This window comes from Streptosporangium pseudovulgare, assembly GCF_014648055.1.
GTDB lineage: Bacteria > Actinomycetota > Actinomycetes > Streptosporangiales > Streptosporangiaceae > Streptosporangium > Streptosporangium pseudovulgare.
Genome location: NZ_BMQJ01000014.1, coordinates 226,901 through 278,519 on the forward strand (window position 1 = coordinate 226,901; position 51,619 = coordinate 278,519).

At 72.7% G+C, this 51,619-nt stretch carries 48 protein-coding genes (1 of these 48 only partly in view); 13 read left to right on the forward strand and 35 right to left on the reverse strand.

Translation table 11 applies throughout. From position 1 onward, the window contains the following. Window positions 1-1,505 carry the 3' portion of an amidohydrolase gene (locus IEZ10_RS26410; RefSeq protein ID WP_189249202.1) on the forward strand. 121 nt of this gene lie to the left of the window's left edge, so 1,505 of the gene's 1,626 nt are visible here — the last part of the coding sequence; the start codon falls outside the window, past its left edge; its stop codon occupies window positions 1,503-1,505. A 129-nt stretch (window positions 1,506-1,634) separates the two neighbouring features. Here IEZ10_RS26410 and IEZ10_RS26415 read toward each other — a convergent pair whose 3' ends face one another. Together IEZ10_RS26415 and IEZ10_RS26420 are read right to left on the reverse strand one after the other, a co-directional pair. After that, the gene (locus tag IEZ10_RS26415; protein WP_189249203.1) at window positions 1,635-2,777 is read right to left on the reverse strand and encodes a hypothetical protein; all 1,143 of its coding nucleotides are present in this window, start codon (window positions 2,775-2,777) and stop codon (window positions 1,635-1,637) included. A gap of 238 nt (window positions 2,778-3,015) precedes the next feature. Next, entirely contained in the window at window positions 3,016-4,860 is a 1,845-nt protein-coding gene (locus IEZ10_RS26420) for an endonuclease/exonuclease/phosphatase family protein (protein WP_189249204.1), read from the reverse strand. Between the two features lie 307 nt (window positions 4,861-5,167). Between IEZ10_RS26420 and IEZ10_RS26425 the strand changes: the two genes are divergently transcribed. Continuing rightward, the gene (locus IEZ10_RS26425) at window positions 5,168-5,635 is read left to right on the forward strand and encodes a DUF2776 family protein (RefSeq protein ID WP_229811660.1); all 468 of its coding nucleotides are present in this window, start codon (window positions 5,168-5,170) and stop codon (window positions 5,633-5,635) included. A gap of 145 nt (window positions 5,636-5,780) precedes the next feature. Here the strand turns inward: IEZ10_RS26425 and IEZ10_RS26430 are convergent, their stop codons facing one another. After that, window positions 5,781-6,371, reverse strand: a complete 591-nt coding sequence (locus IEZ10_RS26430) for a DinB family protein (protein ID WP_189249206.1) — start codon at window positions 6,369-6,371, stop codon at window positions 5,781-5,783. A gap of 75 nt (window positions 6,372-6,446) precedes the next feature. Here IEZ10_RS26430 and IEZ10_RS26435 point away from each other — a divergent pair, with 75 nt between their 5' ends. Beyond that, window positions 6,447-6,815 (forward strand): DUF488 domain-containing protein, encoded by a 369-nt coding sequence (locus tag IEZ10_RS26435; RefSeq protein WP_189249207.1) that lies wholly within the window; start codon window positions 6,447-6,449, stop codon window positions 6,813-6,815. Between the two features lie 124 nt (window positions 6,816-6,939). After that, entirely contained in the window at window positions 6,940-7,320 is a 381-nt protein-coding gene (locus tag IEZ10_RS26440) for a VOC family protein (RefSeq protein ID WP_189249208.1), read from the forward strand. A 71-nt stretch (window positions 7,321-7,391) separates the two neighbouring features. Here IEZ10_RS26440 and IEZ10_RS26445 read toward each other — a convergent pair whose 3' ends face one another. The 3 genes from IEZ10_RS26445 to IEZ10_RS26455 form a co-directional block, all read right to left on the reverse strand. After that, window positions 7,392-8,393, reverse strand: a complete 1,002-nt coding sequence (locus IEZ10_RS26445) for a zinc-dependent alcohol dehydrogenase family protein (protein WP_189249209.1) — start codon at window positions 8,391-8,393, stop codon at window positions 7,392-7,394. Between the two features lie 247 nt (window positions 8,394-8,640). Continuing rightward, entirely contained in the window at window positions 8,641-10,326 is a 1,686-nt protein-coding gene (locus tag IEZ10_RS26450) for an FAD-dependent monooxygenase (protein WP_189249210.1), read from the reverse strand. 348 nt (window positions 10,327-10,674) lie between these two features. Beyond that, window positions 10,675-11,358 (reverse strand): TetR/AcrR family transcriptional regulator, encoded by a 684-nt coding sequence (locus tag IEZ10_RS26455; RefSeq protein WP_189249211.1) that lies wholly within the window; start codon window positions 11,356-11,358, stop codon window positions 10,675-10,677. A 153-nt stretch (window positions 11,359-11,511) separates the two neighbouring features. Here IEZ10_RS26455 and IEZ10_RS26460 point away from each other — a divergent pair, with 153 nt between their 5' ends. From IEZ10_RS26460 to IEZ10_RS26470, 3 genes are all read left to right on the forward strand, one after another. Continuing rightward, on the forward strand, window positions 11,512-12,006 hold the full coding sequence (locus IEZ10_RS26460) for a hypothetical protein (RefSeq protein WP_189249212.1): 495 nt from the start codon (window positions 11,512-11,514) through the stop codon (window positions 12,004-12,006). A 91-nt stretch (window positions 12,007-12,097) separates the two neighbouring features. Next, complete coding sequence (locus IEZ10_RS26465) at window positions 12,098-13,330, forward strand: sensor histidine kinase (protein WP_189249213.1); 1,233 nt, start codon at window positions 12,098-12,100, stop codon at window positions 13,328-13,330. Next, window positions 13,327-14,172: a response regulator transcription factor gene (locus IEZ10_RS26470; RefSeq protein WP_229811661.1), complete on the forward strand. Its 846-nt coding sequence runs from the start codon at window positions 13,327-13,329 to the stop codon at window positions 14,170-14,172. Before IEZ10_RS26465 ends, IEZ10_RS26470 begins: the two co-directional genes overlap by 4 nt. Before the next feature lie 128 nt (window positions 14,173-14,300). Here IEZ10_RS26470 and IEZ10_RS26475 read toward each other — a convergent pair whose 3' ends face one another. From IEZ10_RS26475 to uvrA, 12 genes are all read right to left on the reverse strand, one after another. Continuing rightward, window positions 14,301-14,648, reverse strand: a complete 348-nt coding sequence (locus IEZ10_RS26475; protein WP_179827933.1) for an RNA polymerase-binding protein RbpA — start codon at window positions 14,646-14,648, stop codon at window positions 14,301-14,303. Between the two features lie 102 nt (window positions 14,649-14,750). Then, window positions 14,751-14,981: a preprotein translocase subunit SecG gene (gene secG / locus IEZ10_RS26480; protein WP_179827931.1), complete on the reverse strand. Its 231-nt coding sequence runs from the start codon at window positions 14,979-14,981 to the stop codon at window positions 14,751-14,753. A 133-nt stretch (window positions 14,982-15,114) separates the two neighbouring features. After that, window positions 15,115-15,900: a triose-phosphate isomerase gene (tpiA, locus tag IEZ10_RS26485; protein ID WP_189249214.1), complete on the reverse strand. Its 786-nt coding sequence runs from the start codon at window positions 15,898-15,900 to the stop codon at window positions 15,115-15,117. Between the two features lie 100 nt (window positions 15,901-16,000). Further along, the gene (locus IEZ10_RS26490) at window positions 16,001-17,194 is read right to left on the reverse strand and encodes a phosphoglycerate kinase (RefSeq protein WP_189249215.1); all 1,194 of its coding nucleotides are present in this window, start codon (window positions 17,192-17,194) and stop codon (window positions 16,001-16,003) included. Further along, on the reverse strand, window positions 17,194-18,198 hold the full coding sequence (gene gap / locus IEZ10_RS26495) for a type I glyceraldehyde-3-phosphate dehydrogenase (RefSeq protein ID WP_189249216.1): 1,005 nt from the start codon (window positions 18,196-18,198) through the stop codon (window positions 17,194-17,196). The genes IEZ10_RS26490 and gap overlap by 1 nt, the downstream gene beginning before the upstream one ends. Before the next feature lie 167 nt (window positions 18,199-18,365). Further along, the gene (gene whiA, locus IEZ10_RS26500; protein ID WP_179827915.1) at window positions 18,366-19,349 is read right to left on the reverse strand and encodes a DNA-binding protein WhiA; all 984 of its coding nucleotides are present in this window, start codon (window positions 19,347-19,349) and stop codon (window positions 18,366-18,368) included. A gap of 90 nt (window positions 19,350-19,439) precedes the next feature. Beyond that, the gene (locus IEZ10_RS26505) at window positions 19,440-20,375 is read right to left on the reverse strand and encodes a gluconeogenesis factor YvcK family protein (protein ID WP_189249217.1); all 936 of its coding nucleotides are present in this window, start codon (window positions 20,373-20,375) and stop codon (window positions 19,440-19,442) included. Continuing rightward, window positions 20,372-21,346, reverse strand: coding sequence for an RNase adapter RapZ (rapZ, locus tag IEZ10_RS26510; RefSeq protein WP_189249218.1), 975 nt, complete (start codon window positions 21,344-21,346; stop codon window positions 20,372-20,374). Before rapZ ends, IEZ10_RS26505 begins: the two co-directional genes overlap by 4 nt. Further along, window positions 21,343-23,316 carry an excinuclease ABC subunit UvrC gene (uvrC, locus tag IEZ10_RS26515; protein WP_189249219.1) on the reverse strand — a complete coding sequence of 658 codons (1,974 nt, stop codon included), beginning with the start codon at window positions 23,314-23,316 and terminating at the stop codon, window positions 21,343-21,345. Before uvrC ends, rapZ begins: the two co-directional genes overlap by 4 nt. 106 nt (window positions 23,317-23,422) lie before the next feature. Next, on the reverse strand, window positions 23,423-23,866 hold the full coding sequence (locus tag IEZ10_RS26520) for a Rieske (2Fe-2S) protein (RefSeq protein WP_189249220.1): 444 nt from the start codon (window positions 23,864-23,866) through the stop codon (window positions 23,423-23,425). A gap of 122 nt (window positions 23,867-23,988) precedes the next feature. Next, window positions 23,989-24,393 carry a Rieske (2Fe-2S) protein gene (locus IEZ10_RS26525; RefSeq protein WP_229811662.1) on the reverse strand — a complete coding sequence of 135 codons (405 nt, stop codon included), beginning with the start codon at window positions 24,391-24,393 and terminating at the stop codon, window positions 23,989-23,991. A gap of 226 nt (window positions 24,394-24,619) precedes the next feature. Next, window positions 24,620-27,460: an excinuclease ABC subunit UvrA gene (gene uvrA / locus IEZ10_RS26530; protein WP_189249222.1), complete on the reverse strand. Its 2,841-nt coding sequence runs from the start codon at window positions 27,458-27,460 to the stop codon at window positions 24,620-24,622. A gap of 221 nt (window positions 27,461-27,681) precedes the next feature. On the opposite strand from uvrA, the gene IEZ10_RS26535 reads away from it, so the two are divergent. Both IEZ10_RS26535 and IEZ10_RS26540 read left to right on the forward strand, forming a co-directional pair. Beyond that, window positions 27,682-28,509 (forward strand): maleylpyruvate isomerase family mycothiol-dependent enzyme, encoded by an 828-nt coding sequence (locus tag IEZ10_RS26535; RefSeq protein WP_189249223.1) that lies wholly within the window; start codon window positions 27,682-27,684, stop codon window positions 28,507-28,509. A 74-nt stretch (window positions 28,510-28,583) separates the two neighbouring features. Beyond that, the gene (locus IEZ10_RS26540; protein WP_189249224.1) at window positions 28,584-29,225 is read left to right on the forward strand and encodes an MBL fold metallo-hydrolase; all 642 of its coding nucleotides are present in this window, start codon (window positions 28,584-28,586) and stop codon (window positions 29,223-29,225) included. A gap of 114 nt (window positions 29,226-29,339) precedes the next feature. Here the strand turns inward: IEZ10_RS26540 and pssA are convergent, their stop codons facing one another. From pssA to IEZ10_RS26605, 13 genes are all read right to left on the reverse strand, one after another. Then, window positions 29,340-30,170 carry a CDP-diacylglycerol--serine O-phosphatidyltransferase gene (gene pssA, locus IEZ10_RS26545; protein WP_189249225.1) on the reverse strand — a complete coding sequence of 277 codons (831 nt, stop codon included), beginning with the start codon at window positions 30,168-30,170 and terminating at the stop codon, window positions 29,340-29,342. Continuing rightward, entirely contained in the window at window positions 30,157-30,804 is a 648-nt protein-coding gene (locus tag IEZ10_RS26550) for a phosphatidylserine decarboxylase (RefSeq protein WP_189249226.1), read from the reverse strand. Before IEZ10_RS26550 ends, pssA begins: the two co-directional genes overlap by 14 nt. A gap of 126 nt (window positions 30,805-30,930) precedes the next feature. After that, window positions 30,931-31,923 (reverse strand): TerC family protein, encoded by a 993-nt coding sequence (locus tag IEZ10_RS26555; protein WP_189249227.1) that lies wholly within the window; start codon window positions 31,921-31,923, stop codon window positions 30,931-30,933. Window positions 31,924-32,108: 185 nt separating this feature from the next. After that, window positions 32,109-33,278, reverse strand: a complete 1,170-nt coding sequence (locus tag IEZ10_RS26560; protein WP_189249228.1) for a glycosyltransferase family 4 protein — start codon at window positions 33,276-33,278, stop codon at window positions 32,109-32,111. Between the two features lie 37 nt (window positions 33,279-33,315). Beyond that, window positions 33,316-35,010 carry a murein biosynthesis integral membrane protein MurJ gene (gene murJ / locus IEZ10_RS26565; RefSeq protein WP_189249229.1) on the reverse strand — a complete coding sequence of 565 codons (1,695 nt, stop codon included), beginning with the start codon at window positions 35,008-35,010 and terminating at the stop codon, window positions 33,316-33,318. Then, a complete protein-coding gene (locus IEZ10_RS26570; RefSeq protein ID WP_189249230.1) occupies window positions 35,010-35,888 on the reverse strand; it encodes a hypothetical protein in 879 nt (292 codons plus the stop codon). Before IEZ10_RS26570 ends, murJ begins: the two co-directional genes overlap by 1 nt. Window positions 35,889-35,892: 4 nt before the next feature. Continuing rightward, window positions 35,893-36,858 (reverse strand): copper transporter, encoded by a 966-nt coding sequence (locus IEZ10_RS26575; RefSeq protein ID WP_189249231.1) that lies wholly within the window; start codon window positions 36,856-36,858, stop codon window positions 35,893-35,895. Continuing rightward, on the reverse strand, window positions 36,855-38,069 hold the full coding sequence (gene steA, locus IEZ10_RS26580) for a putative cytokinetic ring protein SteA (RefSeq protein WP_189249232.1): 1,215 nt from the start codon (window positions 38,067-38,069) through the stop codon (window positions 36,855-36,857). Before steA ends, IEZ10_RS26575 begins: the two co-directional genes overlap by 4 nt. Window positions 38,070-38,188: 119 nt before the next feature. After that, a complete protein-coding gene (recN, locus tag IEZ10_RS26585; RefSeq protein WP_189249233.1) occupies window positions 38,189-39,904 on the reverse strand; it encodes a DNA repair protein RecN in 1,716 nt (571 codons plus the stop codon). 90 nt (window positions 39,905-39,994) lie between these two features. Then, a complete protein-coding gene (locus tag IEZ10_RS26590) occupies window positions 39,995-40,900 on the reverse strand; it encodes an NAD kinase (protein WP_189249234.1) in 906 nt (301 codons plus the stop codon). 218 nt (window positions 40,901-41,118) lie between these two features. Continuing rightward, complete coding sequence (locus IEZ10_RS26595; protein ID WP_189249235.1) at window positions 41,119-41,937, reverse strand: TlyA family RNA methyltransferase; 819 nt, start codon at window positions 41,935-41,937, stop codon at window positions 41,119-41,121. Further along, window positions 41,934-42,122, reverse strand: coding sequence for a hypothetical protein (locus IEZ10_RS26600; RefSeq protein ID WP_189249236.1), 189 nt, complete (start codon window positions 42,120-42,122; stop codon window positions 41,934-41,936). The genes IEZ10_RS26595 and IEZ10_RS26600 overlap by 4 nt, the downstream gene beginning before the upstream one ends. Next, window positions 42,119-43,165: a hypothetical protein gene (locus IEZ10_RS26605; protein WP_189249237.1), complete on the reverse strand. Its 1,047-nt coding sequence runs from the start codon at window positions 43,163-43,165 to the stop codon at window positions 42,119-42,121. Before IEZ10_RS26605 ends, IEZ10_RS26600 begins: the two co-directional genes overlap by 4 nt. Window positions 43,166-43,289: 124 nt before the next feature. Here IEZ10_RS26605 and IEZ10_RS26610 point away from each other — a divergent pair, with 124 nt between their 5' ends. After that, window positions 43,290-43,637 (forward strand): SCP2 sterol-binding domain-containing protein, encoded by a 348-nt coding sequence (locus IEZ10_RS26610; protein WP_189249238.1) that lies wholly within the window; start codon window positions 43,290-43,292, stop codon window positions 43,635-43,637. Window positions 43,638-43,928: 291 nt separating this feature from the next. Here IEZ10_RS26610 and IEZ10_RS26615 read toward each other — a convergent pair whose 3' ends face one another. Continuing rightward, window positions 43,929-44,948: an HAD-IIA family hydrolase gene (locus IEZ10_RS26615; RefSeq protein ID WP_189249239.1), complete on the reverse strand. Its 1,020-nt coding sequence runs from the start codon at window positions 44,946-44,948 to the stop codon at window positions 43,929-43,931. Between the two features lie 25 nt (window positions 44,949-44,973). Further along, window positions 44,974-45,423, reverse strand: a complete 450-nt coding sequence (locus IEZ10_RS26620) for a tetratricopeptide repeat protein (protein ID WP_373287424.1) — start codon at window positions 45,421-45,423, stop codon at window positions 44,974-44,976. 101 nt (window positions 45,424-45,524) lie between these two features. Here IEZ10_RS26620 and IEZ10_RS26625 point away from each other — a divergent pair, with 101 nt between their 5' ends. After that, window positions 45,525-46,814: a DUF1015 family protein gene (locus tag IEZ10_RS26625; RefSeq protein ID WP_229811664.1), complete on the forward strand. Its 1,290-nt coding sequence runs from the start codon at window positions 45,525-45,527 to the stop codon at window positions 46,812-46,814. 101 nt (window positions 46,815-46,915) lie between these two features. Here IEZ10_RS26625 and IEZ10_RS26630 read toward each other — a convergent pair whose 3' ends face one another. Next, window positions 46,916-47,449, reverse strand: coding sequence for a single-stranded DNA-binding protein (locus IEZ10_RS26630; RefSeq protein WP_189249242.1), 534 nt, complete (start codon window positions 47,447-47,449; stop codon window positions 46,916-46,918). 116 nt (window positions 47,450-47,565) lie between these two features. Between IEZ10_RS26630 and IEZ10_RS26635 the strand changes: the two genes are divergently transcribed. Beyond that, the gene (locus IEZ10_RS26635; protein WP_189249243.1) at window positions 47,566-48,492 is read left to right on the forward strand and encodes an MBL fold metallo-hydrolase; all 927 of its coding nucleotides are present in this window, start codon (window positions 47,566-47,568) and stop codon (window positions 48,490-48,492) included. A gap of 104 nt (window positions 48,493-48,596) precedes the next feature. Here the strand turns inward: IEZ10_RS26635 and IEZ10_RS26640 are convergent, their stop codons facing one another. Next, window positions 48,597-49,595 carry a hypothetical protein gene (locus IEZ10_RS26640; protein WP_229811672.1) on the reverse strand — a complete coding sequence of 333 codons (999 nt, stop codon included), beginning with the start codon at window positions 49,593-49,595 and terminating at the stop codon, window positions 48,597-48,599. Between IEZ10_RS26640 and IEZ10_RS39225 the strand changes: the two genes are divergently transcribed. Then, window positions 49,542-50,975 carry a hypothetical protein gene (locus IEZ10_RS39225; RefSeq protein ID WP_229811673.1) on the forward strand — a complete coding sequence of 478 codons (1,434 nt, stop codon included), beginning with the start codon at window positions 49,542-49,544 and terminating at the stop codon, window positions 50,973-50,975. The genes IEZ10_RS26640 and IEZ10_RS39225 overlap by 54 nt on opposite strands. Window positions 50,976-51,619: the final 644 nt, after the last annotated feature.

Sequence of the window (51,619 nt, forward strand, 5' to 3'; positions counted from 1 at the left end):
AGGCCGGCCCCGGCTGCGAGACCGTCGACCTGGACGGCGGCCTGCTGACCCCCGGCTTCACCGACGCCCACATCCACCCGGTGCAGGCCGGGCTGGAGCGGGCCAAGTGCGACCTCGCGGAGGTCTACGGCCTGCCGGAGTACCTGGAGAAGATCACCGGCTACGCCGCCGCGCACCCGGACCGGGCCTGGATCGAGGGCGGCGGCTGGGACATGTCGGCCTTCCCCGGTGGCCTGCCGCACCGCTCCCAGCTCGACTTCCTCGACCGCCCGGCCTACCTGGTCCAGCGCGACCACCACGCCGCCTGGGTGAACGGCCGCGCCCTGGAGCTGGCCGGGATCACCCGCGACACCCCCGACCCCGCCGACGGCCGGATCGAGCGCGACGCCGACGGGGAGCCCACCGGGGTGCTGCACGAGGGCGCGATGGAGCTCGTCGGCCCGCTCACCCCGCGGCCCGCCACCGCCGACCAGGTCGCGGCCCTGCTGGACGCCCAGCGCTACCTGTTCTCCCTGGGCGTCACCGCCTGGCAGGACGCCATCGTCGGCCCCTTCGCCGGCTCCGACGACCAGCTCCCCGCCTACCTTGAGGCGGCCTCCGCGGGCCGGCTCACCGCCCGGGTGGTGGGCGCGCTGTGGTGGGACCGGGCGCGCGGCGCCGAGCAGATCCCCGAACTGCTGGAGCGCCGCCGCTCGGCCGAGGGCCTGGAGCGGTTCCGCGCCACCTCGGTGAAGATCATGCAGGACGGCATCGCCGAGAACTTCACCGCCGCGGTGATCGAGCCCTACTGCCGCTGCGGCGGCACGGGCGGCGGCACGGGCCTGTCGTACGTGGACCCGGAGCTGCTGAAGGGCCACGTCGCCGAACTGGACCGGCACGGCTTCCAGGTGCACTTCCACGCGATCGGCGAGCGGGCCGTACGCGAGGCGCTGGACAGCCTCACCGGGACCGACCCGGCGAACCGGCACCACATCGCGCACCTGCAGATCATCGAGCCGTCGGACGTCCCGCGCTTCGCGAAGCTGGGCGTGACGGCCAACCTGCAGCCGCTGTGGGCCACCCACCACGCCCAGATGGACGAGCTGACGATCCCGTACCTGGGAGAGGAGCGCTCGTCGTGGCAGTACCCCTTCGCCGACCTGCTGCGGACCGGCGCCCGGTTCTGCGCGGGCAGTGACTGGCCGGTCTCCAGCGCCGACCCGATCCAGGGCATGCACGTCGCGGTCAACCGCACCGAGCCGCCGAGCTCGGTGCACGCCGGCTACCCGACGGCGCAGACCCCGTTCCTGCCCGGCCAGTCCCTGGACCTGACGACCGCGCTGACCGCCTACACCGCGGGCTCGGCGTGGATCAACGGCGACGACGACGCCGGGACGATCGCCGCGGGCAACCGCGCCGACCTGGTCGTCCTGGACCGCGACCCGTTCACCGAACCCGCCGCCGACATCTGGCGGACGAGGGTCGCCATGACCTTCGTCCGCGGCGAACAGGTCCACGGCCGCTGACGCCACCGGCCCGTCCCCGCACCGCGCGCCGTACGGCGCGGCGCGGGGACCGGCGGCAGGCCGTCCCCGGCGCCCCTGCCCGTCACCCCTCGGGCACGGACGCCGGAGGCCCGGCGTTCCGTGGAGGGCTCAGGGAGGCGGCCGAACCGTGCCGCGGCCTTCGGGACCGGTCCGGCCCAGCCGCGCCGCCTCGGCCGCCGGCGGCGCGGCGATCGACGCCAGGAGCGCGGCGACGCACGCGGCCCAGTACGGCAGGTACTGGGTGCTGTGGTCGTAGTCCCGGGAGCCGACCGTCACGTACACCGACCAGATGAGCAGCGGCCCCGCCACACCCGCCGTCACCCCCGACCCCGTGCTCGCGTCCCGCCGCGCCGTCCAGGCGGCGACCACGACGGCCAGGACGGTCGAGACGATCAACATGCTCAGAGCTTCGTCCGCCAGGGAGCCCGGAAGGCCGCCCATCACCTCGACGGCGGTGAACAGCAGGACGAAGCAGAGCAGCCCACGCCGCGTCCCGGCGTGCCGGAGCGCGGCTGCGCCCGCCGCCGCGCCGATGCCCGCGCCCGCGAGGGACGCGGTCAGCGCCACGACCGGGGGGTCGTCGACCGCGCCGAGCGCCTGGAGGTACTGCAGCGGCCCGGCCGTCACCGCGCAGCCGAGCCACGCGGCCGACGGCAGCGCCAGGAACCGGCCACGGCCGCCGGGCATCCTGCCCGCGACCACCGAGGCCGCCACGACCGCGGCGGCGGGATACCAGACGGCGCGGGTCAGGTCGCGGTACCAGCCGGGACCGTCCCACTCGTGATACCGCTCCCACAGCGTCCATCCCAGTGCCTCGGCCGCGACGAGCTGGCCGCAGGCGAGCACCGCGGCGGTGAGCGCGGCGGTGAGCGCGGCGGCCACCACCGCGGGTACGGCCGGCCCCACCCCGCGGGCCCCGGTGCGCGGCAGCCCTCCGGCCGCGACCAGGTAGGCGAGCACGGCCCCGATCACCCAGCCCGGCCAGCCCGGCCAGCCGGCCATCGCGTCGGCGAAGTCCCCGCCGTCGGAGGCGTCCGTGACGCTCTCTCCGACCATGACGGCCGCGACACTGCCGTACAGGGTCGCGACGGCGGCCTTCGCCGGGTCCCCGCGAAGGAGGACCCCCGCCACCAGGCCGGTCAGTATCCCCGCGAGCTCAAGCCGGTCGATCGCGGCGAGGAGCACGGACACGCACGGCCCGGCGGCCAGCACCCCGGCCACCGCGAGCACGGCTCTTCCCGCCTTCGGCATCGGCCCATGAAAACAGAAGGACCATGATCCTTCCACCCGTATGCCGCGAACCGTTCATCGCGGTCCTGCCCGCACCGGTGACGCGGGCCGCGCCGTACGGTTCCTCCGGCCGTACGGCGCGGCGCCCCGCCGGCCGCCCGCGTCGCCGCGCCGACCGCCGCGCTGTTCATGGGGCCGTCTGTCCGCGTTCGGCCCGGACCCCGCGCCCGCGGGGTCGCGGGGTCGCGGGGTCGCGGTCTCACTCGTACGGGGTGATCTCGGCGATCGCGGTGGCGCCGCCCATCCCGTTGTCCACGCGCAGCCGCAGGTAGCGGGCCTTGACGCCGTTGAGGCGGACGTCGTTCGGCCCGGTGATCCGAGGCCAGGTCACGTTCGCCGCCTGCGCCCACCAGGTGCCGTCGACGCTGACCTCCAGCACGCCCCTGAGCGGTGTGCCGGTCATGTTGACGACCGGATTGCCGGCTCCCGAGAGGGCGGTGGCCAGCTTGGGCAGGAACCGGACCGCGGACAGCACGCGCTCCCGCCCCATGTCCACCGTGATGGTGTGCGGCTGCGCGGGACTCACCGTGGGATCGGCCGCGTCGGGATACCACGAGTGGTAGTAGGTGTACGGATCGCCGTCGACCGCGCGTCCGGGATCTCCCGCGACCGGCTTGAACGTGCCGGCCGTGGCGGACAGCTCCGACGGCGGAACCGGGGTTCCCTCGGGCGGCGCGGGCCAGGCCCCGGGTGCGTACTCCGGCTTCTCCGTCACGATGGGACGGTTCGGGCCCGGACCCGTTCCGGTGACCAGCACGTCGGCGATGACCGCGCCGTGGTCGGAGTAGAACGGGTACTGCTGGTCCAGGTAGCCGCCCTGGTGGCGAGGCAGGCGCCGCACGTCGGTGCGGGCGCCCAGCACGCGCATCTGCGCCTTGTTGTCGCGGAAGAGCAGGTAGTCGATGCGGGCGGGGGCGGCGCCGAAGCCGCTCATCGTGCTCCAGGTACGGCCCGGATAGAGCCCGGCGTCGGGGTTGATGTAGCGGAAGGCGTCGTAGAAGCCGGCGTCGGTGTACTGCTTGGTGTAGGTCCACGGCACGGTCAGCCCGGCGTGTCCGCGGGCGTCGGCGAACTGGCCGCTCCAGTCCCGGTCCGACCACGCGTTGAAGTCACCGCCCATGATCACGGGAGCGTCGTCCTTGACGTAGTACGGCACCACCTTCTGCAGGATGGCCCGGCCCTGGGCGTTGCGCTTGGTGTCGTCGTAACCGACGATCGTGTCGATCGTCGGCGAGACCGGCTTGCCGAACCGGGTGTTCACCACGGCGTGGTGCATGGGGGCGAAGACGGAGTCCTCGTGCCGGGACCAGACGGTGAAGGCGTGGACGTACTTGCCGTTGGGCAGCTGCAGCTTGGCGCCGCCGAAGTGGAAGTCGGTGATCTCGGGCCGTTCGGTGTAGCGCTGGGCGACCTTCAGCTTGGTGAAGAGCCAGAGGTTGCGGTACTTCGCCTCGGTGGCCACCGTGATCGGGACCGAGTTGTACAGGTCGGTCGCGGCTCGCCCGGCGTTGAGTCCCTGGAGGATGGCGGTCTCCGAGCCGTAGGCCTCCACGACGAAGAAGACGTCGGGATCGACCTCGTTGACGTACTCGATCAGTTGCTTCAGGTTCTCACCGGTGTGGTCCTTGCCGTCGAGCGTGCCTCCGCCGAGGAGGTTCCACGTCATCAGCCGCACCTGCGTGCCCGCCTGCCCCTGGGCGAAGGCCGCGTCGCTGGCGTCGAGCTCGAACTCGCCCTCCGGCACCACGAAGGGGTGCGACTCCGCCTTGCCGTTCGTCGTGTACAGCGTCGCCCGCATCCACACGTACCCCAGGCTCCGCTGCCTGACGGCCATCCTGATCTCGTGGACCTGACCGGTCACCGCCGGCCCGTCCGCCAGGATCGTGCAGAGCCGGCCCACGTGCTCCGGACCCGGCGTCGTCACGATCTTCCCGTCGCACCGGTAGGAGTACACGAAGCCGCCCGCCGCGGCCGCCCCCGGCACGGCCCACGGCAGCAGCAGTACGACGACGGCGATCAGCATCCGCCCTGTCAGTCTCTTCATGAAGATCGAATACGTCATCGGCGCAGGGAAATCAATGCCCGCCCGACCCGGGCATTTCGTACGGCCGGCGGAACGGGAGGCGAAGCCGTGACCCGGCGGCGGATCCTGCTGTTCGTCAGCCCGCCTCCGGCGGGGACGGCATCTCGGCGGACGATGGACCGGGCACAGATCGATGATCGCCAAAAGGGCGCCACGGGCGAGGCCCCGCATGAAAGCCCAGGTCAGAGGGTTACGTTGGGATGAGACGCGACAACGTGGGGCACCGGCGGCCGGGGCGGGCCGCACGAGGGGGGCGCCTGGAGGATCCATGAACTTCGCGGTGAGTGTCCTGTTCCGCGCCATACCCCTGGTGTTCGGAGCGATCTGTCTCGCCTACGGTCTCTACATCAGGAGCGGCGGCGCGGACGCCGGCCACTTCGTCGCGGGTTATGTGAACGTCGCGCTGGGCCTGTACGTCCTGCTGGGCTCCGACAGGCCCTACCGCATCGCGCCCGGCTTCATCCTGATCGGCCTCGCGCTGGTCTGCTTCAGCATCCTGTCCAAGGTGCTCCTGCCGGCCCTGGTGTGGCGCCGTTCCTTCCCGCTCGCCGACCGCATCCCCATCCTGCCGATCATCACCGCGCTGACCTGTCTTTTCTTCTCCGCCTTCCTGTTCGAGGCCGCCGTCACCGATCCGCAGTTCTTCATCCCCGCGCGGGTGATGGTGGGACTGGGCGCGGTGTGCTTCACCCTCTTCTCCATCGTCTCGATCCTTGAGGCCGGGACGTCCGGGTGACCGGACTCACCGCGTGACCGGACTCACCGCGTGACCGGGCTCACCGCGTGACGGGACGCCGGCCGTGGCGACGGCGTCCCGTACGGCCAGGCCGCGGTCCCGCCGCCGCCCCGGTGGACTCCGGCGCTCCGGCCGGGTCGCCGCCTCAGGTACGTCCGGCCTCCTGTGCCACGTGCTCCAGCCGGGCGCGGTAGTCCTCCCACCACGACCGGTCGCCCGGCGGCAGGTTGCTGCCGTCCTGCCGCAGTCCGGCGGCCCCGTCGATGAGCTCCCGGACGATGTCGGCGTGCCCGGCGTGCCGGTCGGTCTCGGCGATCATGTGGATCAGGATCCGGTGCAGGGTCACCTCGTTCCGCCCGTCGGGCCACCACGGCACCCGGCCGGCCGCGTCCAGCTCCAGCGCCTCGATCGTCGCGTCCGAATGCGCCCACACCCGGCGGTACAGCGCGACGATCTCCTCACGCGACTCCTCGGCGGTCGCCCACATGTCCGCGTTGGCTTCGGCATCCTCCTCCATCCAGGGCAGCGGTTCGGGGAACGGCCTGCCGAAGACGTCACCGAAGTACCCGGCCTCGGTGCCGGCCACATGCTTGACCAGCCCGAGAAGATTGGTCCCGGTGGGGGTCATCGGCCGGCGGATGTCGTACTCCGGCAGTCCGTCGAGCTTCCAGAGCAGGGCCTCGCGGGAGACCTTCAGGTAACGGTGAAGATCCGACTTCGGATCCGATGCAGTCATGCCGGACATCCTGCCACCCTGTGTCGCGAGCCGGTCCACCGCTTCCGCGGCGCTCCGCCCGGGTAGATCCCGGGGATGGGGGACATCATCGTCAGACGGGTGTACGACGACGGCGGGCAGGTCGAGGGGGCGGCTTTCCTGGTGGACGGGATGTGGCCGCGCGGCGTGCGGAAGGAGGACCTGGAGCGGGTCCGGTGGGTCCGCGACCTCGCGCCCTCGGCGGAGCTGCGGCGCTGGTTCGGGCACCGCCCGGAGCGGTTCGCGGAGTTCCGCCGCCGCTACCGCGAGGAGCTGGACGGCGAGGCGGACGCCGTCCGCCCGCTGCTGGAGGCCGCGCGCCACGGGCCGGTCACGCTGCTGTACGCGGCCAGGGACACCGAGCACAACAACGCCGTGGTGCTGCGGGAATATCTGCGCGACCGGCTCGCCGGGCCGGACGGCTGACCCTCTCCGCCGCCTCCGGGGGCCCCAGGCGTCTTCAAGGCCGCCGATGGCGTCACCATCGCATGAGCGGTACGGCCGGAAGCCGATCACGATGGGCCGGAAACGCGACCGGTACGGTGCGATCATGCATCGAAGCCGCGTCTACGCCCTTCTGATCGACGCTCCCGAGGCCGAGGCCGCCGACGCGGCGGCCTTCTGGTCCGCCGCGCTCGGCGTGCGGACGGAACTCCTCCCCTCCGAGCCGCAGTTCGTCACGCTGCACGAGGCCCTGCCCGGACTGATCACCGCCGTCCAGTCGGTCGACGACGCGCCCCGCTTCCACCTCGACATCGAGACCGACGACGTCGAGGCCGAGACCGCGCGCCTGGTCGGGCTCGGCGCCACACAGGTGTCGCGGTGGCAGGAGTGTCGCGTGCTGCGGGTGCCCGGCGGGCACCTGGTCTGCGTCCTGCCCGTGGAGAGCGACCGGGAGGTCTTCGAGACCCAGGCCAAGATCTGGCCCTGATCCCGCTCCCCCGCCCGCGGAGCCGGCCGGCCGGGCCCACGCCCGGCTGAACGGCGGAGAACCGGCGGAGGTCAGTGCGCGACGGTGACCACGATCTTGCCGACCTGGGCGTTCGACTCCAGGTACCGGTGGGCCTCGACGATCTCGCTCAGGTCGAAGGTGCGGTCCACCACGGCCCGGAACGCGCCCGAACGCAGCCCGGAGGTCACGAACGCCGCCGCCCGGCGCAGCCGTTCGGGCCGGCTCGCCGTCTCGATCATGGTGTACGTCCGCATGTTCAGCGCGGGCATCCCGAGCTCGATGCCCGGGTAGGGGGTGGGCTCGCCGCTCAGCGCGCCGTACACCAGGAGCGTGCCGTCGTCGGCCACCACCCGGGCCAGGTCCCGCACGCCGGGGCCGGCGACGGCGTCGAAGACGAACTCGGCGCCCCGGCCGCCGGTCGCCGCCAGCACCCGCTCGGCCACGTCCTCCGATCCGGTGACGATCACCTCCGCCGCGCCCTCCTTCAGCAGCGCCTCCTTCTTGGCGGCGGTGCGGGTGAGGGCGATCGGCGTGGCACCGACGCGGTCGGCGACGTGGATGGCGGCCAGTCCCACACTGCTGGAGGCCGCGTTCAGCACGACCGTGTCCCCCGGCCGCATCCCGCCGACCTCCACCAAGGCGCCGTAGGCCGTCAGGTACGGCATCCACACCGCCGCGCCCTCGACGGCGCCGATCCCCTCGGGGCGGTGCAGCACCGACGCCGCGGGCACGATCGCCCGTTCGGCGTAGACCCCGTGGCCGTTCTGCGAGAACCCGGGCACGGTGCTGACCGGCTGCCCGGGCCGGAACCCCTCGACGCCCTCGCCGACCGCCTCCACCACGCCCGCTGCCTCGGTGCCCAGCCGGGCGGGGAACCGCTTCACCGGCTCGATGTAGTGGCCGGTGCGGAACAGCACCTCGGCCCGGTTCAGTCCGATCGCGTCCACGCGGATCCGGACCTCGCCCGGGCCCGGCTCACCGACCTCCACGTCCTCCAGCCTCATCACCTCGGGGCCGCCGAGCTCGTGGAACAGCACCGTCTTCGCCGTCATGTCGTTCTTCCTCCGTAAGAGACGATGATCGACTCAAGCACGTAAGTACGATAGGTGTCAAACTACGATGTCCATCGTACTAAGGGGCCCCGGCGCCGAACGCGCCCCTCGACGCCCTGACGTGCCGCAACCGCGTCCTAACGGGGTTCCCGACCCTCCCGGCGACCCGGCGGGACGTCCCCCGCCGCGCCCGACGCGCCGTACGGCGGGCTTCCCCGCGGGGCCTGCCGTACGGCGGGCGCGGCGGTCAGGCGTACACGGTCGCCGGCGCCCCGAACCACCGGACCAGGGCGGCGCGGAGGGCCTCGCGCTCGGCGGAGTCGGGGCGGGGCGACGAGGAGGCCCAGGCGACGTAGCAGTCGGGCCGCAGCAGCAGGGCCGTGACCTCGCCGGACCCACCTTCACCGCCGGACCCCCCGTCGCCGTCCGGGTCGCCCGAGCCGTCGGAGCCGCGCGGGCCGGCCGGGCCGTCCTGGGCATCCGGGGCGTTCATGGCCGCCGGGTTCATGAGGCGCGCGGTGACGGCCTTGACCCGGTCGTCCCACCCGGCCGCCTCCCCGGCGAGGGACGCGTCCCCGGTCAGGTCCAGCAGCAGCGGCCGGGCGTCCGCGGTCAACTCGGCGAGCCGTACCGGACCGGTGTCGTCGCCGGTGTCGAGTGACAGGTCGGGGGCCCACCGGCCCACCAGGGGGTGGGCGTCGCCCCCGCCCATGTCGTAGCGGATGTCCGCCCCGGCCATGGTGCCGGCGATGTGCCGGACGACGTTCCGGTCGCCGAGCAGCTCGGTGAACAGCCGGCGCAGCGCGGTGACCTCCTCACCCGGGGCGACCAGCGCGGACTGTGCCTGGGTGTGCATGACGACCCGCTCGGCCGCCGGCCGCCGTTCGGCCTCGTAGCTGTCCAGCAGGCCGGGCGGGGCCCAGCCGCGGATCTCGGCGGCGAGCTTCCAGCCGAGGTTGGTCACATCCTGCAGGCCCAGGTTCAGTCCTGGGCCGCCGATCGCCGAGTGCACGTGGGCCGCGTCGCCGGCCAGCAGCACCCGGCCGTCCCGGAACCGGTCGGCCAGCCGGGTGTTGCCGCCGACCAGGCGGCGCGTCAGGTGCGGGCCGGGCCCGGTGGACGGGCCGAGGGGGAGGTCGGCTCCCAGGACCCGGCGGACGCTCTCCCGCAGCTCCTCCAGGGTCAGCGGCGGCTGCCCGCCGTCCTCGGCGACACCGGGCTCCCACTCCATGGTGGTCACCAGGGGCGAGCGGCCGGGGAAGGGCGCGAAGACGAACAGCCCGTGCCCGGTGCGGTGGTGCATGAACGGCGGGACGAGCCCGTAGCCGGGCACGTTCAGCCCGCCGGTGGCCGGGTCCACCAGCTCCGACGGCACGGTGACGGACGCGACGCGGGAGACCGTGGAGTCCCGTGTCACGCCGGGGAAGCCGATCCCCGCCAGCTTCCGCGTCACGCTGCGCCCGCCGTCGGCCCCGACGAGGTAGCGGGCCCGCAGCCGGTAGGGGCCGCCGGGCCCGGTGACGTCGGCGACGACCTCCTCGGCGTCCTGCGACAGGCCGGTGAGCTCGTGTCCCCGGCGGATCTCGAAGCCCAGCTCGGCGGCGCGCTCCTCCAGAACCTGCTCGACGCGCTGCTGCGGCGTCCCCAGGATGTAGAGCGGGTTGTCGTCCAGCGTGCTCAGGTCGAGCGGCAGCGCGCCGAACACGAACGCGGGCACCGGCCGGGGCGGCTCGGTGCCACCGCTGAGCCGCCCGTACAGGCCCCGGCGGTCGAGCATCCGCACCACCTGGCCGACCAGGCCGTTGGCGCGGTTCTCGGTGGTACGCGCGGGCAGCCGCTCCAACACGATCGGCCGCACTCCGGCCAGGCTCAGCTCGCAGGCCAGCATCAGCCCGTTGGGGCCGGCGCCGGCGATGACCACGTCTGCGGACATGGTGGTTCCTCCTCTGTGGGATGGGGGGATTCGGGTCCCGGAGGTCCGGGCCCGAACGAAAGAGGGTTCGCCCCGCGATTCGCCGCTGACGCACGGTGTGCGAGGGCGGCCATGACGGACCACCCGGGCGACGGGCCGGTGGCCGCGCCCGGGTGCGGGGCCCGGCGGGAGTCGGGCCTCTCAGGCGGGATTCCCGGGGGCCGGGCCGATCAGGGCCGGTGGGTCCTGGTACGCGGCCCGGCGGGGATCGGGCCTCTCAGGCGGGACTCTCCGGGCCGGGCCGGTCAGGGCCGGCGGGTCCGGGAGACTCGGGGGATCGACGAGGACCGGAAGGCGGAGGAACCGCTCTCAGGGCCGGGGACCGGCGGCCTCCTCACGGTCCGGCACCGGCAGCCCCGCGGCGAGCTGGCCGAGCGCGTCGCGGAGCAGCGGCCCGAACGGCACGGGCGGGTCGGCCCGCAGCCAGCGCTCCATGACCAGGCTGACGGCCGCGCCGACCGCGCCGGACACCAGCCGCGGATACAGGTCGCGGACGACGTCGGTGCCGGTGCGCTCGGCGATCGCCGCGGCGAGCTCCGCCTCGGCGGCCGCGTTCGCCTTGAACATCTCACCCTGCAGCGAAGGCTCACTGATCATCAGGCTGACGCCGGTGATCCACCTCCGGTCGGGCGCCCGTCCCCCGTCGACCGCGCCACCGACCGCGTCGCCGGACGTGTCCCCGGGCGAGAACTGGGTCTGCACCGCGTTGCGGATCGCCTCCCACAGCGGCTCGGACTCCGGCCGGGCGCGCAGCTCCTCCGCGACCCGGCGGGCGCGGTCGAGGTGCCGGGCGGCGATCGCCTCGCCCTTGCCGGAGAAGTAGTTGTTGAAGGTGCGGGGTGAGACCCCGGCCTCGGCTGCGATGTCCTCCACCCGGACGGCGTCCAGCCCGCGCTCGACGACCAGGCGGATGGTCGCCCAGCTCAGCGCGGCACGGGTCTCCTGCTTCTTGCGCTCCCGAAGTCCCGGCCGTTCGGATTTCCCGGTGTCCATGGGACCACCGTACACATATTTGCGCATCAGGAAAAGATGCGTGGTACGAAAGTTTTTCCAGGCGCCGACGGGGTCTCCACCCGTGGGTGGAGACCCCGTATCTCCACCCCGGCGCCGATCCGCCCCGGCGCGCTTCTCCCTACCGTCTTCCCCGTGAACCCGCTCAACCCGACGAACCCGCTGAGCACGGCGGCCATCATCGTCCTCGTCGTCGCCTTCGTGCTCTACCGCCAGATGATGACCCGGGTCGCCACCCGGACCGGCCTCCTCTGGCTCGCCCTGTTCATGATGGCGGCCGGCGTCGCCTCCGGCGCACTCGCAGATCCCCGTCACCTGCCGCTCAGCTTGCTCCTGCTGGCCGTGGAGGCCGCCTGCGCGGTGGCCTTCGGCGTCCTGCGCGCCTCGACCGTCCGGGTCTGGCGGGACGAGACGGGGGTCCCCTGGTCCCGGGGCACCGGCTGGACCCTGCTGGGCTGGCTGGCCTCGGCCGTCGCGCGCGTCGCGCTGTTCGGCGCCGGCCACGCGCTCGGGCTCGCGTCGGCGCCCACGGCCATCCTGTTCTTCATGGGCCTGACCATCGGCGTCCAGTCCCTCCTCGTCGCCCGCCGCGCCCGCGCCCTGCCCCTCGCCGCCCCGGCACGCGCGTGACCGTCCCCGCCGTACGGAGAACCGCACGGAGAACCGCACGGAGAGCGGCCCGGCACGGCCGTACGGCGGGTCCGCCGGTATCTTCGGGGACATGTCCGGAATCCGGCGGCGAGCCGCGGTCCTGCTGTGGGTCGCGGTGGCCGCGACGTTCGCCGCGTTCACCGTCGCCCAGGCGATCCGGGACCAGACCGCCGCCCCCGGCCACCGCCTCGCGGTCGCGGCACTGGCGCTGGTCGTCGCCGGGTGCCTGGCCGCCGCTCCCCCGCCGGGTTCGCCCCGGCGGGAGAGTCCCCCGGTCACGGTCCTGGGAATCCCGATCAGGCTCGGCGCCGCCGTGATCGCCTCGATCGGTCTCCTCGCCCTCTCCCCCGACGGCGGCCCGGCCGTCGCGGCCCTGCTCTTCACCGTCGGAGCGGCGGCCTTCCGTCACCCGCCGGACCGGGCGCTGCCGGTGGGGCTGCTCGCGCTGACCGGCCTGCTGCTGATCGGCCTGGCCGGCCACGCCTGGGAGCAGGAGCTGTCCCTGGCCCTCAACGTCTGCGTGATCTTCCTCATCGCCTACGCGGTCCGGCAGCGCCGGGCGGCCCGGGCCGCCGAGGCGCGCGGGGCCGTGCTCGCCGAACGGGCGCGGATCGCCAGGGAGATCCACGACGTGCTGGCGCACTCCCTGTCCGCGCAGATCGTGCACCTGGAGGGCGCGCGCCTGCTGCTGCGGGCCGAGCGGCACGCCGAGGCACTGGAACGGGTGGAGCACGCCGGGAAGCTCGCCAGGTCGGGGCTGGAGGAGGCCCGAAGGGCGGTGTCGGCGCTGCGGGAGGACAGTCCGCCGCTGCCGGTGGCGCTCCGGGCGCTCACGGAGGAGTTCCGGGCGACGACCGGGCAGGCGTGCCCGCTGACGGTGACCGGTTCCGGGCGGCGGCTCGCGCCCGGAACCGAGCTGGCGGTGGTCCGCACCGCCCAGGAGGCCCTCACCAACGTCGGCCGGCACGCTCCCGGGGCACCGGCCACCGTACGGCTGGCCTTCGGCGACGAGGTCTGCGAGCTGGAGGTGACCAACCCCTCCGGGAACGGTCCGAGGACGCCGGGAGGGGGGTACGGCCTCGTCGGGATGGCCGAGCGCGCCGAACTGCTCGGCGGAGCGCTGGAGGCCGGGGAGACGGACGGGGGGTTCCGGGTACGGCTGAGGCTTCCGGCGACGGAACGGTCCGCGGAGAAGCCTCCGGCGGCGGAGCGGTCCACGGAGAAGCCTCCGGCGGCGGGGCGGTCCACGGAGAGGCCTCCGGCGGAACGGGTCTTCGCGCGGCCGGAGGGGGTGGCGAGGTGACCGGAGGCGGCTCGGAGACGAACGACGCGCCCGTCCGGGTGCTGGTGGTCGACGACCAGACGGTCGTGCGCGAGGGGCTGACGCTGCTGCTGGGACTGCTGCCCGGCATCGAGGTGGCCGGTTCCGCGGGCGACGGGGAGGCCGCCCTGCGGCTGGTCGAGGCCGAGCGGCCGGACGTGGTCCTGATGGACCTGCGGATGCCCCGGATGGACGGCGTCGAGGCCACCGGGCGGATCCGCGCCGCGTACCCGGACGTCCAGGTCGTCGTGCTGACCACCTACTCCGACGACGAGTCGGTGTTCGCCGCGCTGCGGGCCGGGGCCCGGGGCTTCCTCACCAAGAGCGCCGACGCCGAGGAGATCTCCCGGGCCGTCGCCGCCGTGAGGCGGGGGGACGCCCAGCTCGACCCGGCCGTCCAGCGCCGCCTCCTGGACGCCATGCCCCCGGCCCCGCCGCCCGCCCCGGCCCGGAGAGGCACGGGGGACGCCCGGCCGGACCCCCTCGGGGGCCGCACCGGCCCGCCGGACCCCGTACCGGACGGCACCGGCCCGCGGGACCCCGCGCGGCACCACGGCACCGGGACGGCCCCCGCACGGGACCGCGCCGCCCGGCCGGACCCCGTCCGGGAGCGCGGCGCCCTGCCCGACGGGCTGACCAGACGGGAGGGGGAGGTCCTGCGGCTCATCGCCGAGGGCCGCTCCAACGCGGAGATCGCCGCGGCCCTGTTCATCAGCGAGGCCACGGTGAAGACGCACGTCAACAATCTCTTCGCCAAGATCGGGGCGCGCGACCGCGCCCAGGCCGTCGGCTACGCCTACCGCCGCGGCGTGGCCGGGCTCTGAACCCCGGGTGAGGGCGCGACCGGCGCGGCGTGACCGGGCTCCGGGCCCCGGGCGGGCGTACGGCGGAACGCGAGGGGCCCCCGCGGAAGCTCTCCGCGGGGGCCCTACACGTCTGCCGGAGCAGTGGATCAGTACATCGGGCGGGAGGAGGAACGCAGCCGCTCCAGAGCCTCGGCCAGGATCTGGGCCCCGTCCTTGTCGCTGCGGCGCTCCTTGACGTACGCGAGATGCGTCTTGTACGGCTCGTTGCGCGGCGGCGCGGGCGGGTTGCTCTCGTCCTGGCCGGCCGGGAGGCCGCACCGCGGGCAGTCCCAGAACTCCGGTATGGGGGCGTCGCTGGCGAAGCTGGGGCGCGTCTCATGCATGTTCGCGCACCAGAACGGGACCCTTACACGGGGAGCCGCCTCGCCACGCTCCGCCTCTCCCATCGGGCCGGCTCCGACACGGCTGCCACGGATCGCGTTGCCACTACCCACGGATGAACTCCTCGCTCGATGGCCCCCCGCCGCTCCGGGTGGGCGCGGGGGGCTGAACCACTGTCACGCTTGGCGAAAGCCAGGGCGCCTGAAAGCCCCGGGTCAGGGCTTGAGAAGAAGGCCCAGCGCGATGATGCAGACGAACCAGACCACACCGGTGATGATGGTGAGCCGGTCAAGGTTGCGCTCGACCACGGAGGACCCTCCGAACGATGACGAGAAACCGCCACCGAACAGATCCGACAGACCCCCGCCCTTGCCCTTGTGGAGCAGGACGAGCAGGATCATCAGCAAGCTCGCCAGAATGAGGGCGATGGAGATTCCGATTGTCACCGTTGACCTGTTCCCTATTTACGCGCGGCCCGCGTCCGGGCACGACCCTTGTGTGACGCCTGAGGCGTGACGATTCAAACTTGCTCTAAGAGGGTACGACCTCATGTCAAGTCGTACCCCCCGAACGTCCCGGTCAGCCCGACATTTCACCAAAACGGCAGATTTTCACGAACTCCACCGGGTCGAGGCTGGCGCCGCCGACCAGGGCGCCGTCCACGTCGGGCTGCGCCATGATGCCGACGATGTTGTCGGCCTTGACCGACCCTCCGTAAAGGATACGGACGGCGGCGGCCACATCGGCGTCATACAGCTCGGCGAGTCGGGAGCGCAGCGCCCCGCAGACCTCCTGGGCGTCCTGCGGGGTGGCCACCTCGCCGGTGCCGATCGCCCACACCGGCTCGTAGGCCAGCACGATCGACGCGGCCTGCTCGGCGGTGACCTTGCGCAGCGCCCCGTCGAGCTGGGCGACGCTGTGGGCCACCTGGCCGCCGGACCGGCGGACCTCCAGGTTCTCCCCCACGCACAGGATCGGCGTGAGCGAGTGCCGGTAGGCCGCGTGGACCTTGGCGTTGACCACGTCGTCGTCCTCGCGGTGGTACTGCCGCCGCTCGGAGTGCCCGATCACCACGAAGGTGCAGCCGAGCTTGGCGAGCATCGCCCCGGAGATCTCCCCGGTGTACGCGCCGCCCTCGTGCTCGGACAGGTCCTGCGCGCCGTACACCAGGCGCAGCTTGTCGCCGTCCACCAGGGTCTGGACGCTGCGCAGGTCGGTGAACGGCGGCAGGACCGCCACCTCGACCCGGTTGAGGTCCTTGTCGTTCAGCGCGAACGCCAGCTTCTGGGTGTGGGCGATGGCCTCCAGGTGGTTGAGGTTCATCTTCCAGTTGCCGGCGATGAGGGGCTTGCGTGCCGTGCTCATCTGTCACCCGCCGTTCCTCGTCCGCTCCGCGGAGCGCTTCTCACATGCCTGGCGTCGGAAGCGGGCGCGCCGGGACGGCGCGCCCGCTCACCGCGTCGGTTCACTCCCCGGCCTCCAGGGCGACGAGCCCGGGCAGGGTCTTGCCCTCAAGGTATTCGAGGCTGGCCCCACCGCCGGTGGAGATGTGCGAGAACCCGTCCTCGGGGAGTCCGAGCCTGCGCACGGCCGCGGCCGAGTCTCCACCGCCGACGACGGTGAACGCCTCCGAGGCGACCAACGCCTCGGCGACCGCGCGAGTTCCCCCGGAGAACGCCTCGAACTCGAAGACGCCCATCGGGCCGTTCCAGAACACCGTCCGCGCGTCGGCCAGCTTCTCCGCGAACAGCTCGCGGGTGCGCGGGCCGATGTCGAGGCCCTGGCGGTCGGCCGGGATCGCGGTGGCGTCGACCACCTCGTACTCGGCGTCCTCGGCGAAGTCGACGGCCGCCAGCACGTCGACCGGCAGGACGAGCTCCACGCCGCGCTTGGCCGCCTCGTCGAGGAAGCCGCGCACGGTGTCGAGCTGGTCCTCCTGGAGCAGCGACTTCCCCACCTCGCGGCCCTGGGCGGCCAGGAAGGTGTAGGCCATGCCGCCGCCGATGAGGAGCCGGTCGACCTTCGTCAGGAGGTTGCCGATCACGCCGAGCTTGTCGGAGACCTTCGCGCCGCCGAGGACCACGACGTACGGCCGGGCCGGCTCCTCGGTCAGCTTCCGCAGGACCTCGACCTCGGCCAGCACGAGCCGGCCCGCCGCGTGCGGCAGCAGCTTCGGCACGTCGTAGACGCTGGCGTGCTTGCGGTGCACCGCGCCGAAGCCGTCGCCGACGTAGAGGTCGGCGAAGGCCGCGAGCCTCTCGGCGAACGCGGCGCGCTCGGCGTCGTCCTTGGACTCCTCGCCCCGCTCGAACCGCAGGTTCTCCAGCAGCGCCACCTGGCCCTCGCCGAGGCCCTCGACGACGGACCGGGCCGACTCGCCCACCACGTCGGTGGCGAAGGCGACGTCGGCGCCCAGCAGCTCACCGAGGCGCCGGGCCACCGGCGCCAGGGAGTACTTCGGGTTCGGCTCCCCCTTGGGCCGGCCGAGGTGGGCGCAGACCACCACCCGGGCGCCCTTGTCGGTGAGCTCCCGGATCGTCGGGACGGAGGCGCGGATGCGGCCGTCGTCGGTGATGACGTCCCCGTCCAGGGGGACGTTGAGGTCGGCGCGCACCAGGACGCGCCGGCCCTTCACGTCGAATGCGGAGAGGTCCTTCATCAGAGGGCTCGGCCGACCTTCTCGACGAGGTCGACGAGACGGTTGGAGTAGCCCCACTCGTTGTCGTACCAGCCGACGACCTTGACCTGGTTGCCGATCACCTTGGTCAGGCCGGCGTCGAAGATGCACGACGCCGGGTCGGTGACGATGTCGCTGGAGACGATCGGGTCCTCGGTGTAGGTCAGGTAGCCCTTGAGCGGGCCGTCCGCGGCGGCCTTGAGGGCGGCGTTGACCTCCTCGACGGTGGTCTCACGGCCGACCTCGACGGTCAGGTCGGTGGCCGAGCCGGTGGGCACCGGCACGCGCAGCGCGTAGCCGTCGAGCTTGCCCTTCAGCTCGGGCAGCACCAGGCCGATGGCCTTGGCGGCGCCGGTGGAGGTCGGCACGACGTTCAGCGCGGCGGCGCGGGCGCGGCGCAGGTCCTTGTGCGGGCCGTCCTGCAGGTTCTGGTCCTGCGTGTAGGCGTGGATGGTGGTCATCAGACCCTTCTCGATACCGAAGGTGTCGTTGATGACCTTGGCCATCGGGGCCAGGCAGTTGGTCGTGCAGGAGGCGTTGGAGATGATCGTGTGCTTGGCCGGGTCGTAGATGTCGTCGTTGACGCCCATCACGACCGTGACGTCCTCGTTCTTGGCCGGAGCCGAGATGATGACCTTCTTGGCGCCGTTGTCGGCGTGCACCCGGGCCTTGTTGGCGTCGGTGAACAGGCCGGTGGACTCGACGACGACGTCCACGCCCAGGTCGCCCCAGGGGAGCTTGGCCGGGTCGCGCTCGGCGAAGACCTTGATGGCCTTGCCGTCCACGATGATCTCGTCGGCGGTGCTCTTCACCTCGTACGGCAGGCGGCCGAGGATGCTGTCGTACTTGAGCAGGTGGGCGAGCGTGGCGTTGTCGGTCAGGTCGTTGACCGCAACGATCTCGATGTCCTTGCCGCTGGCAGCGACCGCACGCCAGAAGTTGCGGCCGATGCGGCCGAATCCGTTGACGCCTACGCGGATGCTCACGGTACCGGTCTCCTCGTACGTCGGTGCGCCGGCCCGGTGGACCGACGGCTTGTGGCGGGCTGAAAACCTCACCACGAACCCTATAGGACCCAAATTGGTTTAGACCACTGGTGGGGTGGGGTGTGTTCGGCACACCCGGTGACCTGCCGCGACGCCCCCGGCGACGCTCAGGGCGCGAGCATGTCGACGGTGAGGTTGGCCTCGGTGTTGGGGATGCCGATGTCCTGGGCGCGCTTGTCGGCCATGGCGAGCAGGCGGCGGATGCGCCCGGCGATGGCGTCCTTGGTCAGCGGCGGGTCGGCGAGCTGGCCCAGCTCCTCCAGGGACGCCTGCTTGTGCTCCACCCGCAGCCGCCCGGCCACCACCAGGTGCTCCGGGGCCTCCTCACCGAGGATCTCCAGGGCCCGCTGGACCCGGGCGCCGGCCGCGACCGCGGCGCGGGCCGAGCGGCGCAGGTTGGCGTCGTCGAAGTTGGCCAGGCGGTTGGCCGTCGCCCGCACCTCGCGGCGCATCCGGCGGTCCTCCCACAGCAGCACGCTGTCGTGGGCGCCCAGCCGGGTCAGCAGGGCGCTGATCGCGTCGCCGTCGCGGACCACCACCCGGTCGACGCCGCGCACCTCGCGCGCCTTGGCGTGGATCTTCAACCGGCGGGCGGAGCCGACCAGCGCGAGCGCCGCCTCCGGCCCGGGGCAGGTGACCTCCAGCGACATGGAGCGGCCCGGCTCGGTGAGGGAGCCGTGCGCCAGGAACGCCCCGCGCCAGGCGGCCTCGGCGTCGCACGTCGCCCCCGCCACCACCTGCCGGGGCAGGCCGCGGACCGGGCGGCCGTGGTTGTCGATCAAGCCGGTCTGGCGGGCCAGCGCCTCACCGTCGCGGTACACCCGCACCACGTAGCGGGCGCCCTTGCGCAGTCCCGCGGGGGCGAGGACGAGCACCTCGGCCCGGTGCCCGAACACCTCGGCGATGTCCTTGATGAGCCGCCGCGCCGTGACGTTGGTGTCCAGCTCGGCCTCGATCACGATCCGCCCGCCGACCAGGTGCAGGCCGCTCGCGAAGCGAAGGAGCGTCGACACCTCGGCCTTGCGGCAGCACGGCTTCAGGACCGGTAGCCGGCTCAGCTCGTCCTTCACCACTCCTGTCATCGCCGCCATATCGTTCGTCCTCCCCCATCAGACCTCGTGCGGCCCGGAACAACCGGGCACACAGAAGTTTCTCGCACTCACGGGCACCGCTGACCAGGATCAACGCTTCCCACGGAAAATCTCGTCCAGGACGGAGGCAAGACGTTGCGCATCGTGCCGCGGGGAGCCGTCGGGGGACGCGACGTCCGCCAGCACCAGCCGTCCGCCGAGCCCGGCCGCGGCCTTCTCCAGCTCCTCGCGGTCGTCGGCCACCCCGGCGTCGGCGAGCACCACGTCGGTCTCCAGGGCCGGAGCGTGCTGGCGGAGCACCTCCAGGTGCTTCTGGGGGGAGAACCCGTCGGTCTCGCCGGGCTGCGGGGCGAGGTTCAGCGTGACCAGGCGGCGCGCCCGGGTGGTGTGCAGCGCCTCGGCCAGCTCGGGCACCTTCAGGTGGGGCAGCACACTGGTGAACCACGACCCGGGGCCGAAGACCACCCAGTCGGCGTCCAGGACCGCCTGGACCGCCTCGGGACTGGCCGGAGGGTCGGCCGGGACCAGCGAGACGGCCCGGACCCGGCCGGGGGTGAGGGCGCAGGCCACCTGCCCGCGCACGGTGCTCACCACGCCGTCCAGCTCGACCTCCGCGACGATGTCGAGCGGCACCGACGACATCGGCAGCACCCGGCCGTGCGCGCCGAGCAGCCGCCCGACCCAGTCGAGGCCGGCGACCGTGTCGCCGAGCCGCTCCCACAGCGCCACGATCAGCAGGTTGCCGAGCGCGTGCCCGTGCAGCTCGCCCTCACTGCGGAAACGGTGCTGGACGACCTCGCTCCAGGTACGGCCCCACTCGTCGTCGCCGCACAGGGCGGCCAGCGCCATCCGCAGGTCGCCCGGGGGCAGCACGCCCAGTTCGCGGCGGAGCCGCCCGCTCGACCCGCCGTCGTCGGCCACCGTGACCACGGCAGTGAGCCCGGAGGTGACCCGGCGCAGCGCCGACAGCGAGGCGTACAGCCCGTGGCCGCCGCCCAGCGCGACGACCTTGAGATCCTCGATCACTCCCGGCCCACATCCCGGTGGCTCACCTGAACGTCCAGGCCGCCGCGGTCACGCAGCCGCGCCCCGATCTGCTCGGCCAGGGCGACGCTGCGGTGCTTGCCGCCGGTGCAGCCCACCGCGAGCGTGGCGTAGCTCTTGCCCTCGCGGGCGTAGCCGGCCGCGATGATGCCGACCACCTCCTCGTAGGCGTCGAGCAGCTCCTTGGCGCCCGGCTGGCCGAGGACGTAGTCGCGCACCGCCGGGTCCAGGCCGTTCATCGGGCGCAGCTCGGGCACCCAGTGCGGGTTGGGCAGGAACCGGCAGTCGACGACCAGGTCGGCGTCGACCGGCAGGCCGTACTTGTAGCCGAAGGAGACGACGTTGACCCGCAGGCCCGGACGGTCCTCGCCGCCGAAGAAGGCGACGATCTTGCCGCGCAGCTCGTGGACGTTGAGGTTGGAGGTGTCGATGACCAGGTCGGCGTTGGCCCGCACCTCCCGCAGGATGCCCCGCTCGCGGGCGATCCCGTCGACCAGCCGGCCGTCCCCCTGCAGGGGGTGCGGGCGGCGGACGTTCTCGAACCTGCGCACCAGCTCCTCGTCGCTGGCCTCCAGGAACACCACCCGTACGGCGACGCCCCGCCCGTCGAGCTCCCCGATCGCGGCGTTGAGGTCGGTGGTGAAGGCCAGACTGCGCACGTCGACCACGGCCGCCACCTTGTCGGCGGCCAGCTTGACCCGGCCGGCCTCCTCCGCCATGGCGAACAGCAGACCGGGCGGCAGGTTGTCGATGACGAACCAGCCCAGGTCCTCCAGGGCCTTGGCGGCGGTGCTCCGCCCCGCCCCGGACATGCCGGTGACGATGACGAACGCGGTCTGACCGCCGTCGGCCCGCCGCCGGTCCGGCCGTCCGCCGGTCGCGCCCGGCGCCTCACCCGCGCCGCGGTGGCCGCCCGCGGTCGGCTCGTCGTTCGGGGCCTGTTCCTCGCTCATGAGCTCTCATCCTTCAACGCCGACACGATCGTCTCGGCCGTGGCGGGGCCGATCCCGGGGACCTCGCAGATCTGGGCGGCGGTCGCCTCCCGCAGCCGCTTCACCGATCCGAAGTGCTTGATCAGGGCCTGCCTGCGGGCAGGCCCGAGCCCCGGCACCCCGTCCAGGGCGCTTTCCCTGACGCTCCTGGACCGCTTGGAACGATGGTAGGTGATGGCGAAGCGGTGGGCCTCGTCGCGCACCCGCTGCAGCAGGTAAAGGGCCTCGCTCGCCCGGGGGAGGATCACCGGCAGCTCCTCGTCCGGGAGCCAGACCTCCTCCAGCCGTTTGGCCAGGCCGCAGACCGCCACGTCGTCCACGCCCAGCTCGTCCAGCGCGCGCCGGGCGGCGGCGGCCTGGGCCGGGCCGCCGTCCACGACGACGAGGTTGGGCGGGTAGGCGAACTTGCGCGGCCTGCCGGTCTCGGGGTCGATGCCCGGCTCGCCGCCCGCCCCGGGATCGATCCCCGGCTCGGCGCCCGCCTCGGAATCGGCGCCCATCTCGACGTCGAGCTCCCCGGTGGCCGAGCGCTCCTCGAGGTACCGCTTGAACCGCCGCGAGATCACCTCGTGGATCGAGGCGACGTCTCCCCCGGTGGTGCGGACGGAGAACCTGCGGTATTCACTCTTGCGGGCCAGGCCGTCCTCGAAGACCACCATGGAGGCCACCACGTCCGTGCCCTGCATGTGGGAGACGTCGTAGCACTCGATGCGCAGCGGCGCCTGGTCGAGGCCGAGGGCGTCGGCGACCTCCTGCAGCGCCCTGCTGCGCGACGTCAGGTCGCTGGCCCGCTTGAGCTTGTGCTGCCGGAGCGCCTCCGCCGCGTTGCGCTCGACGGTCGTCAGCAGGTCCTTCTTGTCGCCGCGCTGCGGGACGCGGATCTCCACCCGGCCCCCGCGGTGCTCGCCGAGCAGCTCGGCGATCGCGTCGGCGTCCGACGGCAGAACCGGCACCAGCACCTCCCGGGGGACCGCCTCGGCGGCCGCCTCGCCGTAGATCTGCAGCAGGAACCGCTCGACCAGCTCACCGGGACCGGTCTCCTCGACCTTGTCCACCACCCAGCCGCGCTGACCCCTGATACGGCCGCCGCGGACGTAGAAGACCTGGACGGCCGCCTCCAGCGGGTCCTCGGCCAGCGCGACCACGTCGCAGTCGGTGTTGTCGCCCAGCACGACGGCCTGCTTCTCCATGGCCCGCCGCAGGGCCTGGATGTCGTCGCGCAGCCGGGCGGCCCGCTCGTACTCCTGCTCGGCGGCGGCCCGGGCCATCTCGCGCTCCAGCCGTCTGACGAACCGGCCGGTGTTGCCCGCCATGAAGTCGCAGAAGTCCTCGGCCAGGGTCCGGTGGTCCTCGGGGCTGATCCGGCCCACGCAGGGCGCCGAGCACTTGTCGATGTAACCCAGCAGGCAGGGCCGGCCGACCTGCCCGGCCCGCCGGAACACCCCCGTCGAGCAGCTCCGGATCGGGAACACCCGCAGCAGCAGGTCCACCGTCTCCCGGATCGCCCAGGCGTGGGAGTAGGGGCCGAAGTAGCGGGTGCCCTTGCGCTTGGCCCCCCGCAGGACCTGCACGCGGGGGAACTCCTCCCCCATGGTGACCGCGAGGTAGGGGTAGGACTTGTCGTCGCGGTACTTGACGTTGAACCGCGGGTCGTACTCCTTGATCCAGGAGTATTCGAGCTGGAGCGCCTCCACCTCGGTGCCGACGACCGTCCAGTCGACGCCGGCGGCCGTGGTGAGCATGGTCTGGGTGCGCGGGTGCAGCCCGGCGAAGTCGGCGAAGTAGGAGTTCAGCCGCTGGCGGAGGTTCTTGGCCTTGCCGACGTAGATCACCCGGTCGTCGGGGTCCCTGAACCGGTAGACGCCGGGGGACTCGGGGATCGACCCCGGACTCGGCCGGAAGCTCGCCGGACCGCCTGCAGATCTCGCCACACCAAGAGCCTATCGGCCCGCGCCGACAGGTTTCCTTCCCGCGAGCCCTCCCGGGCCGGGACTCCCGACGCCCGGCCCGGAAGTCCCGGTTGAGACCCTCGGGGGCTCAGCCGAGGACGATGGAGCCGCCCTCGACCTTTATCTCCTTGGCCTCCAGGGGCCGCGTGGCCGGACCCAGGGTCACTGCCCCGTCGGCGATGGCGAACTTGCTGCCGTGGCACGGGCAGTTGATCGTGCCGTCGGAGACGCTCTGCACCTGGCACCCCCGATGGGTGCAGACGGAGCTGAACGCCTTGAAATCCCCGGCCGCGGGCTGGGTGACCACGACCTTGCGGTCCGGGAAGACGGCGCCGCCGCCCACGGGGATGTCGGCGGTCTTGGCCAGCGCCCCCTGCCCCTGCTGCGCGCCGGTGCCGGCGGACCCGCCGGCCGTCTGATCACCGGTCACGGTGGCCGTCTGGTCGCCGCCCTCGCCGCAGGCGGTCAGCACCGCCGCCACGCCGGCGCCTCCGGCTCCCAGCAGCACCGCACGGCGTGTCGCGTCCGTCATCGTCACTCTCCCCAGATCGTCGTCAGGTGCGAACTCCCCGATGTGGATCAGCATGCCGTACCCGGTGTCAAAAATCTGTGAAGCTTCAACTTCTGCCGCGCTCCATACCGGGACGCGGCGGATCAGACGAGGACGATGCCACTGCCCTCGACCTTCAGCGGGAACTCGGCGAGGGGGGCCTCCGCCGGGCCCCGGAGAAGCTTGCCGGAGTCGGCGGCGAACTGGCTGCCGTGGCAGGGACAGTTGATCTTGCCGTCCGCGACGCCGCCGACCGCGCAGCCCCGGTGCGGGCAGCTGGCGCTGAACGCCTTGAACACCCCGGAGGAGGGCTGGGTGATCAGGATCTTCCACTGGGAGATGACGAGGCCGCCGCCCACGGGGACGTCGGAGGTCTGCGCGACCACCTTCCCCTTGACGCCGGGCGGCACGATCGCCGGGCCGGGATCCTCCGCGGCGCATCCGGCGAGCGCCGCCCCGCAGGCCACGGCGGCGGCGGTGGCGCCGATGACGTGCCTGCGCGTGGGCATGGCGGAACCTTCACTGCTGCTCATTGTTGCGGCCCTTCCTCGTCTTCCCCGTGCCGGAGGCGGCGACCCGTGTCAGGGGGCGGTCCTCGCCACCGGCTCACACCATCGGCCCGTGCCGCCGATCCGTGCCGCCGGCCACGACCGCCGGTCCGCGCACGCGGGCCGCGCCGGGACCGGACTGCCGCACCAAGGGTATTGGCGCCGCAGCCCGGTCCCGCATCCGGCCTCAGGTGCCGAGGATCTTGCGCAGGAAGCGGCCGGTGTGGCTGTCGTCCACCAGCGCGACCTCCTCGGGGGTGCCGGTGGCGACCACGGTGCCACCCCGCGAGCCGCCCTCGGGGCCCATGTCGATCACCCAGTCGGCGGTCTTGATGACGTCGAGGTTGTGCTCGATGACGATGACCGTGTTGCCGCCGTCGACGAGCTTGCCGAGCACGCCCAGCAGCCGCCGGATGTCCTCGAAGTGCAGACCGGTGGTCGGCTCGTCCAGCACGTAGACCGTCCGTCCGGTGGAGCGGCGCTGCAGCTCCGAGGCGAGCTTCACGCGCTGCGCCTCTCCCCCGGACAGGGTCGTGGCCGGCTGGCCGAGCCGGACGTAGCCCAGGCCGACGTCGTTGAGCGTCTTGAGGTACCGCTTGATCGAGGGGATGGAGTCGAAGAACTCCAGCGCCTCCTCGATGGGCATGTCGAGCACCTCGGAGATGGTCTTGCCCTTGTAGTGGACCTCCAGGGTCTCCCGGTTGTACCGCGCGCCGTGGCAGACCTCGCACGGCACGTAGACGTCCGGCAGGAAGTTCATCTCGATCTTGATGGTGCCGTCGCCCGAGCACGCCTCGCAGCGGCCGCCCTTGACGTTGAAGCTGAACCGGCCCTTCTGGTATCCCCGGATCTTCGCCTCGGTGGTCTGCGCGAACAGGTCGCGCACCTTGTCGAAGACACCGGTGTAGGTCGCCGGGTTGGACCGCGGGGTGCGGCCGATGGGCGACTGGTCGACGTGCACCACCTTGTCGACGAGGTCCATCCCGTTGATCCGCGAGTGACGGCCGGGGACGGTGCGCGCGCCGTTGAGCTCCTTGGCCAGGGCGTTGTAGAGGATGTCGTTGACCATCGTCGACTTGCCGGAGCCGGAGACGCCGGTGACGGCGGTGAACACGCCCAGCGGGAACTCCACGTCCACGCCCTTGAGGTTGTGCTCGCGGGCGCCCTTCACGGTGAGCTGGCGCTTCCTGTCGCGCTTGCGGCGCGCCGCCGGGACCGTGATGGTCTTGCGGCCGGACAGGTAGGCACCGGTCAGCGACCCCTCGCTGGCCAGCAGCTCCGGCACCGGACCGGAGACGACGACCTGGCCGCCGTGCTCGCCGGCGCCGGGGCCGATGTCCACCACCCAGTCCGCGGCGGCGATGGTGTCCTCGTCGTGCTCGACCACGATGAGGGTGTTGCCCATGTCCCGGAGCCGGATCAGGGTCTCCAGCAGCCGCTGGTTGTCGCGCTGGTGCAGCCCGATGGACGGCTCGTCCAGCACGTACAGCACGCCGACCAGGCCGGAGCCGATCTGGGTGGCCAGGCGGATGCGCTGTGCCTCGCCGCCGGCGAGGGTGCCGGCCGCGCGGTCCATGGTGAGGTAGTCGAGGCCCACGTCGAGCAGGAAGCCCATCCGGGCGTTGATCTCCTTGACCACCCGCTCGGCGATCTGCATGTCGCGCTCGGACAGCTCCAGGCCGGCCAGGAACGCCGCGCAGTCGGCGATCGACATGGCCGACACCTCGGCGATCGAGCGGCCGTTCACCGTGACGGCCAGCGAGACGGGCTTGAGCCGGGCGCCCTTGCACGCGGGGCACGGGATCTCCCGCATGTAGCCCTCGAACTTCTCCCGCATGCCGTCGCTCTCGGCCTCGGCGTGGCGGCGCTGCACCCAGGAGATCGCGCCCTCGAAGGTGGTGTAGTAGGAGCGCTCGCGGCCGTAGCGGTTGCGGTAGCGGACGTGGACCTGCTCGTCGTGGCCGTGCAGCAGCGCCTTCTGCGCCTTGCGCGGGAGCCGCTCCCAGGGGGTGTCGAGCTTGAAGCCCATCGCCAGGCCGAGCGCCTCCACCAGGCGGACGAAGTAGTCGCTGGTGTGCCCGCCGGCCCAGGGTGAGATCGCGCCCTCGGCCAGGGTCTTCTCCGGGTCGGGCACGACGAGGTCGGGGTCGACCTCCATCCGCACCCCGAGGCCGGTGCACTCCGGGCAGGCGCCGAAGGGCGAGTTGAAGGAGAACGAGCGGGGCTCCAGCTCCTCGAACGACAGGTCGTCGTAGGGGCAGTAGAGGTGCTCGGAGTAGAAGCGCTCGCGGTTCGGGTCGTCCTCGGGGAGGTCGACGAACTCCAGCGTGATGGTGCCGCCCGACAGCTGCAGGGCCGTCTCGACCGAGCCGGTGAGGCGGCTGCGGGCGCTCTCCTTCACCGCGAGCCGGTCGACGATCACCTCGATGTCGTGCTTCTCCTGCTTCTTCAGCGTCGGCGGCTCGTCCAGCCGGACGACCGTGCCGTCGACCCTGGCCCGGGCGAAGCCCTTGGCCTGGAGCTGGCTGAACAGCTCGGCGTACTCGCCCTTGCGGCCGCGGACGACCGGGGCCAGCACCTGGAAACGGGTGCCCTCGGGCAGCTCCATCACCCGGTCGACGATCTGCTCGGGGCTCTGCCTGGCGATGGGGCGCCCGCAGCTCGGGCAGTGCGGCTTGCCCACCCGCGCCCACAGCAGCCGCAGGTAGTCGTAGACCTCGGTGATGGTGCCGACCGTCGAGCGGGGGTTGCGGCTCGTCGACTTCTGGTCGATCGACACCGCGGGCGACAGGCCCTCGATGAAGTCGACGTCGGGCTTGTCCATCTGCCCGAGGAACTGGCGGGCGTAGGCCGACAGCGATTCGACATAGCGACGCTGACCCTCGGCGAAGATGGTGTCGAAGGCCAGACTGGACTTGCCCGAGCCGGACAGTCCGGTGAAGACGATCAGAGAGTCTCGCGGCAGGTCCAGCGAGACGTCCTTGAGGTTGTGTTCACGTGCGCCACGCACGATGAGGCGGTCAGCCACAGTAGTCCCGACGTCGATGTGGAAGGTTGAGAAGCGGTCGCGGGAAGACTAGCGACGGGGTCCGACAATTTCGCGGAGCGTCGTGCGGGGGATCAGGTCTCCCGTCCGCTTCAAGGTTACGGCCTTGCGCGCGTGCCGCGGGGCCGCCTGATGTTCAACCACGAAGACACGATCGTTTATGCCCTGGCCCGGCGGCCCGCCCAGGTGATGGAGTGTGGGGCATGAACGTCATAGACAGGCTCCTGGCCGAGCTGGACGGCTCCATGGGGCGGCTGCTCTCCACCGTCGCCGGGCTGTCCGACGACGACGTCGCGGAGCCCTCCCGCCTGCCCGGCTGGAGCCGGGGACACGTGCTCGCCCACATATCGCGCAACGCCGACAGCCACGTCAACCTGCTGACCTGGGCCAGGACCGGCGTCGAGACGCCGCAGTACCCCGACGCCGAGACGCGTGAGGCCGGGATCCGGGCGGGGGCGGCGCGGCCCGTCAAGGAGCAGCTGGCCGACCTGGAGGACAGCGCCGCACGGCTGTCGGGGGCCGTGCGGGCCATGCCCGCCGACGGGTGGCGGGCGACGGTCGGCGGCATGCGCGGACCCGGCCACCCCGCCTGGTACGTCCTCGTCCGGCGGCTGCGGGAGGTCGAGATCCACCACGTGGACCTGGGCGCCGGCTACCGGTGCGCCGACTGGCCGGAGACATTCGTCCGCCGGGAGCTGTACGACGCGATGGTGTCGTGGCCGCACGGGCACGGCACGGTCAGCGAGATCGTGGTGGAGGAGGTCAAGGACGGCGACAAGCACCGCCAGGTCTGGCGGGGGCTGGGCCCGGGGCCGGTCGTCCAGGGCGACGCCTGGAGCCTGCTGGGATGGTTGACCGGGCGCGCCTCGGGAACGGGCCTCAGGATAATGCCGGAGGGGACCGCGGGGAACCGGCCCGCCTCGGTGGACGTCGGGCCGCTGCCCGCGCCGCCACCCTGGCTGACCCTGCCCGCGCCCCCGAACCTGCCCGACACCCCGCCCGAGGAGTACCCGCCGACGGCCCCCTCCTGAAAGACGGGGCGCGGAGGCGCGCCGGGTTTCCTCCCGGCCCCGAAGGACCGGGTTTCCCACCCTGGAGGTAACTGATGACCTATACCGGTGACGTGCGGGTCGGCGGTCCCGCCGACGTCCGCGAGCTGAGCGCCCTGACGATCTCCAAACTGGCCGTCGGGCCGTACGACAACAACGCGTACCTGGTGCGTTGCAACGAGACCGGCGACGGCGTGCTCATCGACGCCGCCGCGGACGCCGACCGGCTGCTGGCGCTCATCGGCGACCAGCCGATCAGCAAGATCGTGACCACCCACCGGCATCACGACCACTGGCAGGCGCTGGAGCGGGTGGCCGGCGTGACGGGGGCGGCGGTGGTCGCCCACCCGCTCGACGCGCCGGAGCTGCCGGTGCCGGTGGACCAGGAGGTGGAGCACGGCGACGGCGTCACCGTCGGCGTGGTGTCCCTGGAGGTGATCCATCTGCGCGGCCACACGCCCGGCTCGATCGCGCTGCACCACCCCGGGCACCTGTTCACCGGTGACTCGCTGTTCCCCGGCGGCGTCGGCAACACCGAGAAGGACCCGAAGCGGTTCGAGCAGCTCTTCACGGACGTGTCGGAGCGGATCTTCAACCGGCTGCCCGACGACACCTGGGTCTACCCGGGCCACGGCAAGGACACCACGCTGGGCGCCGAGCGCCCGTCCCTGCCGGAGTGGCGGGCCCGCGGCTGGTGAGCCTCCGGCGGCTCCGGGCGCCGTACGGCCGGCGCCCGGAGCCGCCGCGCGGGACGGCCGCGCGGGCGCACGGTCCGCCGGGCGGGAGCCCGCGGGGAGCCGTGCGCCCGGCCGTCAGCCGACGCGCTCGGCCTCCCTGCGCTCCTTGCGCTTGGCCCGCTTGAACATCAGCACGCGCAGCGGGATGGCGGCCACGATGGCGATCTGCATGACGGCCCCGACCTTGATCAGCGAGTCGCCTCCGGACAGCCCGGCGGCCCATATGGTCAGGCAGGCGACGTTGATCATCATCCAGGCCAGCACGACGGCCGCCAGGTTGCCCTTGGGCTTGGGGTACTCGATCCGGCTGACCATGAGGTAGGCCACGCCCAGGATGGGCACCACCGCCAGCTTCGACGGCGGGAACAGCAGGACGATCGACACCACCGTCATCGCGCCCATGGGGATGGGCAGACCCATGAAGTCGCCGCTCTTGGTCTTGACGCAGGCGAACCTGGCGAGCCGGATGACGCCGGCCAGCAGCACCGACGCCGCGGCCACCATCACCAGCGGGAACGGGGTAGCGGGATTGAAACCCGCCCAGATGACGACCATGAACGCCGGGGCGAAGCCGAAGCTGATGACGTCGGCGAGGTTGTCCAGCTCCGCGCCCATGGCCGAGGCGCGGAACTTGCGGGCCACCAGGCCGTCGAACAGGTCGCAGGTGGCGCCGATCAGCAGCAGCACGACGGCGGTGCCGAAGAACCGGGGGTCGGCCTCGAACGGCTTGCCCTCCTGCAGCGCGCGGATGGCCGACCAGGCCAGCACGCACACGGCCAGGAAGCCGCACAGCGCGTTGCCGAGCGACAGGGAGTCGGCGGCCGAGAGCCGGAACGCCTTGCCGACGGGGCCGCGCGGCTCGTCGTCCGTCTCGTCGAGCGGCCAGCCGGCGTCAGCCGTGGTCAAGACCGGTCACCCCCGCGACGGTCTTCTGTCCGACCGACACGGCGGGGGCGATCCCCTCGGGCAGGTAGACGTCCACCCGCGAGCCCAGCCGGATGAGGCCGATCCGCTCGCCCCGCACGACCTTGGCGCCCGCCGTCAGGTAGGGCACGATGCGCCGGGCGACGGCACCGGCGATCTGGACCAGCTCGATGTCACCGAGCTCGGTGTCCAGGTGCCACACGACACGCTCGTTGGAGTCGCTGTCCTTGTTGAAAGCGGGCAGGAACCCGCCGGGGACGTGCTCGACGGAGGTGACCGTGCCGGCCAGCGGCGCGCGGTTGACGTGCACGTTGAGCGGGCTCATGAAGATGGCCACCCGCGTGCGGCCGTCGGGCCACGGGTCGATGCTCTGCACCACGCCGTCCGCGGGGGACAGGACGCGCGCCGTGCCCGGCACGCGGTCGGGGTCGCGGAAGAACCAGAGCATCCCGCCGGTGAGCGCGGTCAGCGGGAGGGCCGCCAGGGCCCAGCGCCGGTCACGGCGGCTGAGCAGCGAGGTCGCCGTGGCGGCGGCCACGGTCGGGAGAAGCCACGGGGAAACGCCACGAGCCAGTCTGATCCGGCCGGGCTGAGGGCTTGCTGAATCGTGGGACACGGGGAACCTTTTGTGATGTATTGCGGCGTTAGACCGGTATGTCTACCTGCTTGAGGCAGGATGCTACCCATCTCATAACCGTTATACGGCGGAACCAGACAAGAAACCGCCTCGGGCGCCGATCCTCTAGCCCTGTTCGGCACCCGCGGGGGTGGTCACTTCCCTGCTCTTGCTCTCGTCGCGGCGGGCTTTCACCAGGCTGGCGACGGTGGTGACCGTCATGGTGACGCCGATGACCGCCAGCGAGAGCCAGATCGGCACCTCCGGTGCCCAGGAGACGCCGCTGGAGTGCAGCGCCTCGAGAATCAGCTTAACCCCGATGAAACCAAGGATGAACGCCAGACCGTAGCTGATGTAGACGAGCTTCTGCAGCAGTCCGCCCAGCAGGAAGTAGAGCTGGCGCAGGCCCATCAGGGCGAACACGTTGGCGGTGAAGACGATGAAGGCGTCGGTGGTGAGACCGAAGATCGCCGGGATCGAGTCGAGCGCGAACAGCAGGTCGGTGGTGCCGATGGCGACCATCACGATCAGCATCGGGGTGACCATGCGCTTGCCGCCGATCTTGACGAAGACCCGGGAGCCCACGTAGTCGTCGGTGTGCGGCAGCGCCCGGCGGGCCCAGCGCAGGAGCGCGTTCTCCTTGAAGTCGTCCTCGTCCTCGCCGTGCTGGCGGATGAGCTGGACGGCGGTGTAGAGGAGGAAGAGGCCGAAGACGTAGAACAGCCAGCTGAAGCTCGACAGCGCGGCGGCGCCCACGGCGATGAAGACGCCTCGCATGGCCAGCGCCATCAGGATGCCGACCAGCAGCACCTTGTGCTGGTGGACCTTGGGCACCGCGAAGCGGGTCATGATGATGTAGAAGATGAACAGGTTGTCGACGCTCAGGCTGTACTCGGTGATATAGCCGGCGACGAACTGCGCCGCGGGGGTCGCCCCGCCGGTGATCCACAGCACGGCGGCGAAGATGACAGCGAGCGTGACGTAGAAGCCGACCCACGCCCCCGCCTGCTTCATGGAGAACTCTCGGGGCTCGCCCCGGTCGACGATCCACAGATCGAGGGCGAGGACTACGAGAAGGCCGCCGATGACGGCGATCCAAGCCCAGACAGGAACGATCACGGTTGGTAACCTCCGGCGGCGCGCACGACTGACTGCCGGAGGTCTCTCCCGCCCGCGGAAGAACGCGGACCGACAGCCCCGGGGGCCCCATGGAGCGGGGCGGCACCGTGATGACGAGACTGTCGCGAAGGGATACTCCCCCCCTAACCAAGCCAGTATAGGTGGGTGGCTTGGAACCGCCTAATTCAACGATCAGGCGTGGTCGGTTGTTCCAACCCTCCGCCTCCCCCGGGCAGCGTCCGGTAAACCGCCAGCGCGGCCTCCACCGCCTCCAGGCGGCCGGGCAGCGTGCGCCCCCTCAGGGCCGCCGCCCGCCCCAGGTCACGGGCGAGCCCGTCGTCGGCCAGCACCCGGGCCACCGCCTCGCGCATGGCGCCCGCGTCACCGTACGGCACCAGCAGCCCGGCCTCCCCCACCATTGCGGGCAGGCCGCCCACGGCGGTGGCCACGACGGGCACCCCGGCCCGCAGCGCCTCCTGGACGGTGAGCGGCTGCCCCTCCCATCGGCTCGGCACCAGCAGCGCCCTGGCCACGGTGAGCAGGTCCGCGACGTCGCCGCGGTCGCCCAGCAGCCGCACCGGAAGCCCCTCGCGGTCGATCCGCTCCCGCAGCGGCCCGCGCAGCGGCCCGTCACCGGCCACCAGGAAAACCGGCCCCCGCTCCTCCCCCGCGGCCGGAAGCCTCGGTCCCTGTTCCTCCCCCGCGCCCGGAGCGAAGGCGGCGGCGACGTCGAGCAGTGTCTCCAGGCCCTTCTGCTGGGCGAGTCTGGCGACCGTCAGCAGGACCGGCCGCTCGCCCACGCCGAGTTCCGTCCGCACCCGCGCGGGCGGGCGCCCGGACGGGGTCAGCGGGGGCGCCGGGACCACCGCGGCCGCGACGTGCCGCGCCCCGAGCCGGCGCATCCGCTCTCCCAGGTCGGCGGAGACCACCAGGACGCGGTCGGCCCGGCGGGCCACGATCCGCTCCAGAACGGCGTGAACCGCGCCGACCGCGCCGCCGGCGGTGGCGGCGTTGTGCAGCGTCACCACCAGGGGTGTTCCGGTCCCGGCCAACGCGAGCGCGGCCAGCGCCCCGGCGCGCAACCCGTGGGCGTGCACGACGTCGGCGCCGCGCAGCGCCCGCAGCCGGCGCAGCGCCTGGAGGTCCCCCCGGGGACGGGGCCGGTCCGAGATCGGCACGGGCGTGAACCGCGCCCCGAGGCGGCCGAACCCGAAGCTCTCCCCGGTGGCCGGCGGGCCCGCCACCACCACCCGCGCCCCCCGCTCCGCCAGCCCGCCGGCCAGCATCGCGACGTGCCGTCCGACCCCGCCCGCGCTGGTCCCCAGCACGAACGCCACCCGCGCCGCCTCAGCCATCGGAACGTCCCCCTCCCGTGACACCGCCCGCGCCGCCTCAGCCATCGGAACGTCTCCCTCCTGTGGCGGACATCCCCTTGCCTCCGCCGGAGCCGCCGGACCCGGTGTTCCTGCCCAACCCGCCGAACCTGCCGAGCAGCGCCCGGGCGTCCGGCCCGTCGACCACCGCGGCCACGACCGCGAACGCCGCCGCGCCCGCCAGGGCGGCCACCACCCCGGCGATCACGCTCGTCCAGGTGGACGCGCCCGTCAGGGCGTCCGCGACGACCAGTCCGGCGCCGTAGGCGGCGGCCCCGCCGAGCACCGCGGCGAGCAGCGCCCGCCCCGTCCCGGCCAGCGCCCCGGCTCCCGCCCCCCTGCGTACGGCCAGCGCCAGCAGCGCCCCGCCGGCCGTCACACCGGCGGTGCTGCCCAGCGCCAGCTGTCCCACCACCTGCGAGGGGTCGTCCGCGGCGCGGGCCAGCACGACCTGTGCGGCCAGCGCGACCGCCCACCCGGCGACCGAGGCGAGCGCCGCCGCCCTTCCCTCGCCGCGGGCGTACAGCACCCGCGCGAGGTGGAACATCAGGCCGTAGCCCACCAGGCCGAGCGCGAAGAACGCGACCGCGCGGGCCATCGCCGGGGGGTCGCCGCCGTCGGTGCCCGCCACGAAGACCCGCGCCACGGGCGTGGCGACCGCCGCCATCACCCCGGCCGACAGCCCCGTCACCAGCAGCACCACCCGCGTGGTGGACGACGCGAGGTCGTCGAACCCGGCCCGGTCGCCGTCGGCCGCCCGGGTGGACAGCAGCGGGAACGAACTGGTGGCCACCGGCACCACGAACACCGCGAAGGGCAGCTGGAACAGCGCCCAGGCGTAGGTGTAGACGCCCACCACGCCCGCCCCGCCGAAGTGGTTGGCCAGCCGGACCACGGCCGTCAGCGTGACCTGCTGGGCCACCAGCACGGCCAGGTTCGCGACCGCCAGGCGCCGGGCACGGGCCGCCACCCCGGGTGGGAACGACAGCGAGGGCCGCAGCCGCAGCCCCAGCCGCGCCGCCGGGCCGAGCACGGTCAGCACCATCGCCGCGGCCGCGACGGTCGCGCCCACGGACAGCGTCAGGCTCCCGGCCGGGGTCAGGCGCGACAGGTCATCGGCGGCGCCGCCGTTCACCGCCTCGAACGCCACGAGGGAGACGACCACGACCACGCTGGAGACCAGCGGCGCCAGCGCGGGCCCCATGAACCGCCGGTGGGCCTGCAGCGCGCCGTACAGGACCACGGCGATCCCGAAGAAGATCATGCGGGGGGCGAAGACGACGAGCATGTCCGTCCCGGCCGCGACGACCTGCGACAGGTCGCAATTCTTGGCGTCACCGCTCAGCAGCGAGACGATCGGCCCGGCCAGGACCGCGATGAGCAGGGTCAGCGGCACCAGGACCAGCATCGTCCAGGTGAGCAGCGCCGAGGTGATCCGGCCGGCCTCCTCCCGGGCGCCGGGATCGTCGTCGGACCGGGAGGCGGCCGAGGCCAGCACCGGGACCACCATCCCGGCCAACGCGCCACCGGCCACCAGCTCGAAGACGATGTTGGGAACGTAGTTGGCGGTGTTGTAGGCGGTGCTCAGGCAGGAGTTGGCGACGGTGTGCGACTGGACCCAGTACCGGCCGAACCCGATGATCCGGGCGGCCATGGTGACGATCCCGATGAGGAGCGCCGCGCCCGCGACCCCCTGCCCGATCTTCCTTCCCATCAGCCGGCGGGCGCCTGCTCCGGGGGACGGCGGCCGAGCATGTCGATGCGGTTGAGCACCGGGTTGCCGACGATGACCTTGGTGAAGCTGACCTTCTCCGAGGCGGCGGTCAGCGCGGCCACGGTGCCGAGCGCGGCCAGGCGGCCGGGACGTCCCAGGGTGACGGCGGCGGCCAGGCCGAGCAGCGCGCCCAGCGCGTTGGCCCCGGCGTCACCCAGCATCGCCCGCTCACCCAGGTCCTCGGGCAGCAGGGCGGCCGAAGCCCCGAGCGGCAGCGCGGCCAGGGCCGCGGCCACCGGGTCGCCGCGGCGCAGGCCCGCGGCGAGCAGCGGCGCGCCGGCGAGCAGGCCGACCTTGATGGCGCGGCCCGGGCGCAGATCGAACAGGTTGGCCAGGTTGGCGGCGCCCGCGACCAGCATGCCGTCGATCACCGCGTCGGCGGGCCGATGCGCGGTCAGCGCGGGCACGGTCAGCGCGGCCGCGGCCAGCCCGGTCAGGCCGATCCCGGCGATCTTCACCGCGCCGCTGGTGACCTCGCCCTTGGCCAGCGCGCCCAGGTGGCCCCGGAACCCCTTGGAGGCCGTCACGCCGTACAGGTCGTCGTAGGCGCCCAGGCCGCCGGCGCCGGCCGCGGCCAGCAGCGCGGCGGCGCGGACCCGGGCGGGCAGGCCGGGGACCGCCGCGGCGGCGACGCCCGCGCCCGCGACGAACGCCGGGCCCTCCAGAAGCGTGATGGGCTCGCCCCGGTGGTTGGTGCGGCTCCAGGTCTCGGCGTCGCCGACCGGCGGCCTGCGGGTGAAGGCCGCGTACGCGGCGCGGGCCGCGGCCGCGCCGAGGAGCGCGCCGGCCAGGGCGGCGGTGAGAGCGCGACGAGCCATCGGGTCATCCTCCGGAGGTGGCCGTGGGGGCCGGCGACGCGCTGGGCTCGACGCCCGAGACGCCCGGGCCGATGCCGTACTGGCCGGTGGCCCCGGACAGTTGCTCCCGCAGAGCGTAGACCACCACGACCCGCCCCATGGGCATATCGGCGTTGTCGACGGTGGAGACCTTCTCGGCGGCGGCGGTGTCGTCACGCAGCGCCGCGACGGCGCCACCCGTCGTGGCGGAGGACGGCCCGCCGGCCACGACGACGCCACGGCCGGTCTCGTCCAGGCCCAGCGCCATCGACACGAGCGCGTTCGCCTGCTGGGCCGCGCCCTCCCCGGTGTACGGCTCGGCCGGGGCGATCAGCACGGCCAGGGCGGCGCGCTTGGCCGGCTCGCCGGTGACGGTGAGCAGCCCGCCGGCCTCGAAGGCGTCCAGGACCCCGGCGGCCACCGGGTTCTCCTTGCCGATCTGGGCCGGGTCGTCGGTCACGATCGCGTCGGCGAGCGCGGTCGCCACCTTCCGGTACGGCGTGGCGTCCGCGGGGAAGGTCATGTCGGCCGGCTTGGCGTCGTCGGCGAGCTTCTCGATGAGGGCCGCCTGGGCCGCGTCGACGTAGCTCTCGTCGAGGACGACCCGTCCGGTCACCGTGGCTCCCGCCTTGACGAGGAGGTCCTGGACCCCCTCGCGCATGGCGTTCGTGACGCCGGGGGCCTCGACGATGACGACGCTCTCCGTGGCGAGGGCGTTCTGCACCAGGCGGGGGGCCGCGTCGGTGACGAAGGCGTCGTTGGCCGCCTCGCGCTTCTGCACGGCCTCCAGTTGGTCGCGGTACTCCTCGTTGCTGACCCGGAGTTGGTTGGCGAAGATCTCCGTCGCCTTGATGGCGGGGTCCTCCAGGAAGCTGGTGCCGAGCACGATGCCGACCGACAGCGCCAGGAAGATCGCGACGATGGAGACGAGGTGATAGCGGAAATCGATCACGAGAAGAGTCCGACCAACCAGAAGATGAAGCCGTTCCAGATGTCGCGGACGCTGTCCAGCCAGATCTTGCCCACCGGGGAGACGATGATCGCCACCCCCATGGTGATCAGCGTGGTGGCCACGAGCAGGAGCAGTGACGAGGTGGAGATCCGGCTGCGGTACAGCCGGCTGACGCCCTTGGCGTCGACGAGCTTGCTGCCCACCCGCAGGCGGGTGAGGAAGGTGCTGGCCATGCCGGCGCGTCCCTTGTCGAGGAACTCCACCAGCGTCGCGTGGGTGCCGACGGCGACGATCAGATCGGCGCCCTTGTCGTCGGCGAGCAGCATGGCGATGTCCTCGCTGGTGCCGACGGCGGGGAAGACGACGGCGTCGCGGCCGAGCCGCTGGATCCGCTCCAGGCCCGGCGCGCGGCCGTCCCGGTAGGCGTGCACGACCAGCTCGGCGCCGCAGGTGAGGGCCTTGTCCGAGACCGAGTCGAAGTCGCCGACGATGACGTCGGGGAGGTAGCCGGCCTCGATGAGCGCGTCGGCTCCGCCGTCCACCCCGATCATGACGGGGCGGTACTCGCGGATGTAGGGGCGCAGGACGGCGATGTCCTCCTTGTAGTGGTAACCGCGCACCACGATGAGGACGTGCCTGCCCTCCATGGAGGTGTGGACGTCGTCGGGCACGCCGACGCCGTCGATGAGGAGGTCGCGCTCACGCTGGATGTACTCCATCGTGTTGGTCGCGAACGCCTCGATCTGCGTGGTCAGCCCGGCCCGCGCCTCGGCCATGGCGGCCTCGACGGACTCGGCCGTCTGCACGTCGCCCTTGCCGACGATCTCGTCGTCGAGGTGGACGACGCCGTCGTGCAGCCGGACCAGGTCGCCGTCGGAGATCCGGTCGAACAGCTCGGGGCCGGCGTTGTCGACGAACGGCACGCCGGCCTCGACGATGATCTGCGGGCCGAGATTGGGGTAGCGCCCGCTGATGCCCGCGGCGACGTTGATCACGCCCGCCGCGCCGCACGCGACAAGCGCCTCCGCGCTCACCCGGTCGACGTCGACGTGGTCGATGATCGCGATCTCCCCGGGGCGGAGGCGCTTGGTGAGCCTCTTCGTCCGCCGGTCGATCCGCGCCACGGCCGTCACCCCGGGAAGGTCCGAGACCTTCCTGTGGCGGAGGTAACCGGTGAGCCTGCGTCGAGGCCCGTCAATCGGCACCTTCATCGAAACCATCCTGCCAGAGGCGACGACCGGGTGAGCCGGGCAGCCCGATGCCCGCCTGGTTCGTCACTGTGAATCACCGGCGTCCGGTTGCTCCCCCGAATAGGCGTGAACAGTCCCCCTCAACCCCTTTTGTCGGCGGCGGCGATCGCCAGCAGTTCCTCGGCGTGCGCGCGGCCCAGCTCGGAGTCCTCCAGCCCGGCGAGCATGCGCGCCAGCTCCCGCGTCCGGCCGTCCCGGTCGAGCGCCACCACGCCGCTGCGCACCACGCTGCCGTCGCCCGCCTTCTCCACCACCAGGTGCTGGTCGGCGAACGCCGCGACCTGCGGCAGGTGTGTGACCACTATCACCTGGGCGGTGCGGGCCAGGCGGGCCAGGCGGCGGCCGATCTCCACCGCCGCCTTGCCGCCCACGCCCGCGTCGACCTCGTCGAAGACGAACGTCGGCACCGGGTCGGCGCCGGCGAAGACCACCTCGATGGCGAGCATCACCCGGCTCAGCTCACCGCCGGAGGCCCCCTTGTTCAGCGGCAGGGGCGGCGAGGCCGGATGCGGGGACATCCGCAGCTCCACCTCGTCCAGGCCGTGCGGGCCGAACTCGGCGGCGGGCGTGATGACGACCACCACCCGGGCGTGCGGCATGGCCAGCGCGGCGAGCTCCTCGGTCACCGCCTGCCCGAACCGCTCGGCGGCCGCGGTGCGGATCCGGGTCAGCTCGGCCGCGAACCCGGTGAGGCGGCCGGTGAGCTCCTCCTGCTCGTGGGTGAGCTCGGCGATCCGCTCGTCGTCGCCCTCCAGCTCGGTGACGCGCCGCGCGGCCTGCTCCGCCCAGGCCAGCACGGCCCGGGTGTCCTCGCCGTACTTGCGCACCAGGTGGGTCAGCACCGCCTGGCGCTCCTGAACCATCGCGAGGCGGGCCGGGTCGGCCTCGACCGACTCGGCGTAGGCGGCCAGCTCGGTGGCGACGTCGGAGATGAGGTAGCCGGCCTCGGCCAGCCGGTCGGCGATCCCGGCCAGCGCCGGATCGAAGTCGCGGACCGCCTCGACGGCCGAGCGGGCCTGCCCGACCAGCGTGACGGCGTCCTGGAGGTCCTGGTCACCGGCCATCGGATCGCCGAGCAGCGCCCGGTGCGCGGTCTCGGCCGCGCTGCGGAGCGAGTCGGCGTGGGAGAGCCGCTCCTCCTCCTCGCGCAGCTCGGTCTCCTCGCCCGGCCGGGGCTCGGCCCGCCCGACCTCCTCCAGCCCGAACCGGAGCATGTCGGCCTCCTGGGCGCGCTCCCGGGCCCGGGCCGTGATCTCGGCCAGCTCGTCGGTCACCTGCCTGTGGCGCCGGTAGGCCTGCTCGTAGGCGCGCAGCGGCTTGACCAGCTCCTCGCCGGCGTAACGGTCGAGGGCCGCGCGCTGGCGGCCCGGCTGCAGCAGCCGCTGCTGGTCCATCTGGCCGTGGACGGCCACGAGGTCCTCGGCGAGGTAGGTCAGCGTACCCACCGGGACGGTGCGCCCGCCCAGCCAGGCCCGGCTGCGGCCCTCGGCCGAGACGGTGCGCGAGATGATCAGCTCGCCGCCCTCGACGTCTCCCCCGAGGTCCTGCACCTGCTGGGCCACCCGGCCCGCCGGGTCCACCACGAGGGTGCCCTCGACGGTCGCCTTGTCGGAGCCCGGGCGGACGCGGGCCGGGTCGGCCCGGCCGCCGAACAGCAGCCCCAGACCGGTCACCACCATCGTCTTGCCCGCGCCGGTCTCGCCCGTGAGCACGGTGAATCCCGGCGACAGCGCCAGGACGGCCTCGTCGATCACGCCGAGCCCTTGGATGCGGACCTCCTCGACCCTGGGTCGCACTGGTCCCTCCCGTCACATCGAATTCACCGAACATCAGTGCGGTGCGCGGGCACGATCCTACGCGCTCGGCACCGCGATCGCCGGGATGATCTACGACCGCGCCCGGCCGCGCCAGCCCTGCACAGGAAGGCCGAATTTGGCGACCAGCCTGTCGGTGAACGGCGCCCCGGTGTCCTCCAGACCGTGCAGCCGCGCAAGCCGTACCGGCACCTCGGCCCGGCGCACCTCGACCCGCGCCCCGGCGGGCAGGTCGAAGCGGCGGCGGCCGTCGCACCACAGCACGGCCCCGGCGGTCTCCGGCTGGACCTCCAGCGCCAGCCGGGAGCGCGGGGAGACCACCAGCGGCCGGGCGAACAGCGCGTGGGCGCTGATCGGCACCAGCAACAGCGCCTCCACCTCCGGCCACACCACCGGGCCACCGGCCGAGAAAGCATACGCGGTCGAACCGGTGGGGGTGGCGCAGATGACCCCGTCACACCCCCATCGTGACAGAGGCCGCCCGTCGACCTCGGCGACCACCTCCAGCATCCGGTCGTTCTTCTCCACGGTCGCCTCGTTGAGCGCCCAGGTGTCGGCCAGCAGCCGCCCGTTGAGGCGGGCGGTGACCTCGACGGCCATCCGCTCCTCCACGTCGTAGCGGCCCCGGACCACGCAGTCCACCGCGACCGCCAGGTCCTCCACCTCCGCCTCCGCGAGGAACCCGACATGCCCGAGGTTGACCCCCAGCAGCGGCACCCCGGCCGGACGGGAGAGCTCGGCGGCCCGCAGCAGGCTGCCGTCGCCGCCGAGCACGATCATCATCTCGGCGTCCTGGACGGCCATGGCGGTGGCCGGCACCACGTCGGCGCCCGCGCACGCGACGGCCTCGGCCTCGGAGCCGAGGACGCGCACCGCCACCCCCGCCTCCAGCAGCCGCCCGATCACCAGCCGGGCGCTCTCGACGGCCGCCTCCCGCCCGGTGTGGGCGGTGACCAGCACGGTGCGCTTGGTTGTCATGTCTCCACTCTTTCGGGGGATGAGCACCGGCGTCTTCGAACCGTCCGCCGGTGAAGCCATGCCGCCGTACGGTCCCGCGCCGGGGGACGGCCCCGGTACGGCGGACGGTCCCGTGGCGGCGGGCGGTTCCGGGCCGTGGCGGGATCCCGACCGCCGTGGTCGCGACCGCCCGTGCCGCGGATCCCCGCCGTCCCGCGGCGAAGATCCACGAGCAGACCTTAGCGGGGCCCCTCCGCCACCGCGCGCCCGATCTCCGCCTCGACGTCGGCGACCGGCGGCGCGCCCTCTCCCTTGCCCAGCCAGATGACGTACTCGACGTTGCCGGACGGGCCGGGCAGCGGGCTCGCGGTGACGCCGCGCACGACGAGATCGAGCCCCCGGGCGGCCTCGGCGACGTCCCGTACGGCCTGCGCCCGCAGGGCGGGGTCGCGGACGACGCCGCCGGCGCCCACCCGCTCCCTGCCCACCTCGAACTGGGGCTTGACCAGCATCGCGAAGTCGGCCCGCCCGGCGGCGCAGCGGGTCAGGGCCGGCAGCACCAGGCGCAGCGAGATGAAGGACAGGTCGCCCACGACCAGGGTGGGAGCCTCCCCCACCATGTCGGGCGTCAGGTCCCTGACGTTGACCCGCTCCATGACCGTGACCCGCTCGTCGGTCCGCAGCGACCAGGCGAGCTGGCCGTACCCGACGTCCACCGCCAGCACGTGCGCCGCGCCGTTGCGCAGCAGCACGTCGGTGAAGCCCCCGGTCGAGGCCCCGGCGTCCAGGCAGCGCCGCCCGGTGACGGTCAGGCCGCGGGGCCCGAACGCCTCCAGCGCGCCCAGCAGCTTGTGCGCCCCCCGCGAGACGTAGTCGACGCCGCCGGGGGCCTCAGCCACCACGATCGCCGCGGCGGTGTCCACCTGGGTCGCGGCCTTGGCGGCCACCCGGCCGCCGACGGTGACCCGGCCGTCCTCGATCAGCTGGGCCGCCTGTTCCCTGGACCTGGCCAGCCGGCGGCGGACGAGCTCGCTGTCGAGGCGTGCCCGCCGGCTCACCGCTGCCGGTCCGCGGTGTCGTCCGCCGAGGCGAGGACCCCCTCCAGCCCGGCGAACACCTCCTCGAACACGCCCACGTGCGCCGAGACGGGCACCTCGCCGAGCCGGGCCAGCCCGTTCAGCACGGCGTCGACCCGCTCTTCGCCGGTCTCTTCGTCGCCGGTCTCTTCGGGCAGGTAGGTCATCCGTCCCCTCCGGAGGTGTTCTTCGCCGTCCTGTTCGCCGCACGGGCGCGGGACGCCGCGCCCGTGGACGCCTTGACCGTATCGGACGCCGCGGCGCGCGTCGTCCCGGCCGTGCGGCCCGCCTTCCCCGCGGTCCTCCCGGCGGCTTTCCCCGCGGTCCTCCCGCCGGTCTTCCCGCTCTTGCCCGCGTCCTCTCCCGGCTTCTCCGCGGTCCCGCCGGTGGTCTTCTCAGCGGTTCCATCGCCGGTCTTCGCGGTGGTGCCGCCGGTGCTCTTCTCCCCGGTCTTCGCGGTGGTCCCTCCGGTGCTCTTCTCCCCGGTCTTCTCCTCGGTCTTCGCGGCTGCCCTGCCGGTGGCCCTCCCGGCGGTCTTCCCGGTCTTCGCCGCCGCCTTTCCCGCGGTCTTCGCCGTACTCGCCGTGTCCTTCCCCGTCTCCTCGGCCGCCTTCGCGGTCGACCTCCTCGTCTTCGCGGCTGCCCTGCCGGCGGTCTCCTCCGGCTTCTCCCCCGCCTTCGCCTTACCGGCGGTCTTCCTGGTCTTCGCCGCCCCCGTCTTCGTCGCGGCCTTTCCCGCGGCCTTTCCCGCCGCCTCCTCCGGCTTGACCGCGGTCTCCTCCGTCTTGCCCGCCTTCCCGGCGGCCTTGACCGGCTTCTCCGCGGTCTTGGCGGCGGTACGGCTTCGCGTGGCGCGCGGTGTGGCAGAGGTCTCGGATGCGGAGGTCTCGGATTCGGCCAGCCGGGCCTCCAGCTCGGCCACGCGCGTCCGCAGCCGGTCGATCTCCTCGATCTCTCTCGCGTGCGCCTGGTCGAACGCGTCGACCAGACGGTTCACCTCGTTCTGAATGATCTCATCGAGCTGGTTCCGGCTCTCCTGCCCCGCCGTGACCAGCTCCCTGGCCATCTCGTCGATCTGGTCGGACGCCTGCGGTGACTCCGCCTCCTTCAGTCCGAACAGGTCACGCACCACCTCCCGCGCCCTGGCCGTCGTCATCTCGGTGAGGCCGGTGGCCCCCTGCAGGTATCCGCGCAGTGCATCGAACACCATGGCGATGCCTCCCCCCTCCGGCGAACCCCCGCACGCCGGATCGCACATTATGTTCATGTGGAACGCTACCGTCCGTACGTCAAAGGATCCGGAAGCGTCCGGAAAGAGAAAGGAGCGTCGCGCGATGGCGACCGTCGACGAGTGCCGGGTGGCACTGCGCAGACTCGGCGAGCAGTTCGACGAGGTTGACCAGGCGAGCCGCGCCAAGCACGTGGTCGAGCGCAGCATCAGCTGCCACATCAGCGATCTCAGCGTCACCTTCTACGGACGCATCCACCACGGCGGGCTGGGTCCCTTCGAGGAGCGGCCCCCCGCCGACGGCAGACCCGCCGACGTGAAACTGACCATCGGCAGTGACGACCTGGTCTCCCTGGTCAACGGGGAGCTGGACATGGGACGCGCGCTGTTCGGCGGCAAAGTGAAGATCGACGCAAGCTTCGGCGACCTCCTCCGGCTGCGCAAGCTCCTCTGACCCCCGGGGCCCGCGGCCTCCCCGGCTTCCCGGCCCCTCCGAAGCCGCAGGACCCGGGAAGCCCGGCGGGCGGGTCCGCCGACCGGTTCCCCGCCCGGACCGGTTCCCTCCTGGACCGGCTCCTCACCCGGACCGGCTCCTCGCCCAAGCCGGCTCCTCACCGCCCGGATCGGCTCCTCGCCCAAGCCGGTTGCTCACCACCCGGACCGGCTTCTCATCCAGAGCGGCTGCTCACCGCCCGGATCGGTTCGTTCCGCTCCGGGCGGCCCGTCCTCGCTCCGGGTGACCGGGTCACGGACGGCGAACACCCTCCCCCGGCAGCGAGGAGTCCAGTGCAGCCTTCACGGCGTCCTCGTCCGCCCTTCCCTCACCGGCCGCCTCCCATGTCGCGGTGCAGGCCGCACGGAGACCGTCGATCGCCTCCCCATGGCCGTCGAGGCGCAGCCGACCGCCGTCCCAGCGTGCGCTCCACCCCTCGCAGGCCCACCCGTCTCCGGACCGCAGCACAGCCGGGTAGGGCCGGTGCAGCGCCGACAGGTCCGCGGCGACGTAGGCGGGCCGCCGGTGGGGACCCGCTGTCAGCAGGTCGAGCGGCCCGGTCACGCCGGTCAGCACCAGCAGGGCGTCCACCCCCGCGTTCGTCGCCCCCTCGATGTCGGTGTCGAGCCGGTCACCGACCACCAGGGGTCGCCGCGAGCCGGTACGCAGCATCGACTCCCGGTGCAGGGGCGGCTCCGGCTTCCCCGCCACGACGGGCTCCACCCCGGTCGCCGCGGCGATCACCCGGGCCATCGCCCCGTTGCCCGGCGACTCCCCCCGGCCGGACGGCATCGTGGTGTCGGCGTTGGCCGCCACGAACAGGGCGCCCCGCCGTACGGCCAGCGTGCCCTCGCAGAGCAGGCCGTAGGAGAGATCGGGCGCGATGCCCTGTACGACCGCGGCGGGCTCCTCCGCCGCGGTGCTCACCGGGCGCAGACCGTGCGCGCGCAAGGCGCTGCGCAGCCCCATCCCCCCGACCACCAGCACCGCCGAACCGGGCTCGACCCGTTCGGCCACCAGCCGCGCGGCGGCCTGGGCCGAGGTGACGACGTCCTCGGCGCGCGCCGGGGCGCCGAGCGCGCTCAGGTGCTCAGCGATCGCCCCGGGAGTGCGTGAGGCGTTGTTGGTGACGTAGGCGAGCCGTACTCCTCCCTCCGCCGCCCGACGCAACGCCTCCGGAGCCCCCGGAACGGCGTCGCGGCCCAGATAGACCACGCCGTCGAGATCGAGGAGGAGGGTGTCGTAGGGATCGATGAGCGTGTTGGAATCCACCGCCCTATTCCATCACCCCGGTGTGTCACCCCTGACGGGCACGGAGGGTCGCGCGGACGCTCCGCAGCGCGGACACGTAATGACGCTGGTCGGGGCGCATCGCGACGGCGATGGCCAGGGGCTCCTGCGCCGCCTCCATGTCCCCGGTGCGCCATAGGGCGAGCCCCAGGCCGAAGTAGGCGTAGTCCTCGGCCGGGTTGGCGTCGATGATCCAGCGGAAACTGTCGACGGCGTCGGCGTACTGCCGCGAGTTGAACTGGGCCCGGGCGAGACCCTCCCTGATGCTGCGAGACTCCGGTTCGGCGTCGGCGGCCCGCTCCAGCAGCGAGGCGGCTGCGGCCGGACTGCCCTCGGACAGAAGCCTCATTCCGCGTTGAAACCAGTCATAGACGTCCCCGACGGGAGCGCCCGCCTCTGGATCGGGGGAATCAGGCGAACCGCTGCGTCCTTGGACCATACGTGAGGCCTCCTTCATCGACAGATGACATATCTGACCGATTCCCTGACAACCCGGGCACCACCGCGCCCTCAAGACGGACCACGAGCCTTACAGACCTTTATGACAACATGCCCTCTATGGCGAATCCTGAACTGCCGGTGCCCGGCGGGCTGGTGCTACGCCCGTTTCGCGGCGTGCGATTCGCGGTCGCCGATCTGGCCGAGGTGATCTCTCCGCCCTATGACCTCATCACCGAGGTCGGCGCACGGGACCTGCTCGACACACACCCCAACAACGTGGTGCGGCTCATCCTTCCCGGCCGCGACCGCCACCGCTACGCCGAAGCCCGCGAAACCCTTCGAACCTGGCTCTCCTCGGGCGTGCTGGTGGCCGACGAGTCACCCGCCGTGTACGTCTACGAGCAGATCGGCCCCGGGGTCCTGCAGCGGGGGCTCATCGGGGATGTGGGCCTGGCCGGCCCCGAGGAGCAGATCATCCTGCCGCACGAGGACGTCATGCCGGGGCCCGTCGCCGACCGCCTGGCCCTGATGCGCACGACCGAGGCCAACCTTGAGCCCATCTTCCTGCTCTACGACGGCGACGGCGGGGCGGCCACCAGGCTCGTGGACGAGATCGCCGCCTCACGGGCGCCCCTGGTCGAGGCGACGACCGACGACATGGTGCGGCACCGGCTCTGGGCCATCACCGCCCTCGACGAGATCGCCCTGCTCAATGAGGATCTGCGTCCCCGCAGGGCGCTGATCGCCGACGGGCACCACCGCTACGCCACGTATCTCGCCCTCCAGCGGGAGCACCACGCCGCGGCCGAAGCCGCCGCGCCGGGGCGGCCGCCGAAACCGGGCGCCCGGGACTTCGGTCTGGCGCTCCTGGTGGACTCCACCGCCTACCCGCCCGATCTCAAGGCCATCCACCGGGTGATCCCGGGACTGCCGCTCGACGAGGCGCTCGCCCGGGCCGGGGAGGCGTGGAGGATCCGGGAGTACGGATCCCTCGGCGAGGGGCTCGCCGCGCTGGCGGCCGCGGCGGAGCCGGCCTACCTGCTGTCGGCCGGGGGCGCCGCTCACCTCCTCACCGATCCCGGCCGGGAACGGCTGGAGCGGGCCATGCCCGCTGCCCGGTCGGCCCGGTGGAGGGCCCTGAACACGTCGGTCCTCGTCGAGTTCCTGCTCCCCGAGATCTGGGGGATGCCCGACGACGAGCGGTCCGTGCGGGTCGTGCACCACGACGCGGAGGCCGCGGTACGGCTCGCCCGGGAGTCGGGGGGGACCGCCGTGCTCATGAACCCCCTGGAGATCGACGACGTGCTCGCCGTCGCGTCCCACCGGGAACGGGTGCCGCGCAAGTCCACCTCTTTCGGCCCCAAGCCCCGCACGGGTCTGGTCCTGCGGATGTTCGACCTCGACTGACCGCCGCAGGGCGCCGAAGGCCGGGCGGCGGCATGATGACCACGGCGGCGAGCCGATCCGCCCAGGATCGCCCGCCGTTCCAACGACGTGGTCCGCGGTGCTCATGGCGTCTGCCCCGCCCCGGCCTCGTCTCTCCCGGCCGGTGACCCGCCGCCGCGGCTCTCACAAGACGGGACGGCTCCGGCCCGCAGCGGTGAACGCGCCCGCCCGGGCCGCACCGGCGATCCCGGCGCGGAACTCCGGGCGGGCGTGGACCCGGGAGACCGTACGACGGCCGCGGCCGCCCTCTCCCCGCCCCGGTCACCGGCGGGTGCGGCCCCGGGAGCGGGGCCGAGGTGCCTCGCCGAGTGAACCTCCACCTCGTAACCCGACGCCTTGGATCCGTCATCGCCCCACCAGCGGCGGCGAAGCGAACCCGTCACCTCGACCATGTCACCGGGAAGCCATCCGGCGGCGGCCAGGGCCACTTCCGGGACGAACGACGCGCAGGGGATGGTGTCCACCTGGGTCCGCCTATCCCGCTGCTGCCGGCGGACGATCAACCGCCACCTGGTGAGCGCGCTTCCGCTCCGCAGTTTCCTGACGCTCGCCGCCTCGGGCAGGCGGCCCACCAGGACGACCTCGTTGCGATCCATCGAATCTTCCTCCGATCTCTGCCTCTGCCGATCGGAGACGACTCTTTACGATGTGAGCTGTGCCGGAACGGCCGAACGCCGTTCTGGGGAAGCCGGTTCCAGTTCTGAGGTGACCTGTGGACAACATCACCGCTCTCGGCGGCGAGGTCTATGAGATCGACACGAGAATGGCCGGATACTCCGGCATCACAGCGGGATACCTGATCCTGGGAGACCGTCCCTGCCTGGTCGAGACGGGCACGTCCACCTCCGCCCCGATCGTGCGCGACGCCCTCACCTCCTTGGGCGTGGGTCCCGCGGACCTCGCGACGGTGGTCGTGACACACATCCACCTGGACCACGCGGGCGGGGTCGGCGACATCGCCCGCTTCTACCCGGAAGCCGAGATCGTGGTCCATGAGAAAGGCGCCCGGCATCTGGCCGACCCCTCTCGGCTCATGTCCAGCGCCCGGATGGTCTGGGGCGACAAACTGGACACCCTCTTCGGGGAGCTCTCCCCCACCGAGTCGTCGCGCATCCGTGCCCTCGGCGACACGGGGACCATCGACCTGGGCAACGGCCGCACACTGAGCAGCCACTACTCTCCGGGCCACGCCAAGCACCACGTGGGCCTGATCGACTCCGGCACGGGGGATCTCTACGTCGGCGACGCCGCCGGTGTCTACCTCCCGCAGACGGGAGACCTGCGGCCGGCGACCCCGCCCCCGGACTTCGACCTGCAGACCGCGCTCGGCTCGATCGCGTTGTTCGAGTCGCTGGCCCCCCAGCGGCTCCTGTTCAGCCATTACGGACCGGTCGCGAACGTGGCCGAGACACTGGAGCGTTCGGCGGAGGAACTGCGCGTCTGGGTGGACCTGACCCGCCGGGCCCACTCCGAGGGCATGGACCTGGACCACGCGGTGGCCATGGTCAGGGAGCGCACCCGGGAGCGGTACGCGGCCCTGAAGGACGACGACGGGACGGCCGAGCAGTTCGAGCTGCTCAGCGGCGCCCCGTCCAACGTGGCCGGAATCCTTCACTGGCTGAACCGGGTCCAGCCCTGAGCCGGTGCCGCCTCGGGTCGAGCCGGTGACCTCCGGCGTTCTCCGGCCCGGTTCCGTACCGCCTCGGGTGAGCCCTCCGGCCCGCCCGAGGCGGCGTGGAACCGCTACTTCTTCTTGTCCTTGTCCTCGTCCTCGTCCTCATCCTCGTTCGGGTCGCCGAGGACATCGCCGAAGTCCGGCTCGATGAAAGCCGGGCCCACGCCGGCCTCGACCTTCGCCGCGGTCTTCGCGGCATCGGCGTCGGCATCGGCGTCGGCGTCGGCATCGGCGGCCCCGGCCGCCTCATCGCCGGCCTCGGTCCCCTCGGTCCCGGCCTTGTCCGCCTCGTCAGCCTCGGTCCCACCGGCCTCGTCGCCGAGTACGGCCTCGCCCGCGGCCTCAGCAGGCGCCTCTTCTTCGGCGGCAGGCGCCTCCTCCGGCACATCGCCGAAGTCCGGCCCGTCCTCGTCGAGGTCCGCCTCGTCCTCAAGCTGGGCGTCGAGTGTGGCGGCGTCGTCGACCTCGACCTCGTCGAAGTCCTCGTCGTCCTCCAGGTCCTCGATGACAGTGCCCGTCAGCTGCGCGTACCGCTCGGCGGCGTCGGTCTCGCCGTCCTCATCGAATGCCATCGCGCGGCCGAACCACTCGACGGCCGGCTCCTCGTGCCCCGCCTCGGCCAAGGCATCGGCGTAGGCGAAGGCGAGACGCGCCGACCACGGGTGCGGACGCGTGTCGCGCAGCTCCGGGAGGCGCTGGAGAGTGATGACCGCGGCGTCGTTCTGGCCGAGGTCCCGGCGGGCACCCGACTCCACGATGGCGAGTTCGATCTTGCCGACCCGGTCGAGACGCTCGGCCTCCTGGGACCGGACCAGGTCGAGAGCGCGCTCAGGGCGGCCGAGACCGCGCTCGCAGTCGGCCATGACCGGAAGGTAGGCGTCGGAGCCGGTCATACGGCGCGCCGCGCGCAGGTCGCTGAGCGCCTCGGCGAAGTGCCCGGAACGGTAGGCCGCGATGCCCACGGCCTCGCGGACCACGCCGATGCGGGCGGCGAAACGACGGGCCACCTTGGTGTGCTCGTAGGCACGCTCGGGCTCGTCCTCCTCAAGCGCCCTGCCGGCCGCCACCAGGTGGCGGGAGACCAGGTCTGCGAGATCGAGCGGAAGAGAGCGCAGCTCGTCCCTGACGTCCTTGTCGAGCTCGTCCGCCGTGATGTCGGGAGCGAGCGGGGGCAGCTCCTCCCGCGTCCGGCTCCCGGATTCCTCGCGCTCCCCGGGCCGGTCATCACGACCGTAACGCGTACGGGAGCCGCCGCCCTCGGCGCGGAACCCCCCGTCACGATCACCGAAGGGGCGTGCCCCGCGGTCGTCGCGACCATAGCGGGGACGGTCGTCGCGGTCGCCGTAGGAGCGGCGCTCACCACGGTCGTCACGGCCCTGGCCGGGGCGGTCGTCACGGTTGAACGGACGACGCTCACCACGGCCGTAGCCGGGGCGCTCGTCCCGATCCCGGGAACCGTACCGGCTACGCGCCTGGTCACGATCACCGTACGTCCGACGCTCACCACGATCGTCACGACCCTGACCGGGGCGATCCTCGCGATTGAACGGACGACGCTCACCACGGTCCTCGCGGCCCTGGCCGGGGCGGTCGTCACGGTTGAACGGACGACGCTCACCACGGCCGTAACCGGGGCGCTCGTCCCGATCCCGGGAACCGTACCGGCTACGCGCCTGGTCACGATCACCGTACGTCCGACGCTCACCACGATCGTCACGACCATAACCCGGACGGTCATCACGATTGAACGGACGACGCTCACCACGGTCCTCGCGGTAACCACCGCGAGGACGGTCGTCGCGGTTGAACGGACGACGCTCACCACGATCGTCACGGCCGTAGCGGGGACGGTCGTCGCGGTCGCCGTAGGAGCGGCGCTCACCACGGTCGTCACGGCTCTGGCCGGGGCGGTCGTCGCGGTTGAACGGACGACGCTCACCGCGGTCGTAGCCGGGGCGCTCGTCCCGATCCCGGGAACCGTACCGGCTACGCGCCTGGTCACGATCACCGTACGTCCGACGCTCACCGCGCTCCTCGCGGCCATAACCCGGACGGTCATCACGATTGAACGGACGACGCTCACCACGATCGTCACGACCCTGGCCGGGGCGGTCATCGCGGTTGAACGGACGACGCTCACCACGGTCCTCGCGGCCCTGGCCGGGGCGGTCGTCACGGTTGAACGGACGACGCTCACCACGGCCGTAGCCGGGGCGCTCGTCCCGATCCCGGGAACCGTACCGGCTACGCGCCTGGTCACGATCACCGTACGTCCGACGCTCACCACGATCGTCACGACCCTGACCGGGGCGATCCTCGCGATTGAACGGACGACGCTCACCACGGTCCTCGCGGTAACCACCGGGGCGCTCACTCCGCTCCCGGGAGCCGTAGGAACCGCCTCCACGCCCTTCGCGGCGCTCACCATACCGGGGACCGTCGCCTGAACGTCCCCACTCGCGGCCCCCTCGGCCGCCCTCTCGACCGCCGAACCCGCGGTTCTCGCCTTCTCCGCGCCGGCCCGTGCCGTCACGCCCGTTATCACTGTTCACTTCTGGTCCATTCATTTGCTCACCGGCGAGCGCGCCCTCTTCGTCTGTGGATGGGCGATCGCTGTACGGGCGGTCTTCGGCCACGGGATGCGCCCCGTTCGATATCGCTGCCCCGCCCTATCGTGGTCCAGCGCGACGAAGGCCACCCGCGGTGGGGTGGCCCGGCACCTCCAGCCTAGCAACCGCTCAGGCCTCCTATGCCCCCCGTGCTCAGGTGTCAACATCCAGATGGGAAAGTACGGCGACGGCTCGGCCACCGGGGCCGTCTCACCTCTTCGCCTCGACCGCCACCGGGCCGGCCACTCCGCCAGTCGACGGATGTACCGGCCCGACGAAGCTTGACGTGACAAGCGCACCGGCTGGCCTCGCCGCCTTTTGCCGCATGACACGTCAGCCCCGCACAACGTCAGTCCCGCAGAACGCGGGCACGGGAAGCGGGCACGCAAAAAAGCGGGGCCCCGGACGAACGAACGTCCAGAGCCCCGCCAGAAAACCCGGAAACCCGGAGGCCGGGAAGACCCGGGAAACGCGGAAAGGGC

Excerpts from the sequence above, each read along its gene's own strand:
- IEZ10_RS26415 (WP_189249203.1), bottom strand. The coding sequence starts at position 2,777 with ATGCCGAAGGCGGGAAGAGCCGTGCTCGCGGTGGCCGGGGTGCTGGCC.
- IEZ10_RS26420 (WP_189249204.1), bottom strand. The coding sequence starts at position 4,860 with ATGAAGAGACTGACAGGGCGGATGCTGATCGCCGTCGTCGTACTGCTG.
- IEZ10_RS26425 (WP_229811660.1), top strand. The coding sequence starts at position 5,168 with ATGAACTTCGCGGTGAGTGTCCTGTTCCGCGCCATACCCCTGGTGTTC.
- IEZ10_RS26430 (WP_189249206.1), bottom strand. The coding sequence starts at position 6,371 with ATGACTGCATCGGATCCGAAGTCGGATCTTCACCGTTACCTGAAGGTC.
- IEZ10_RS26435 (WP_189249207.1), top strand. The coding sequence starts at position 6,447 with ATGGGGGACATCATCGTCAGACGGGTGTACGACGACGGCGGGCAGGTC.
- IEZ10_RS26440 (WP_189249208.1), top strand. The coding sequence starts at position 6,940 with ATGCATCGAAGCCGCGTCTACGCCCTTCTGATCGACGCTCCCGAGGCC.
- IEZ10_RS26445 (WP_189249209.1), bottom strand. The coding sequence starts at position 8,393 with ATGACGGCGAAGACGGTGCTGTTCCACGAGCTCGGCGGCCCCGAGGTG.
- IEZ10_RS26450 (WP_189249210.1), bottom strand. The coding sequence starts at position 10,326 with ATGTCCGCAGACGTGGTCATCGCCGGCGCCGGCCCCAACGGGCTGATG.
- IEZ10_RS26455 (WP_189249211.1), bottom strand. The coding sequence starts at position 11,358 with ATGGACACCGGGAAATCCGAACGGCCGGGACTTCGGGAGCGCAAGAAG.
- IEZ10_RS26465 (WP_189249213.1), top strand. The coding sequence starts at position 12,098 with ATGTCCGGAATCCGGCGGCGAGCCGCGGTCCTGCTGTGGGTCGCGGTG.
- tpiA (WP_189249214.1), bottom strand. The coding sequence starts at position 15,900 with ATGAGCACGGCACGCAAGCCCCTCATCGCCGGCAACTGGAAGATGAAC.
- IEZ10_RS26490 (WP_189249215.1), bottom strand. The coding sequence starts at position 17,194 with ATGAAGGACCTCTCCGCATTCGACGTGAAGGGCCGGCGCGTCCTGGTG.
- whiA (WP_179827915.1), bottom strand. The coding sequence starts at position 19,349 with ATGGCGGCGATGACAGGAGTGGTGAAGGACGAGCTGAGCCGGCTACCG.
- rapZ (WP_189249218.1), bottom strand. The coding sequence starts at position 21,346 with ATGAGCGAGGAACAGGCCCCGAACGACGAGCCGACCGCGGGCGGCCAC.
- IEZ10_RS26520 (WP_189249220.1), bottom strand. The coding sequence starts at position 23,866 with ATGACGGACGCGACACGCCGTGCGGTGCTGCTGGGAGCCGGAGGCGCC.
- IEZ10_RS26525 (WP_229811662.1), bottom strand. The coding sequence starts at position 24,393 with ATGCCCACGCGCAGGCACGTCATCGGCGCCACCGCCGCCGCCGTGGCC.
- IEZ10_RS26535 (WP_189249223.1), top strand. The coding sequence starts at position 27,682 with ATGAACGTCATAGACAGGCTCCTGGCCGAGCTGGACGGCTCCATGGGG.
- IEZ10_RS26540 (WP_189249224.1), top strand. The coding sequence starts at position 28,584 with ATGACCTATACCGGTGACGTGCGGGTCGGCGGTCCCGCCGACGTCCGC.
- IEZ10_RS26560 (WP_189249228.1), bottom strand. The coding sequence starts at position 33,278 with ATGGCTGAGGCGGCGCGGGTGGCGTTCGTGCTGGGGACCAGCGCGGGC.
- murJ (WP_189249229.1), bottom strand. The coding sequence starts at position 35,010 with ATGGGAAGGAAGATCGGGCAGGGGGTCGCGGGCGCGGCGCTCCTCATC.
- IEZ10_RS26570 (WP_189249230.1), bottom strand. The coding sequence starts at position 35,888 with ATGGCTCGTCGCGCTCTCACCGCCGCCCTGGCCGGCGCGCTCCTCGGC.
- steA (WP_189249232.1), bottom strand. The coding sequence starts at position 38,069 with ATGAAGGTGCCGATTGACGGGCCTCGACGCAGGCTCACCGGTTACCTC.
- IEZ10_RS26590 (WP_189249234.1), bottom strand. The coding sequence starts at position 40,900 with ATGACAACCAAGCGCACCGTGCTGGTCACCGCCCACACCGGGCGGGAG.
- IEZ10_RS26600 (WP_189249236.1), bottom strand. The coding sequence starts at position 42,122 with ATGACCTACCTGCCCGAAGAGACCGGCGACGAAGAGACCGGCGAAGAG.
- IEZ10_RS26605 (WP_189249237.1), bottom strand. The coding sequence starts at position 43,165 with ATGGTGTTCGATGCACTGCGCGGATACCTGCAGGGGGCCACCGGCCTC.
- IEZ10_RS26610 (WP_189249238.1), top strand. The coding sequence starts at position 43,290 with ATGGCGACCGTCGACGAGTGCCGGGTGGCACTGCGCAGACTCGGCGAG.
- IEZ10_RS26620 (WP_373287424.1), bottom strand. The coding sequence starts at position 45,423 with ATGAAGGAGGCCTCACGTATGGTCCAAGGACGCAGCGGTTCGCCTGAT.
- IEZ10_RS26625 (WP_229811664.1), top strand. The coding sequence starts at position 45,525 with ATGGCGAATCCTGAACTGCCGGTGCCCGGCGGGCTGGTGCTACGCCCG.
- IEZ10_RS26630 (WP_189249242.1), bottom strand. The coding sequence starts at position 47,449 with ATGGATCGCAACGAGGTCGTCCTGGTGGGCCGCCTGCCCGAGGCGGCG.